Origin of the sequence: Streptomyces eurythermus (genome assembly GCF_014649115.1) — a bacterium.
In the GTDB taxonomy this organism is placed as follows: domain Bacteria; phylum Actinomycetota; class Actinomycetes; order Streptomycetales; family Streptomycetaceae; genus Streptomyces; species Streptomyces eurythermus.
Window position 1 is genome coordinate 1 of sequence record NZ_BMSK01000024.1, and the last position, 56406, is coordinate 56406.

The 56406-nt window shown below is 73.6% G+C and carries 49 protein-coding genes and 3 pseudogenes (1 of these 52 only partly in view); 29 read left to right on the top strand and 23 right to left on the bottom strand.

The features are described from left to right. Positions 1-515: phosphocholine cytidylyltransferase family protein (locus IE251_RS34300; RefSeq protein WP_189756855.1), on the bottom strand; the 515-nt coding region annotated here is incomplete at its 3' end. Then, complete coding sequence (locus IE251_RS34305; RefSeq protein WP_189756856.1) at positions 512-2329, bottom strand: DUF5941 domain-containing protein; 1818 nt, start codon at positions 2327-2329, stop codon at positions 512-514. The genes IE251_RS34300 and IE251_RS34305, both read right to left, overlap by 4 nt. 514 nt (positions 2330-2843) lie before the next feature. On the opposite strand from IE251_RS34305, the gene IE251_RS34310 reads away from it, so the two are divergent. Together IE251_RS34310 and idi are read left to right on the top strand one after the other, a co-directional pair. Further along, positions 2844-3785, top strand: a complete 942-nt coding sequence (locus tag IE251_RS34310; protein ID WP_189756857.1) for a cation diffusion facilitator family transporter — start codon at positions 2844-2846, stop codon at positions 3783-3785. A 215-nt stretch (positions 3786-4000) separates the two neighbouring features. Then, a complete protein-coding gene (gene idi / locus IE251_RS34315) occupies positions 4001-4594 on the top strand; it encodes an isopentenyl-diphosphate Delta-isomerase (protein WP_189756858.1) in 594 nt (197 codons plus the stop codon). Between the two features lie 9 nt (positions 4595-4603). Here idi and IE251_RS34320 read toward each other — a convergent pair whose 3' ends face one another. Next, positions 4604-5098 carry an ATP-binding protein gene (locus tag IE251_RS34320; protein ID WP_189756941.1) on the bottom strand — a complete coding sequence of 165 codons (495 nt, stop codon included), beginning with the start codon at positions 5096-5098 and terminating at the stop codon, positions 4604-4606. A gap of 257 nt (positions 5099-5355) precedes the next feature. Between IE251_RS34320 and IE251_RS34325 the strand changes: the two genes are divergently transcribed. The 4 genes from IE251_RS34325 to IE251_RS34335 all read left to right on the top strand — a co-directional run bounded on the left by IE251_RS34325 (position 5356) and on the right by IE251_RS34335 (position 9699). Continuing rightward, positions 5356-6111 carry an enoyl-CoA hydratase/isomerase family protein gene (locus tag IE251_RS34325; RefSeq protein ID WP_189756859.1) on the top strand — a complete coding sequence of 252 codons (756 nt, stop codon included), beginning with the start codon at positions 5356-5358 and terminating at the stop codon, positions 6109-6111. 246 nt (positions 6112-6357) lie between these two features. Next, entirely contained in the window at positions 6358-6489 is a 132-nt protein-coding gene (locus IE251_RS41795; protein WP_268253357.1) for an LPFR motif small protein, read from the top strand. Between the two features lie 104 nt (positions 6490-6593). Next, complete coding sequence (locus tag IE251_RS34330; protein ID WP_189756860.1) at positions 6594-9038, top strand: Tex family protein; 2445 nt, start codon at positions 6594-6596, stop codon at positions 9036-9038. Between the two features lie 85 nt (positions 9039-9123). Then, positions 9124-9699 carry a DinB family protein gene (locus IE251_RS34335; protein ID WP_189756861.1) on the top strand — a complete coding sequence of 192 codons (576 nt, stop codon included), beginning with the start codon at positions 9124-9126 and terminating at the stop codon, positions 9697-9699. Here the strand turns inward: IE251_RS34335 and IE251_RS34340 are convergent. After that, positions 9696-11333: an ABC-F family ATP-binding cassette domain-containing protein gene (locus IE251_RS34340; RefSeq protein ID WP_189756862.1), complete on the bottom strand. Its 1638-nt coding sequence runs from the start codon at positions 11331-11333 to the stop codon at positions 9696-9698. The two genes, IE251_RS34335 and IE251_RS34340, sit on opposite strands and share 4 nt — an antisense overlap. A 148-nt stretch (positions 11334-11481) precedes the next feature. On the opposite strand from IE251_RS34340, the gene IE251_RS34345 reads away from it, so the two are divergent. Beyond that, positions 11482-12396: an FAD-dependent oxidoreductase gene (locus IE251_RS34345; protein WP_189756942.1), complete on the top strand. Its 915-nt coding sequence runs from the start codon at positions 11482-11484 to the stop codon at positions 12394-12396. A gap of 1076 nt (positions 12397-13472) precedes the next feature. Here the strand turns inward: IE251_RS34345 and IE251_RS34350 are convergent. Further along, positions 13473-15419 carry a Xaa-Pro dipeptidyl-peptidase gene (locus IE251_RS34350; protein ID WP_189756863.1) on the bottom strand — a complete coding sequence of 649 codons (1947 nt, stop codon included), beginning with the start codon at positions 15417-15419 and terminating at the stop codon, positions 13473-13475. Between the two features lie 178 nt (positions 15420-15597). On the opposite strand from IE251_RS34350, the gene IE251_RS34355 reads away from it, so the two are divergent. Continuing rightward, entirely contained in the window at positions 15598-17085 is a 1488-nt protein-coding gene (locus IE251_RS34355; protein WP_189756864.1) for a M1 family metallopeptidase, read from the top strand. 74 nt (positions 17086-17159) lie between these two features. Here IE251_RS34355 and IE251_RS34360 read toward each other — a convergent pair. The 3 genes and pseudogenes from IE251_RS34360 to IE251_RS34370 form a co-directional block, all read right to left on the bottom strand. Then, positions 17160-17906, bottom strand: a pseudogene (locus IE251_RS34360) (PfkB family carbohydrate kinase); the annotation flags it as partial. Between the two features lie 78 nt (positions 17907-17984). Further along, a pseudogene (locus IE251_RS34365) lies at positions 17985-18074 on the bottom strand (Appr-1-p processing protein); the annotation flags it as partial. A 43-nt stretch (positions 18075-18117) separates the two neighbouring features. Further along, on the bottom strand, positions 18118-19584 hold the full coding sequence (locus IE251_RS34370; RefSeq protein WP_189756865.1) for an amino acid permease: 1467 nt from the start codon (positions 19582-19584) through the stop codon (positions 18118-18120). 220 nt (positions 19585-19804) lie between these two features. Between IE251_RS34370 and IE251_RS34375 the strand changes: the two are divergent. Beyond that, a pseudogene (locus IE251_RS34375) lies at positions 19805-20527 on the top strand (MerR family transcriptional regulator); the annotation flags it as partial. A 375-nt stretch (positions 20528-20902) separates the two neighbouring features. Here the strand turns inward: IE251_RS34375 and IE251_RS34380 are convergent. Genes IE251_RS34380 through IE251_RS34390 form a run of 3 tightly spaced genes read right to left on the bottom strand, consistent with a single transcriptional unit; the run spans position 20903 to position 25564 of the window. Beyond that, entirely contained in the window at positions 20903-23080 is a 2178-nt protein-coding gene (locus IE251_RS34380; RefSeq protein WP_189756866.1) for a 3-hydroxyacyl-CoA dehydrogenase NAD-binding domain-containing protein, read from the bottom strand. A gap of 41 nt (positions 23081-23121) precedes the next feature. Next, the gene (locus IE251_RS34385; protein ID WP_189756867.1) at positions 23122-24336 is read right to left on the bottom strand and encodes an acetyl-CoA C-acetyltransferase; all 1215 of its coding nucleotides are present in this window, start codon (positions 24334-24336) and stop codon (positions 23122-23124) included. Positions 24337-24379: 43 nt separating this feature from the next. Then, a complete protein-coding gene (locus IE251_RS34390) occupies positions 24380-25564 on the bottom strand; it encodes a CaiB/BaiF CoA transferase family protein (RefSeq protein WP_189756868.1) in 1185 nt (394 codons plus the stop codon). A 340-nt stretch (positions 25565-25904) separates the two neighbouring features. On the opposite strand from IE251_RS34390, the gene IE251_RS34395 reads away from it, so the two are divergent. Further along, positions 25905-27083, top strand: coding sequence for a saccharopine dehydrogenase family protein (locus IE251_RS34395; protein ID WP_189756869.1), 1179 nt, complete (start codon positions 25905-25907; stop codon positions 27081-27083). Between the two features lie 88 nt (positions 27084-27171). Further along, positions 27172-27360, top strand: a complete 189-nt coding sequence (locus IE251_RS34400) for a hypothetical protein (RefSeq protein ID WP_189756870.1) — start codon at positions 27172-27174, stop codon at positions 27358-27360. Here the strand turns inward: IE251_RS34400 and IE251_RS34405 are convergent. Further along, positions 27324-28067 carry an endonuclease V gene (locus tag IE251_RS34405; protein ID WP_030788708.1) on the bottom strand — a complete coding sequence of 248 codons (744 nt, stop codon included), beginning with the start codon at positions 28065-28067 and terminating at the stop codon, positions 27324-27326. The two genes, IE251_RS34400 and IE251_RS34405, sit on opposite strands and share 37 nt — an antisense overlap. A 58-nt stretch (positions 28068-28125) precedes the next feature. Here IE251_RS34405 and IE251_RS34410 point away from each other — a divergent pair, with 58 nt between their 5' ends. Next, complete coding sequence (locus IE251_RS34410) at positions 28126-28422, top strand: YciI family protein (protein ID WP_189756871.1); 297 nt, start codon at positions 28126-28128, stop codon at positions 28420-28422. Positions 28423-28431: 9 nt separating this feature from the next. On the opposite strand, the gene IE251_RS34415 is transcribed toward IE251_RS34410, so the two are convergent. Continuing rightward, positions 28432-28770, bottom strand: a complete 339-nt coding sequence (locus IE251_RS34415) for a hypothetical protein (RefSeq protein ID WP_030618251.1) — start codon at positions 28768-28770, stop codon at positions 28432-28434. A 75-nt stretch (positions 28771-28845) separates the two neighbouring features. Next, positions 28846-29985: a WD40/YVTN/BNR-like repeat-containing protein gene (locus IE251_RS34420; protein WP_373302089.1), complete on the bottom strand. Its 1140-nt coding sequence runs from the start codon at positions 29983-29985 to the stop codon at positions 28846-28848. 220 nt (positions 29986-30205) lie between these two features. Between IE251_RS34420 and ssgD the strand changes: the two genes are divergently transcribed. From ssgD to IE251_RS34440, 4 genes are all read left to right on the top strand, one after another. Further along, entirely contained in the window at positions 30206-30622 is a 417-nt protein-coding gene (gene ssgD, locus IE251_RS34425) for a spore wall synthesis regulator SsgD (RefSeq protein WP_030788715.1), read from the top strand. Positions 30623-31001: 379 nt separating this feature from the next. Next, positions 31002-32627: an ABC-F family ATP-binding cassette domain-containing protein gene (locus tag IE251_RS34430; protein WP_189756873.1), complete on the top strand. Its 1626-nt coding sequence runs from the start codon at positions 31002-31004 to the stop codon at positions 32625-32627. A gap of 131 nt (positions 32628-32758) precedes the next feature. Next, the gene (ddaH, locus tag IE251_RS34435) at positions 32759-33535 is read left to right on the top strand and encodes a dimethylargininase (protein WP_189756874.1); all 777 of its coding nucleotides are present in this window, start codon (positions 32759-32761) and stop codon (positions 33533-33535) included. A gap of 228 nt (positions 33536-33763) precedes the next feature. After that, entirely contained in the window at positions 33764-34738 is a 975-nt protein-coding gene (locus IE251_RS34440; RefSeq protein WP_189756875.1) for an acyl-ACP desaturase, read from the top strand. 50 nt (positions 34739-34788) lie between these two features. On the opposite strand, the gene IE251_RS34445 is transcribed toward IE251_RS34440, so the two are convergent. Next, complete coding sequence (locus IE251_RS34445; protein WP_030618234.1) at positions 34789-35034, bottom strand: WhiB family transcriptional regulator; 246 nt, start codon at positions 35032-35034, stop codon at positions 34789-34791. A gap of 259 nt (positions 35035-35293) precedes the next feature. Here IE251_RS34445 and IE251_RS34450 point away from each other — a divergent pair, with 259 nt between their 5' ends. Further along, positions 35294-36085: a VOC family protein gene (locus IE251_RS34450; protein WP_189756876.1), complete on the top strand. Its 792-nt coding sequence runs from the start codon at positions 35294-35296 to the stop codon at positions 36083-36085. Between the two features lie 12 nt (positions 36086-36097). On the opposite strand, the gene IE251_RS34455 is transcribed toward IE251_RS34450, so the two are convergent. After that, the gene (locus IE251_RS34455) at positions 36098-37174 is read right to left on the bottom strand and encodes a LacI family DNA-binding transcriptional regulator (protein WP_189756877.1); all 1077 of its coding nucleotides are present in this window, start codon (positions 37172-37174) and stop codon (positions 36098-36100) included. Positions 37175-37444: 270 nt separating this feature from the next. Continuing rightward, positions 37445-38464 (bottom strand): non-homologous end-joining DNA ligase, encoded by a 1020-nt coding sequence (ligD, locus tag IE251_RS34460; RefSeq protein ID WP_189756878.1) that lies wholly within the window; start codon positions 38462-38464, stop codon positions 37445-37447. Between the two features lie 73 nt (positions 38465-38537). Here ligD and IE251_RS34465 point away from each other — a divergent pair, with 73 nt between their 5' ends. After that, positions 38538-39623, top strand: coding sequence for an ATP-dependent DNA ligase (locus tag IE251_RS34465; RefSeq protein WP_189756879.1), 1086 nt, complete (start codon positions 38538-38540; stop codon positions 39621-39623). An 18-nt stretch (positions 39624-39641) separates the two neighbouring features. Here IE251_RS34465 and IE251_RS34470 read toward each other — a convergent pair whose 3' ends face one another. Together IE251_RS34470 and IE251_RS34475 are read right to left on the bottom strand one after the other, a co-directional pair. Beyond that, positions 39642-40832: a zinc-dependent alcohol dehydrogenase gene (locus IE251_RS34470; RefSeq protein WP_189756880.1), complete on the bottom strand. Its 1191-nt coding sequence runs from the start codon at positions 40830-40832 to the stop codon at positions 39642-39644. Between the two features lie 106 nt (positions 40833-40938). Continuing rightward, positions 40939-41424: a MarR family winged helix-turn-helix transcriptional regulator gene (locus IE251_RS34475; protein WP_189756881.1), complete on the bottom strand. Its 486-nt coding sequence runs from the start codon at positions 41422-41424 to the stop codon at positions 40939-40941. A gap of 187 nt (positions 41425-41611) precedes the next feature. Between IE251_RS34475 and IE251_RS34480 the strand changes: the two genes are divergently transcribed. From IE251_RS34480 to pcaDC, 7 genes are all read left to right on the top strand, one after another. Beyond that, a complete protein-coding gene (locus IE251_RS34480; protein WP_189756882.1) occupies positions 41612-42367 on the top strand; it encodes a CoA transferase subunit A in 756 nt (251 codons plus the stop codon). Next, positions 42367-43011 carry a CoA transferase subunit B gene (locus tag IE251_RS34485; protein ID WP_189756883.1) on the top strand — a complete coding sequence of 215 codons (645 nt, stop codon included), beginning with the start codon at positions 42367-42369 and terminating at the stop codon, positions 43009-43011. The genes IE251_RS34480 and IE251_RS34485 overlap by 1 nt, the downstream gene beginning before the upstream one ends. 169 nt (positions 43012-43180) lie before the next feature. Then, positions 43181-44401, top strand: a complete 1221-nt coding sequence (locus IE251_RS34490) for a thiolase family protein (protein ID WP_189756884.1) — start codon at positions 43181-43183, stop codon at positions 44399-44401. 19 nt (positions 44402-44420) lie between these two features. After that, positions 44421-45194, top strand: a complete 774-nt coding sequence (gene pcaH, locus IE251_RS34495; protein WP_189756885.1) for a protocatechuate 3,4-dioxygenase subunit beta — start codon at positions 44421-44423, stop codon at positions 45192-45194. Positions 45195-45199: 5 nt separating this feature from the next. Next, positions 45200-45802, top strand: a complete 603-nt coding sequence (pcaG, locus tag IE251_RS34500; RefSeq protein ID WP_189756886.1) for a protocatechuate 3,4-dioxygenase subunit alpha — start codon at positions 45200-45202, stop codon at positions 45800-45802. Then, entirely contained in the window at positions 45799-47136 is a 1338-nt protein-coding gene (gene pcaB, locus IE251_RS34505; RefSeq protein ID WP_189756887.1) for a 3-carboxy-cis,cis-muconate cycloisomerase, read from the top strand. Before pcaG ends, pcaB begins: the two co-directional genes overlap by 4 nt. Then, positions 47133-48254, top strand: a complete 1122-nt coding sequence (gene pcaDC, locus IE251_RS34510) for a bifunctional 3-oxoadipate enol-lactonase/4-carboxymuconolactone decarboxylase PcaDC (RefSeq protein ID WP_189756888.1) — start codon at positions 47133-47135, stop codon at positions 48252-48254. The genes pcaB and pcaDC overlap by 4 nt, the downstream gene beginning before the upstream one ends. Before the next feature lie 159 nt (positions 48255-48413). Here the strand turns inward: pcaDC and IE251_RS34515 are convergent, their stop codons facing one another. After that, positions 48414-49346: an NmrA/HSCARG family protein gene (locus IE251_RS34515; RefSeq protein ID WP_189756889.1), complete on the bottom strand. Its 933-nt coding sequence runs from the start codon at positions 49344-49346 to the stop codon at positions 48414-48416. A gap of 101 nt (positions 49347-49447) precedes the next feature. Here IE251_RS34515 and IE251_RS34520 point away from each other — a divergent pair, with 101 nt between their 5' ends. After that, positions 49448-50080, top strand: coding sequence for a TetR/AcrR family transcriptional regulator (locus IE251_RS34520; protein WP_189756890.1), 633 nt, complete (start codon positions 49448-49450; stop codon positions 50078-50080). Positions 50081-50095: 15 nt separating this feature from the next. On the opposite strand, the gene IE251_RS34525 is transcribed toward IE251_RS34520, so the two are convergent. Then, positions 50096-52786 (bottom strand): ATP-binding protein, encoded by a 2691-nt coding sequence (locus IE251_RS34525; protein WP_189756891.1) that lies wholly within the window; start codon positions 52784-52786, stop codon positions 50096-50098. 288 nt (positions 52787-53074) lie between these two features. Here IE251_RS34525 and IE251_RS34530 point away from each other — a divergent pair, with 288 nt between their 5' ends. Beyond that, entirely contained in the window at positions 53075-54121 is a 1047-nt protein-coding gene (locus tag IE251_RS34530) for a DUF2510 domain-containing protein (RefSeq protein ID WP_189756892.1), read from the top strand. Between the two features lie 19 nt (positions 54122-54140). Here the strand turns inward: IE251_RS34530 and IE251_RS34535 are convergent, their stop codons facing one another. Both IE251_RS34535 and IE251_RS34540 read right to left on the bottom strand, forming a co-directional pair. Continuing rightward, positions 54141-54491, bottom strand: a complete 351-nt coding sequence (locus IE251_RS34535; RefSeq protein ID WP_189756893.1) for a hypothetical protein — start codon at positions 54489-54491, stop codon at positions 54141-54143. A 257-nt stretch (positions 54492-54748) separates the two neighbouring features. Continuing rightward, the gene (locus IE251_RS34540) at positions 54749-55363 is read right to left on the bottom strand and encodes a TetR/AcrR family transcriptional regulator (RefSeq protein ID WP_030788798.1); all 615 of its coding nucleotides are present in this window, start codon (positions 55361-55363) and stop codon (positions 54749-54751) included. Positions 55364-55538: 175 nt separating this feature from the next. Between IE251_RS34540 and IE251_RS34545 the strand changes: the two genes are divergently transcribed. Both IE251_RS34545 and IE251_RS34550 read left to right on the top strand, forming a co-directional pair. After that, positions 55539-56339 (top strand): phosphatase PAP2 family protein, encoded by an 801-nt coding sequence (locus IE251_RS34545; RefSeq protein ID WP_189756894.1) that lies wholly within the window; start codon positions 55539-55541, stop codon positions 56337-56339. Further along, a protein-coding gene (locus IE251_RS34550; RefSeq protein ID WP_189756895.1) for a DMT family protein crosses the window boundary here: on the top strand, positions 56336-56406 show its start. The gene runs 937 nt beyond the window's last position; the window shows 71 of its 1008 coding nt (coding positions 1-71); the start codon lies at positions 56336-56338; its stop codon lies beyond the right edge, outside the window. The genes IE251_RS34545 and IE251_RS34550 overlap by 4 nt, the downstream gene beginning before the upstream one ends.

Sequence of the window (56406 nt, forward strand, 5' to 3'; positions counted from 1 at the left end):
TCCGCCGGGTCCATCAGCTTGGTGATCCTCGTCATCCCCTTCGCGGGGTCGACGACGACCTTCATCTCCTCGTCGGCCAGCTTCTTCACCGTGTCCACGGCGAGGATGATCCTCTTGCCGTCGCCCCGGGCGGCCAGCAGTGTCTTCTCCACCGAGACCGGGTGCACGGTGTCACCGTTGGCGAGGATCACCCCGTCCCGCAGCGCGTCACGGCCGCACCACAGGGAGTAGGCGTTGTTCCACTCCTCGGCCTTGTCGTTGTCGATCAGCGTCAGCTTCAGGCCGTACTTGGCCTCCAGCGCCGCCTTGCGCGCGTAGACGGCCTCCTTGCGGTAGCCGACGATGACCGCGACCTCGGTCAGCCCGATCTCGGCGAAGTTGCCCAGCGTCAGGTCCAGGACCGTCGGCTCACCCTCCACACCCTCGGGCCCCACCGGCACCAGCGCCTTGGGCAGCGTGTCGGTGTAGGGGCGCAGACGCCGTCCGGCGCCGGCCGCCAGCACGAGGCCGATCATGCGGTTTCTCCTTCATCGTGTACGGCGGGCGCCCCGGCGGACACCCAGAAGCGGACGCTCTCGACGAGCACCACCAGGGCGATGACCACGGCGAGAACCGTGAGCGCGGCCTTGAACTGCGCGGCGGTGAGCACGGCGGCCAGGACGGTCAGGAGCAGCGTCCGCCCCTCCTGCCCACCGATGGCGCGCACCAGCCAGGCCGGGGGCGCTCCGGCGTTGCCGCGGATGCGGTACACCGTGTCGTAGTGATGGTAGGCGACGGCCGCCACCAGCCCGAAAGCGGCGGGAAGGGCTCCGTTCACCCCCGCTTTACCGGCGAGGGCGAGGACCGTGCCGTACTCGGCGGCCCGGAACAGCGGGGGGACCAGCCAGTCCAGGGCGCCCTTGAGCGGGCGGGCCACGGCGAGGGCCGAGGTGAGGACGTAGACCAGGGCCCCGGCCACCGGCAGGGCGCCGCCGAAGTCCGCGAGGGCGGAACAGGCCACGACCGCGGCGCCGCCGAGCAGGGCGACGGCGGGCACGGCGAAACCGGGCAGGCCGCGCCGGAACACCCGGCGGACCGCGTTCGCGAGCGGCCCGGAGTCGGCGAGGTCGGCGAGCGCCCGGGCGGCCCGGTCGGTGCGCCGGGCCCTGCGGGTCACCGAGCGCAGCACCCGGCCGGCCGTGGTGTACGCCGCGGCCAGGGCGCAGCCGACGAGCAGGGCGTAGAAGGTGATGCGCGGGGTGGTGGCCGCGGTGAGGACCGCGATCATGGCCCAGCGCTCGCCGATCGGCAGCACGATCATGCGGCGCACCCAGACCGTCCAGCCGACGCTGTCGAGCTTGTCGGAGAGGGCGGCGGTGGGGCTGGTGTTGGCGGTGGCGTCGTGGTTGGCCTCGTTGAAGGAGAAGTCGACCACGTGCCGGCAGGTCTGCAGGACCATCGCGCCGAGGGCGAGTGCCCAGACGTCGTCGCCGCCGCGGGCCGCGCCGAGGGCGAGGCCCGCGTAGTAGGCGTACTCCTTGGCCCGGTCGAAGGTGGCGTCGAGCCAGGCGCCGAGGGTGGAGTACTTCAGCGCGTAGCGGGCGAGCTGGCCGTCGGTGCAGTCCAGCACGAAGGACGCGATGAGCAGCACGCCGGCCGCGACGAAGCCGCCGCGGGTGCCGGTCGCCGCGCAGCCGGCCGCGATCAGCGCGGTGAGCAGCGAGGCCGTGGTGACCTGGTTCGGGGTCAGGCCGCGGCGGGCGCACCAGCGGGCGATGTAGCGCGAGTAGGGGCTGATGAAGAACGTGGTGAAGAAGCCGTCGCGGGACTTCACGGCCGACTTCAGGCGGACGGCCTCCTCGTCGACGGCGGCGACGGCCCGCCGGGCCTCGTCCCGTGCCCGCGGATCGGCGGGCACGGTGGCGACCAGGCTGCCCAGCTCGGGCCGGTGCACCGCGTCGCCGTCGTCCGCCAGGGCGCCGGCGACGCGGTCGGCGAGGCTGTCCACGGCGAGCGCGGGGGCGCTGCCCTCGGCGGGGCGGAGGGGCGCGGAGGCCGCGCGGGCCACGGCCCGGGTGAGGGCCTGCCGGGCGGCGGGCTGGGCGGTGACGGCGCCGGGTACGGCGGCGAGCGGGAAGCGCGGGTCGGTCAGGCCGAGGCGCAGGGCGTGCGGGTGGCCCACGAAGCGGGCGTCGACCAGGGCGACGCGCCGGTCGGCCGGCACGGCGGCGAGCAGGGTCTCGGTCTCGGCGGCGTCGGCGGCCACGCGCACGTCGAAGCCGAGGGACCGCAGATCGTTCTCCAGTGACGATCCGGGGACCGGCTGACCGGTGACGATGGCGGTCGACAACCGAACTCACTCCCTGGGTGCCGGCGCGCGGCGCCGGTCTGCTGCATGGTGGGGCGCCCCGGCCTGCGGCACCGGGCGGCATGTCGGCAGAGGCTATCGGATGGGCCGGAGCCCGCGTTCACCGGCCGTTCACGGCCCGGTCCACCGGGGCTGACCCGGCCTTTGCCGCGATCATCATCAGGGATCCGGGGCCCCGCCCACAAACCCGTGGAGCAGACCCGGGCAACCGGGACACCGGGCGATCAGGGCGCCGGGCGGCCGGACGCCGGGCCGTTCCGTCGGGGGCGGCACCGGGTCCACCGGGGCGGGTCCGGCACCGGCCGTGGCGGGGAGGCGTTCGTGTGGCGGAGGGCCGCCGGCCGGGGACGTGTCTGCGGCGGGCCGGCCGGCGCGCTGACCTGCGGAACGTTTCCGCAGGTCAGCGCACATGACAACGGTGTTCAGTGCCGCGTTGCCAATACCCCCTACCCGTAGTTCACTGGCCCTCCGGGCAGGCGAACGGAAGGCGGTAGTCATGGGGGCAGGGCACGACCACGGGCACGCGCATTCCCACGCGCCGGCCCCGGGTACGGCCACGGCCGCCTATCGCGGCCGGCTGCGCGTCGCGCTGGGCATCACGCTCATGATCATGGTGGTGGAGATCGTCGGCGGCCTGGTCGCGGACTCGCTCGCGCTGATCGCGGACGCGGCACACATGGCGACCGACGCGGTCGGCCTCGGCATGGCGTTGCTGGCGATCCACTTCGCGGGCCGCCCGCCGAGCACCAACCGCACCTTCGGCTACGCGCGCGCCGAGATCCTCGCGGCCCTGGCCAACTGTCTGCTGCTGCTCGGGGTCGGGGGATACGTCCTGTACGAGGCGGTCCAGCGGTTCGTCGAGCCCGCGCCGACCCGGGGCGGGCTGATGATCGTGTTCGGTCTGGTGGGCCTGGTCGCGAACTCCGTCTCGCTGGTGCTGCTGATGCGCGGGCAGAAGGAGAGCCTGAACGTGCGCGGCGCGTTCCTGGAGGTGGCCGCGGACGCGCTGGGCTCGGTGGCGGTGCTGGTGTCGGCGGCGGTGATCCTGGCCACCGGCTGGCAGCCGGCGGACCCGGTCGCCTCGCTGGTCATCGGGCTGATGATCGTGCCGCGCACGCTGAAGCTGCTGCGCGAGACGCTGGACGTGCTGTTGGAGGCGGCCCCCAAGGGCGTCGACATGGCGCAGGTGCGGGCGCACATCCTGGCGCTGGACGGCGTGGAGGACGTGCACGACCTGCACGCCTGGACCATCACCTCGGGCATGCCGGTGCTGTCGGCGCACGTGGTGGTCAGCTCCGAGGTGCTGAACGCCATCGGGAACGAGAAGATGCTGCACGAACTCCAGGGCTGCATCGGCGACCACTTCGACGTGGAGCACTGCACGTTCCAGCTGGAACCGGGCGGGCACGCGGAGCACGAGGCGCGGCTCTGCCACTGACGGTGCGGCTCTGCCACCGAGGGCCCGGGCGCCGGGCGGCCCGGCCGCGCCGCGCCGCCCTGCGTGCCCCGGCCGGTTTCCCGGGGCGGGGGCCGGGCACGATGGGCTACCGGGTCCGGCATCCGGTGCCGCGCCGCGCGGAGCCGCGGGGCGCGGCCGGGGCGCCGGATCCGTACGGCAGACTGGGGAAGCTGGGACCGAAGCGAAGGATGCGTATGCCGATCACACCCGCCACCGCGCCGCACGGCTCGTCGGAGGACACCGCAGAGGCGATCTTGCTGGAACTGGTCGACGAGAACGGCGTGACGATCGGCACCGAGGAGAAACTCGCCGCCCATCAGCCGCCGGGGCGGCTGCACCGGGCGTTCTCGGTGTTCCTCTTCGACGAGCGGGGGCGGCTGCTGCTCCAGCAGCGGGCGCTCGGCAAGTACCACTCCCCCGGCGTGTGGTCCAACACCTGCTGCGGTCACCCGTACCCGGGCGAGGCGCCGTTCACGGCGGCGGCCCGGCGCACCCACGAGGAGCTCGGCGTGTCGCCGTCGCTGCTCGCGGCGGCCGGCACGGTCCGCTACAACCACCCGGACCCCGTCTCGGGCCTGGTGGAGCAGGAGTACAACCACCTGTTCGTCGGCCTGGTGCAGGCGCCGCCCGCGCCGGACCCGGAGGAGGTCGCCCAGACCGTCTTCGTGACGGCGGACGAGCTGGCCGAGCGGCACGCCCGGGACCCGTTCTCGGCCTGGTTCATGACCGTCCTGGACGCGGCCCGGCCGGCGATCAGGGAGCTGACCGGCCCGACCGCCGGCTGGTGATCCGGTCCGCTACGCCGGCGCCGGGGGCTTGAGCGGCAGGGCGGCCCAGATCACCTTGCCGCCGCTCGCGGTGTGCTCCACGTCGACCACCCCGCCCGCCTCCCGGGCCACCTCGCGGACCAGGAGCAGTCCCCGGCCGCCGGTGCGGCCGTGGTCGGCCTCCAGGGCGGTGGGGCGGTAGGGGTGGTTGTCCTCCACCGACACCCGTACCCACTCGGCGCCCACGGCCACCTCCACGGCGAGCACCGGCGACAGCAGCGCCGCGTGCCGCACCGCGTTGGTGACCAGCTCGGTGACGATCAGCAGCAGTCCGTGCACCAGGTCGTCGGAGGCCGGTACGCCCTGGCGCAGCAGCAGGTCCCGCACCGCGTGCCGGGCCTGCGGCACCGAGGCGTCCACCGCGGCGGCGGTGAACCGCCAGACGCCCTCGTAGGGCAGGGGGTCCGGCGGCCGTTCGCCCTCCTCCGCCGGGCGCGGGCCGTTCCCGTGCCCGTGGTCGTCCATCGTCCGGTCGCCGTCCTCGCGCTCGATTGTCACCACACGTCGAGTGTTGGTAACGATGCGCTCCCGCCCGGACAACTGAACACAAGTCAGCGGGTATCGAACGCTTTCTGACCGACCGCGTCCGACATGGTCGCGGGCGGGACTGCTCCTGTTCTCCGGGCGCCGGTTCGCGAACTAGTCGGGTTGTACGGGTTTGCCCGGCCGTGCCGCCCGCTCCCCCGGAGGCGCCGCGCGGCGCCTCCGCTACGATCCGCCGCATGGACCCCCAGCTGTCCCATCGCATCGCCGGCTCCGTCGCCACCGTGGTGATCCGTCATCCCGCCAAGCGCAACGCCATGACGGCGGCGATGTGGCGGGCCCTGCCCCCGCTGCTGGACACCCTGGCGGCCGACCCGGACGTCCGGGCGCTGGTGCTGACCGGTGAGGGCGGCACCTTCTGCGCGGGCGCCGACATCAGCACGCTCCAGGGCTCGCCGGAGGAGGCGCAGGGTCTCGCCGTGGCGGCCGAGGAGGCCCTGGCCGCGTTCCCCAGGCCGACCGTCGCCGCGGTGCGCGGGCACTGCGTGGGCGGCGGGGCGCAGCTGGCGGCGGCCTGCGATCTGCGGCTGGCGGAGGAAGGGGCCCTGTTCGGGGTGACCCCGGCGCGGCTCGGCATCGTCTACCCGGCCTCCGCCACCCGTCGGCTGGTGTCCCTGGTGGGCCCGGCCACCGCCAAGTACCTGCTGTTCACGGCGGAGTTGATCGACGCCGGGCGGGCGCTGCGCACCGGTCTGGTGGACGAGGTGGTACCCGAGGGGGAACTGGACAAGCGGACCGCGGAGCTGACCGGGGTCCTGGTGTCCCGCTCGCAGCTCACCCAGGCCGCCGCCAAGGAGTTCGCGGCCGGCCGCACCGACCGGGACGCCCACTGGGCGGCGCGGGCGCGCGAGAGCGGCGAGACCGCGGAGGGGGTCGCCGCGTTCCTGGAGCGCCGGCAGCCGCGCTTCACCTGGACGACGTCCACGACGGGCTGAGGCGCGCGGTCCACGGACGTCCGGGCCGCGTGGCGGCCGGCCGGTCACGCTGCCCACGGCTTTTCGGGCCGGGGTTCGTCGTCGCGCGGTTGCCCGGGCCGTAGTTCACCATCCCGTGGTTTCCCGAGCCGGGGTCCGCCGTCCTCCCGCGTTTCCCGGGCCGGGGTTTCGTCGTCCCCCGTGATTTCCCGGGCCGTCGTGCGGTACCCGGTGCGCGTAAGTTCCCCGACGAGAGGAGACCGTGCCGTGTTCCGTGCCCTCGCAGACGTACTGCGGCAGATCGGCGGAGCCGTCGCGACGGTGGTCACGCTGCCGTTCCGGGCGCTCGCCCGGCTGTTCGGCGGAGCCTCGTCGACCGCGCGCGGCAGCCGGGCCTGACCTGCCCGGGCCCGGCGCCCCGCCGGGCGCCGCCCTGATCCCCGGTGGCCGGCTCCACCTGCCACAATTGCCGCGCAACCCCAGTGGAGAAGGCGGTACGGGACGTGACCACACCCGGGTCCCTCGGAGCAGGGTCCATCGAAGGCAGGATCGCCGAGGAACTCGGCGTACGGGAGCGGCAGGTCAAGGCCGCGGTGGAGCTGCTGGACAGCGGCTCGACGGTGCCCTTCATCGCGCGCTACCGCAAGGAAGCGACCGAGATGCTCGACGACGCGCAGCTGCGCACGATCGAGGAGCGGCTGCGCTATCTGCGGGAGCTGGAGGACCGGCGGAGGGCGATCCTGGAGTCGGTGCGGGAGCAGGGCAAACTCACCGAGGAGCTCGAGGCGCGGATCCGCGGCGCCGAGACCAAGGCGCGGCTGGAGGACATCTACCTGCCGTACAAGCCCAAGCGGCGCACCAAGGCGCAGATCGCGCGCGAGGCGGGTCTGGAGCCGCTCGCGGACGGGCTGCTGGCCGATCCGACGGTGGAACCGCAGGCCGCGGCCGCCGCGTTCGTGGACGCCGGCAAGGGCGTGGCCGAACCGCAGGCCGCGCTGGAGGGGGCCCGGGCGATCCTGACCGAGCGGTTCGCCGAGGACGCCGACCTGATCGGCGAGTTGCGCGAGCGCATGTGGGTGCGCGGGCGGCTCGCCGCGAAGGTGCGCGAGGGCAAGGAGGAGGCGGGCGCCAAGTTCGCCGACTACTTCGACTTCGCCGAGCCGTTCACCGAGCTGCCCTCGCACCGGATCCTGGCGATGCTGCGCGGGGAGAAGGAGGAGGTCCTGGACCTCGTCCTGGAGCCGGAGGAGCCCACCGAGGGACCGTCGTCGTACGAGGGCGTCATCGCATCCCGGTTCGGGATCGCCGACCGGGGCCGCCCGGCCGACAAGTGGCTGACGGACACGGTCCGCTGGGCCTGGCGCACCCGCGTCCTGGTGCACCTCGGCATCGATCTGCGCCTGAGGCTGCGCACGGCCGCCGAGGACGAGGCGGTGAACGTGTTCGCGGCGAACCTTCGGGACCTGCTGCTGGCGGCCCCCGCCGGCACCCGCGCCACGCTCGGCCTCGACCCGGGGTTCCGTACGGGGGTGAAGGTCGCCGTGGTCGACGCCACCGGCAAGGTCGTCGCCACGGACGTGATCCACCCGCACGTTCCGGCCAACAAGTGGGACCAGGCGATCGCCACGCTGGCGCGGCTGGCGAAGGAGCACGCGGTCGAGCTGATCGCGATCGGCAACGGCACGGCGTCCCGCGAGACCGACAGGCTCGCCGGTGAACTCATCGCGAAACACCCGGAGCTGAACCTCACCAAGGTGATGGTGTCCGAGGCGGGCGCGTCGGTGTACTCCGCGTCGCAGTACGCCTCGCGGGAGCTGCCGGACCTGGACGTGTCGCTGCGGGGCGCGGTGTCCATCGCGCGGCGGTTGCAGGACCCGCTGGCCGAGCTGGTGAAGATCGACCCGAAGTCCATCGGGGTCGGCCAGTACCAGCACGATCTGTCCGAGGTGAAGCTGTCCCGCTCGCTGGACGCGGTCGTCGAGGACTGTGTGAACGGCGTCGGCGTGGACGTCAACACCGCGTCCGTGCCGCTGCTGTCGCGCGTGTCGGGCATCTCCGCCGGGCTGGCCGAGAACATCGTGGCGCACCGGGACGCCAACGGCCCCTTCACCTCCCGCGCGGAGCTGAAGAAGGTGGCGCGGCTCGGCCCGAAGGCGTACGAGCAGTGCGCGGGCTTCCTGCGCATCCGGGGCGGCACGGACCCGCTGGACGCCTCCAGCGTGCACCCGGAGGCCTACCCGGTGGTGCGCCGCATGGTGAAGACCACGGGCCAGGAGGTGGCGTCCCTCGTCGGCAACACGGGGGTGCTGCGCTCGCTGCGGCCGGCCGACTTCGTGGACGACACCTTCGGTCTGCCGACCGTCACCGACATCCTGAAGGAGCTGGAGAAGCCGGGCCGCGACCCGCGTCCCGCCTTCAGGACGGCCACCTTCAAGGAGGGCGTGGAGAAGATCTCCGACCTGGCCGCCGGGATGGTCCTGGAGGGCGTGGTGACGAACGTGGCGGCGTTCGGCGCGTTCGTGGACGTCGGCGTCCACCAGGACGGCCTGGTGCATGTGTCGGCGATGTCCAAGTCGTTCGTGAAGGACCCGCGCGATGTCGTCAAGCCCGGTGACATCGTCAAGGTGAAGGTCCTCGACGTGGACATCCCGCGCAAGCGGATCGCCCTGACGCTGCGGCTGGACGACGAGGCGGCCCCGCAGGGGCAGGGCGGCGGCCGGCCGCAGCGCGGCGGTGCCCGCCCGCCCCAGCAGCGGCAGGGCGGCGGCCAGGGACAGGAGCAGCGGCAGGGTGGCGGCGGCCAGGGCCGGCGGCAGGGCGGTGGCCAGGGGCAGCGGCAGGGCCGGGGCGGTGGCGACCGCGGCGGGCGCCAGGCCCCGGCGCCCGCCAACAGCGCGATGGCGGACGCCCTGCGCCGCGCGGGGCTGCTGGACCAGAAGAAGCGCTGACGCGACGGGTCCGGGGCCGGGCGGTGCCTTCGCCCGGCCCCGGACAACCCCTGGACAAGGATCACCTGATCGTCAGACTCGTCCCATGACAGGATCAGATCCCAAAGCCGACCTTCAGGTGTATCTCCAGGACGCGCGTGACGTGCTGCTGTGGAAGCTCGACGGCCTCGCGGAGTACGACATCCGGCGCCCGCTGACGCCCACCGGCACCAATCTGCTGGGCCTGGTCAAGCATCTGGCGGGTGCCGAGGCCCTGTACTTCGGCGCGGCCTTCGGCCGGCCCTTCGCCGGTACGCCCCTGTGGGTGACGGGTGACGCCGAGCCGGACTCGGACCTGTGGGCGCGGGCCGACGAGACCCGCGAGGAGATCGTCGAGCGGTACCGGCGGGCCTGCGCGCACGCGGACGAGACCATCGCGGCGCTCCCCCTGGACGCTGTCGGCCGGGTGCCGGGCGCGCCCGGGGAGATCACGCTGCACCGGACGCTGACCCACATGGTCGCCGAGACCCAGCGGCACGCCGGGCACGCCGACATCGTGCGCGAGCTGATCGACGGCGTCGTGGGCCAGCGGTCGGACGGCCTCAACGTCGCGCCCCACGACCCGGACCACTACGGCCGGGTCGCACGGGCGGCGAAGGAGGCCGCCCCGGACGGGAGTTAACGCTCCGTCACCTTGCCGTCGGCCACCTCCAGGCGCCGGGTCACCCGGACCGCGTCCAGCATGCGCCGGTCGTGGGTGACCAGCAGCAGGGTGCCCTCGTAGGAGTCGAGGGCCGACTCCAGCTGCTCGATGGCGGGCAGGTCCAGGTGGTTCGTCGGCTCGTCGAGGACCAGCAGGTTGACTCCCCGGCCCTGGAGCAGGGCGAGGGCGGCGCGGGTGCGTTCGCCCGGGGAGAGGGTCTCGGCGGGCCGCAGGACGTGGTCGGACTTCAGGCCGAACTTCGCCAGCAGGGTGCGGACCTCGACCGGCTCGGTGTCGGGGACGTCCGCGCGGAACGCGTCCAGCAGGGTTTCGGGGCCGTGGAACAGCCGCCGGGCCTGGTCGACCTCGCCGACCAGCACACCGGAGCCGAGGGCCGCGTGCCCGGAGTCCAGCGGGATCCGCCCCAGCAGGGCGCCGAGCAGGGTGGACTTGCCGGCGCCGTTGGCGCCCGTCACCGCGATCCGGTCGGCCCAGTCGACCTGGAGCGACACCGGTCCGAAGGTGAAGCCGGCGCGCCGCACCTCGGCGTCCCGCAGGGTCGCCACGACCGCGCCCGACCGCGGGGCGGAGGCGATCTCCATGTGCAGCTCCCACTCCTTGCGGGGCTCCTCGACCACCTCCAGGCGTTCGATCATGCGCTGGGTCTGGCGGGCCTTGGCCGCCTGCTTCTCGCTGGCCTCGCTGCGGAACTTGCGGCCGATCTTGTCGTTGTCGCCCGCCTTGCGGCGCGCGTTCTTCACGCCCTTGTCCATCCAGGACCGCTGCGTCTGGGCACGGTCCTGGAGGGCGGCCTTCTTGTCGGCGTACTCCTCGTACTCGTCGCGGGCGTGCCGGCGGGCCACCTCGCGCTCCTCCAGGTAGGCCGCGTAGCCGCCGCCGTAGAGGTTGATCTGCCGCTGGGCGAGGTCGAGTTCGAGGACCTTGGTGACCGTGCGGGTGAGGAACTCGCGGTCGTGGCTGACGACGACCGTGCCCGCGCGCAGCCCGGTGACGAACCGTTCCAGACGCTCCAGGCCGTCCAGGTCGAGGTCGTTGGTGGGCTCGTCCAGGAGGAAGACGTCGTAGCGGGACAGCAGCAGGGAGGCGAGGCCGGCACGGGCCGCCTGGCCGCCGGACAGGGCGGTCATCGGCTGGTCCAGGTCCACCGCCAGGCCGAGCGAGTCGACGACCTCCTCCGCGCGTTCGTCCAGGTCCGCGCCGCCGAGGCCGAGCCAGCGCTCCAGGGCGGTGGCGTAGGCGTCGTCGGCGCCGGGCGCGCCGTCGACCAGCGCCTGGGTGGCCTCGTCCATGGCCCGCTGGGCGGCGGTGACACCGGTGCGGCGGGCGAGGAACTCCCGGACGGTCTCGCCGGGCCGGCGCTCCGCCTCCTGCGGCAGGTGGCCGACGGTCGCGGCCGGCGGGGACAGCCTCAGTTCGCCCTGCTCGGGCGGGGTGAGTCCGGCGAGCATCCGCAGCAGGGTGGACTTGCCCGCGCCGTTGGCGCCGACCAGCCCGATCACGTCGCCGGGCGCGACGACCAGGTCGAGCCCGGAGAACAGGGGCCGGTCGCCGTGTCCGGCGGCGAGGTTCTTGGCAACGAGGGTGGCAGTCATCAGGACGCCGATCCTAACGGCGCCCCGCGCCGGCCCCGGCCACGTGCGCGGCCGGTCACCGGGGCCGGGGGCACGGTCCGCCCCCGGTCTGCCGGGTGGGCCGTACGGGGCCTATCGTCCTGGCGTGGACACTGAGCCGAGGGACGAAGTGATCGTGGTCGGGGGCGGGGTCGCCGGGCTGACGACGGCCGTGCTGCTGGCCGAGTCGGGGCGACGGGTACGGGTGTGGGCGCGGGAGCCGGCCGAGCGGACCACCTCGGCGGTCGCCGGCGGCCTGTGGTGGCCGTACCGCATCGAACCCGAGCCGCTGGTCGGGGCGTGGGCCCTTACGTCCCTGCGCGTGTACCAGGAGCTGGCGGCGCGCCCGGAGGAGACCGGGGTGCGCCTGGTCGACGGCGTCCACCACGGGGCGCACCTCGCGGAGCTGGGCGGCTGGGCGGGCCGGGTGCCGGGGCTGCGGGCGGTGGCCGGGGGGCTGGCGGCGCGGCTGCCGGTGGCCGACATGCCGGTGCACCTGGCGTGGCTGCGGCGGCGGCTGGAGCGGGCGGCCGGCACGGTGGAACTCCGCGAGGTGACCGACCTCGCGGCCGTGCCCGCCGCCGTGGTGGTCAACTGCGCGGGGCTCGGGGCCCGTTCCCTGGTTCCGGACCCATCGGTGCGTCCGGTGCGCGGGCAGCTGGTCGTGGTGGAGAACCCGGGCGTCACTGAGTGGTTCACCACCGTCGACGACTCCTCGGCCGCGTCCACGTATGTCATCCCGCAGCCCGGCCGGCTCCTGCTGGGCGGCACGGCCGAGGAGGACGACTGGAACCTGGAGCCGGACCCCGGCACCGCCGCGTCGATCGTCGCCCGCTGCGCGTCGGTCCGGCCCGAGATCGCCGGCGCCCGGATCCTCGCCCACCGAGTGGGCCTGCGCCCGGCCCGCACGGCGGTACGCCTGGAACGACAGCTCCTGCCGGACGGACGCGTCCTGGTCCACAACTACGGCCACGGCGGCGCGGGCGTCACGGTGGCATGGGGCTGCGCCCGCGAGGCGGCCCGCCTGACATCCCCGACACCTTGATCCCCCGCTACGGCCAGCGGGCAGGGCGCGTCGCCGAGCGCCCGGGGTGAGCGGCCGGGCCGGGACGGGGCCCGGCGCTCCGGCCCGCCGACCGGGCGTGGACGTGGCCCGGCGGCCGGGCAGGGCGAAAGCCGGGGCCGGCGGTTCGGCAGGGCGGCCGGCGGAGGCGGGACGGTGGCCCGGCTGAGCGGCTGGCGTGAGCGGGGACCGGCGGCCCGGCGAGCGGCTGAGCGTAAGCCGGGGTCGGCGGCGAGGCTGGGCGGCTGGCGTGAGCGGGGACCCGCGGCCCGGCAAGCGGCTGGGCTAAGCCGGGGCCGGCGGTGCGGTGGGCGTAAGCCCGGGCCGGCGGCGAGGCTGGGCGACTGGCGGAGGCGGGGGCTGGTGGCCCGGCTGAGCGGCCGGCGTGAGCGGGGGCCGGCGGCCCGGCGAGCAGCTGAGCGTAAGCCGGGGCCGGCGGTGCGGTGGGCGTAAGCCCGGGCCGGCGGCGAGGCAGGGCGACTGGCGGAGGCGGGGGCTGGTGGCCCGGCTGAGCGGCCGGCGTGAGCGGGGACCGGCGGCCCGGCGAGCGGCTGGGCGTAAGCCGGGGCCGGCGGTGCGGTGGGCGTAAGCCCGGGCCGGCGGCGAGACAGGGCGGCCGGCGGAAGCGGGGGCTGGTGGCCCGGCTGAGCGGCCGGCGTGAGCGGGGACCGGCGGCCCGGCGAGCGGCTGGGCGTAAGCCGATGTCGGCGGTGCGGTGGGCGTAAGCCGGGGCCGGCGGCGAGGCTGGGCGGCTGGCAGAGGAGGGGAGCGGTGGCCCGGCTGAGCGGCTGGGCTTAAGGCGGGCCGGCGGTTCGGCTGGGCGCTAGCGGGGCCCGGCGGTCCGGCTGAGCGCAAGCCGAGGTCGGCGGGTTCGGCCGAGCGGGAACGGGGCCGGCGTTTCGGCCGAGCCGGGCGGTGACTCCTCAGGGGCGCGGGGAACTGCGCGCCCAGCCCGGGACCACCCGCGGCCGAACACGATGACCAGCCGCCCCACCCCACAGCCACCCTCAGCCGAACACGACAACCAGCCGCCCCGCCCCCTTCCGCTCCCCGGACCGTCAGTCGAGCGGCAGGTGCCGGTCGGCCCGCGGCGCTCCCACCCCCTCCAGCACCGTCGGCGCGGGAGCCGCCGTCCCACCGGACGTGGCCCGGGCGAACGCCCCCGCCCCGCCCACCAGCGGCACATTCGCCGTCGTACGGGACAGGTCCACGGTGAGCGTCGGCCGGGTGGACGGCGGTTCGAGGAGGTCCTTGTCCGTGCCCGCGATGATGAGCGCCAGCCGGTGCCCGGCGGGGACGACGTGGTCGGTGGCGCCCAGCCGGAGGGTCATCGTGTAGGCCTTGCCCGGGGTGAGCGGGACGCCCTTCGCCGCCGAGGCGTGGTGTCCGAGGTCGGCCCAGCCCCGGCTGACCACCGTGTAGTCGACGGCCGCGGTCCGGGCCCGGGTCTCCTTGTAGCAGGCGCTGTCCCCGGCCGTGCTCTCCCCCCAGCAGGTGCGCTCGGCGAGGGTGCTGATGCCCTCGGCGGGGTCGGCGTAGTCGCGGATGGTGTCCGGGCCGATGTCGGCCAGGACGGCGGACAGATGGGCGGAGGAGGTGGTCGGGGTGGCGGTGACCGTCACCTCGGCGGAGCCGGCCAGCCGGAGCGGGCGGGAGAGCGGCGCGGTGAGGAAACCCGCCTTCTCGGGCGTGGCCGCGGTGACGTGGGCGGCCCAGTCGGTCTCGCCCAGCCGCGGGTCGTCCGTGAGGACCGCGGTGCCGTGGGCCCGGCGCGGGCCGAGCGCGCCGACGCCCGCCTGGCGGCCCGGGGCCGGGTGCAGCACGGTGGCGCGGGTGCCGGCCGGGGGCCAGACGCGGGTGGTGACCCACTGGTCGGGGTGGCGTTCGACGTCGGCCATCGGCTCGCGGTCGACGCCGTTGTCGTAGCCGAGGAGTTCGTGGTCGAACCAGCGGTGCAGGGTGTCCACCCAGGCGCCGCGCCGGAAGTCGAACGGGTCGACGTGCCCGGTCTGGGACAGCCAGATCTTGCGCCGGACGCCGTTCTGGGCGAGGGCGTCCCACCAGGGGCCGAGGTGCTGGGTGCGGACGTTGAGGTCCTGTATGCCGTGCACCGCGAAGACGCTGACCCGGACCTTGGCCGCGTCCTTGACGTAGTCCCGCTCGGTCCACAGCGGGGTCCGGTCGCCGTTGCGCGGGCTGCCCTCGGCCAGCCTGCGCTGTACGGCCGCGCAGTGGGCGCGCGCGCCGGCGCTCTCGACGTGGTCGGCGAGTTGGTCGGGGCCGCCGTCGTACAGGGGGGCGCCCTGGGCGAAGTAGTAGTCGTACCAGGAGGAGATGGCGCTGATCGGGACGATGGTCTTCAGACCCTTGACGCCGGTGGCGGCGACACCGTTGGCGATGGTGCCGTCCCAGCTCTTGCCGATCATGCCGGTGCGGCCGTTCGTCCAGCCGGCCCGCACCGGGGTGCCGCCGGTGCGGCTGGTGTAGGCCTTGGCGCGGCCGTTCAGCCAGTCGATCACGGCCTTCGCGGAGCCGATGTCGGAGGGGCCGCCGATGTCCACGCAGCCGTCGGAGCGGTTGGTGCCGGCGAGGTCGACGCCGACGAAGGCGTAGCCGCGCGGTACGAAGAAATTGTCGTAGAACAGCGGCATTTGGACGACGTGGCCCTGGGCGTCGTACGTCTTGAGCTGGCTCTCGTTGCCCCGCCCGCAGCAGGAGTAGTACGGGCTCGCGTCCATGATGACCGGCACCTTGCGGCCCTGCCGGGCGGGTTCGGCGGGCCGGACGATGTCGGCGGCGACGCGGTCGTGCTTGCCGTCGCCGTCCTCGTCGAGCCCGGTGTCGACCCATACGGACTCGCGGATCGCCTGGGCGTAGGAGTAGACGGGGGTGCTCTCCCGGGGCGCGGGCCGGGCGCCGGCCGGGGTGGGGAGGAGGGCCGTCAGGGTGACGACGGCGGCGGTGACGAGCGTTCTCCGGATCGCGGAGCGCGTGCGTGTCGGCATGGGCGGACGGTACTCCGGTCAACTCCCCTGAAAAAGAGGACCCTCCGGGCACGTGACGGCTGAATGGCGATCATGTGACAGGGGGTGCCATGGACAGGTCAGGGGACACAGGGAATGAATAGGCTGCGGAACAGAGCCTTTCCGAACGGACCCGTGGTCCTGACGACTTGGAGCTGACGTGCACCGCAGAATCATCGCGCCGGGCGCTTTGGCGGCGGCCTCCGTCCTGCTGGCGATCCCGGCATCGGCCGCGAGCTACACCCCCGGCGCGCCGGGTATCGGCGACCCCTACTACCCGTACTACGGCAATGGCGGCTACGACGTCTCGCACTACGACCTGAGGCTGCAGTACCAGCCGAAGACGGACGAGTTGCAGGGCACCGCGACGATCCTGGCCAAGACCACCCAGGACCTGTCCCGCTTCGACCTGGACTTCCTGCTGGACGTGAGCGAGGTGCGGGTCAACGGCACCAAGGCCGCCTTCACCACCTCCGGGGAGCACGAACTGGTCGTCACCCCGAAGACCCCGCTGGCCAAGGGCACGCCGGTGACGATCGTGGTCCGCTACAGCGGGGTGCCGTCGGCCAAGAGCGCCTACGGGTTCACCTCCTGGCACCGCACCCCGGACGGCGGAGTGGCCGCCAACGAGCCCGAGGCCGCCTGGTGGTGGTTCCCGAGCAACGACCACCCGACCGACAAGGCCACCTACGACGTGTCGGTGTCCGTCCCGGACGGCACCCAGGCCATCTCCAACGGCACGCTCCAGTCGACCAGTTCAAAGCTGGGCTGGACCCGTTACAACTGGCGGCAGAACAAGCCGCAGGCCACCTATCTGGCCACGCTCGCGCTGGGCAGGTTCGACATCACCACCGGCACCTCCGACGGCGGGGTGCCCGTCATCAACGCCTACAGCAAGGACCTCGGCGACAACGAGGGCGCCGCGCGGGCCAGCGTGGAGCGTACCGGGGAGCTCGTGGACTGGCTGAGCGGCTACTTCGGGCCGTATCCGTTCTCCTCGGTCGGCGGGTACGTGCCGAACACCACCACCTCGTACGCGCTGGAGACGCAGACCCGCGTCTTCTACAGCCCGCGGCAGTTCGCGAACGGCGCCAACACCTCCCTGGTCGTGCACGAGCTGGCCCACCAGTGGTACGGCGACTACGTGTCGGTCAAGGGCTGGAAGGACATCTGGGTCAACGAGGGCTTCGCCCGCTACGCGCAGTGGCTGTGGTCCGAGCACGAGGGCGAGGGCACCGCGCAGGAGCTGGCCGACTACGTGTACGCCTCGCACCCGGCCGACGACGCGTTCTGGACGATCGCGCCGGGCGACCCCGGACCGGACAACCAGTTCGCCGGCGCCGTCTACGACCGGGGCGCCCTCGCCATCCAGGCGCTGCGCAACGAGATCGGCGACGACGCGTTCTTCGCCGTCCTGAAGGGCTGGCCGAAGGAGCACGCCTACGGCAACGCCTCGGTGGCCGACTTCCAGCGGTACGCCGAACGGGTGTCCGGCAAGCCACTGGCCGCGCTGTTCGACACCTGGCTGTTCCAGCCGGAGAAGCCGGCCGCGCCGTCGGCCCGCGCCCTGGTGAAGACGACCGCGGCGGTGGCGCAGCCGAAGTCGTGGAAGAAGATCGAGGCGACGAACTCGGTGCACGAGCACTGAGCCGGCCGGCGCCGGCGCCCCGTTCGGCCACGGGGCGCCGGTGCCCGCGCCGCGGTGCCGCAGTGGCCCGGTGCGGCCGCCCGCCGCAGCAGCTCCTTCCGGCTCATCGCCTCCGCGCGGTCGGCCGGGACGGTGCAGGCGTGGGCGCCCGCGATCGCGCCGTACCGGGCGCAGCGCCCGGGCGGCTCGCCGGCGAGCAGGCCGTAGAGGAACGCGGCGGCGAAGGCGTCGCCCGCGCCGTGGGAGTCCACCACCGGCGCGGGCGGCAGCGCCGCCGGTATCCGGGTCAGCGCGCCGTCGGCGAGCAGATGGGCGCCCTCGGCTCCGGCGGTGGCGACGACGGTGTGGGCGCGGCCGCGCGCGGCGATGCGCCGCATGGTCCGCTCGGGGTCGGTGAGGGCGGCGGCCGACAGGAAGACGACGTCGGCCGCGTGGGCGAACGCCTCGTGGTACGGGTTCTCGCCGTCCCAGTCGTGCAGGTCCGTGGAGAGCGGCACTCCGGTCTCCCGGAGCACGGGCAGGGCGTGGGCGCCGGGCTGGGTGATGGTCACGTGCACATGCCGGCTCGCGGCGGCCGGCGCCCGCAGGGTGGCCTCGGGGAAGCGGTCGCCGGGGCGGGCGCGGGTGGTGTCGTACAGCGACAGACGGCGGCCGTCCGGGCCGACGAGGTTGACCGCCCGCTTGGTCCCGGCCGGCTGCGGCAGCGCGGTGAGCGCGATGCCGTGCTCGGAGTGCGGGGCGCGGACGAGGTCGCCCTCGGGGTCGTCGCCGAGGAAGTCGAGATGGTGGGTACGCAGGCCCAGGGCGGCCAGTCCGAGGGCGAAGCACATCGGCCGCGGTCATGCCCCGCCCTCCCCGTGGTCGTCGGGCTCGACGCGGACCGGCTGGACCGCGCCCGGACCGATGTCGTCGCAGACATGGGCGATCACCTTGACGCCCTTGCCCGACGGCACGGTGGCGTCACCCCGGACATACGTGATCTCTGCCATGACGCCACCGTGGACGCCGCCACTGACAGTGGCGGCCGGTCCGTTACTCCGGCAGCTCGGCGGAGGCCTTGGCGGCGTCCTTGGCCACCTGGCGGCGGATGCCGAACCAGCCGGCGACGAGCATCACGGCGATCACCGGGATCAGCAGCAGGGTCTTGCGGCCGACCTCCTCGTCGTTCCACATCATGCCGAGACAGATCAGCAGGAACACGATGGTGGCGATCTCGGTGACCGGGCTGAACTTCAGCTGGAAGTGCGGCCGGGTGACCAGGCCCGCGCGGGCGCGGCGGACGAAGATCGCGTGGCAGATCATGATGATCACCCAGGTGCTGATGATGCCGAGCGAGGCGACGTTCAGCACGATCTCGAAGGCCTTGCTGGGCACCAGGTAGTTCAGGACGACGCCGAGCACACAGACCGCGCAGGTCAGCAGGATGCCGCCGTAGGGCACCTGGCTGCGGCTCATCACGCGGGTGAACTTCGGCGCCGAGCCGGCCATGGCCATCGAGCGCAGGATGCGGCCGGTGGAGTACAGGCCGGAGTTCAGCGAGGACATGGCCGCGGTCAGCACGACCAGGTTCATCACGTCGCCGGCCGCCGGAACGCCGATCTTGGACAGCACGGTCACGAACGGGCTCTGGTCGGCGGAGTACACCGAACCGGGCAGCAGCAGGGCGAGCAGCACGACCGAGCCGACGTAGAACAGGCCCACCCGCCACATGATCGAGTTCACCGCGCGCGGGACGACCTTCTCGGGCTCGGCGGTCTCGCCGGCGGCGACGCCGACCAGCTCCAGCGCGGCGTAGGCGAAGATCACGCCCTGCATGACGAGGACGACCGGCATCAGGCCGTGCGGGAAGACACCGCCGTGGTCGGTGATGACGCTCAGGCCCGGCTTGCTGCCGCCGACGTCGTGCTGGGTGGCCAGCAGGAAGATGCCGATCAGCATGAAGCCCACGAGGGTGGCGACCTTGATGATCGCGAACCAGAACTCCATCTCACCGAAGATCTTCACCGAGATCAGGTTCACGGTGAGGACGACGGCGAGGGCGATCAGCGCCAGCACCCACTGGGGGATGGAGGTGAACATGCTCCAGTAGTGCGTGTAGAGCGCGATCGCGGTGATGTCCGCGATGCCGGTGGTCGACCAGTTCAGGAAGTACATCCAGCCGGCGACGTAGGCGCCCTTCTCGCCGAGGAACTCGCGCGCGTACGACACGAAGGACCCGGAGGACGGGCGGTACAGGACCAGCTCGCCCAGGGCCCGCACGACGAAGAACGCGAAGACACCGCAGACCAGGTAGGCCAGGGCGAGCGCCGGACCGGCGTTGTGCAGGCGGCCGCCGGCGCCCAGGAAGAGGCCGGTGCCGATGGCGCCGCCGATGGCGATCATGTTGACGTGGCGGGCCTTGAGGTCCTTGCTGTATCCGGCGTCGCCCGCGTCCGCGGGCGCTGCGGCCACCTGGGGGTGGGGGGTGGCCTGTGCCGATTCCACGGCTTCCTTGCTCACGGGTGGTTTCACTTCCTGGTGCGCCCGGACCTCGTGGATCCGGGGTTCGTGCAGGTCTTGGCCCGCACCACCCTTTGTCGCGGCACAGACCAAGGCAGCAGCTTCCCAGACGCAACGGCCGATAAGCGGTGGTCCACGTCACAGAGCGGTACTTCTCACATCACTCGCACGTGCTCCCCGCGGGTTTCACACCATTGGTGAGACAGCGATACTGCTGTACATGACGACCGACACCGGGGAGCCCACCCTCACGATCGACGAGCTGGCCGCGCGGGCGGGCGTCACGGTCCGCACGGTCCGTTTCTACGGCACCAAGGGGCTGCTGCCGCCGCCGGTGCTCGGTCCGCGCCGGGTGGGCCATTACGGCCGCGAGCATCTGGCCCGGCTGGCGCTGATCGAGGAGATGCAGCACCAGGGCATGACCCTGGCCGCGATCGAGCGGCACCTGCGGCAGCTGCCGGCCGATCTCGGCCCGCACGATCTGGCGATCCACCGGGCCGTGGTCGCCTCCTGGGCGCCGGACACCGTGGAGACCGTGTCCCGTGCGGAGCTCCAGCGGCGGGCGGGGCGGCGGCTGACCGGGGAGGACCTGGAGCGGCTGGCCGCGATGAACGTGGTGACACCGGATACGGAGGGGGACGGCGAGCGGGACGGGGAGTCCTTCCGTGTGGACTGCGGTCTGCTGCGGCTCGCGGTGCAGCTGCTGGACGTGCCGCTGGCGCAGGAGACGATCCTGGCCGCGCGGACCGTGCTGACCGGCCACGCGCGGGCGGCGGCGCACGAGCTGTCGGACCTGCTGCGCGAGGCGGTGGCCGAACGCGACACGCGGGATGTGAAGTCCCTGTCGGCCCATATGCACCCGCTCGTGGTCCAGGCGCTGCTCACCACCTTCCAGCGGTCACTGCGGGAGGAGCTGCGCCAGTGGCTGGACGGAGCGGACGGCCCGGGAGGAGGGGACGACGGCCCGGGCGGAGGGGACGGCCCTCATGGCGGCGACGGTCCCGAGGGAGCGGTGGGCGCGGGCGGCCCCGGACCGGTCGGGGACGCTGGCGGCCCTGGACGTTCCACGGACGGCCCTGAACGCTCTGTGAACGCTAACGGCACGGTGTGAGCGGCGGACTCGGACGGCGCTGACGCAGCGGGCGGCCGGACGGCCCTGACGCACGGACAGCCGAACGGCACGGACCGCCGGACAGCCGGAGACTGCGAACGCTCGCACGGGCCGGACGGCGCGGACAGCGGAGGACGCGGACAGCGTACGGCGCCGCGGGCCCCCGGGCGCGGAGTCCCGGGGGCGCGCGGTCCGCGGTGTACCGGCTCAGCGGGCGTCGGTGAAGGTCTCCCCCTTCTCCGCCTTCGCCACGAGCAGCGCGGGCGGGGTGAACCGGTCGCCGTAGCGCTCGGCCAGCTCGCGCGCGCGGGCCACGAAGCCGGGCAGGCCCCCTTCGTAGCCGTTGATGTACTGGAGCACACCGCCGGTCCAGCCGGGGAAGCCGATACCGAGGACGGAGCCGATGTTGGCGTCCGCGACCGAGGTCAGGACGCCCTCCTCCAGCAGGCGTACGGTGTCGAGCGCCTCGGCGAAGAGCATGCGCTCCTGCATGTCCCGGAACGGGATGTCGTGGCCGGGCTTGGTGAAGTGCTCGCGCAGCCCCGGCCAGAGTCCGGCCCGCTTGCCGTCCTCGGTGTAGTCGTAGAAGCCGGCGCCACCGCTGCGGCCGGTGCGGCCGAACTCGTCCACCATGCGGTCGACGACCGTCTCGGCCGGGTGCGCGGTCCAGGTGCCGCCGGCCTCCTCCACGGCCCTCCTCGTCTCGGCCCGGATCTTGCGGGGCAGGGTGAGGGTCAGCTCGTCCATCAGGGAGAGCACCTTGGCGGGGTAGCCGGCCTGGGCGGCGGCCTGTTCCACGGAGGCGGGCTCGACGCCCTCGCCGACCATGGCGACGCCCTCGTTGATGAAGTGGCCGATCACCCGGGAGGTGAAGAAGCCCCGCGAGTCGTTGACGACGATCGGCGTCTTGTTGATCTGCCGGACCAGGTCGAAGGCGCGTGCGAGCGCCTCCTCGCCGGTGCGCTCGCCCTTGATGATCTCGACCAGCGGCATCTTGTCGACCGGTGAGAAGAAGTGCAGCCCGATGAAGTCGGCCTGGCGCTCGACGCCCTCGGCGAGCGTGGTGATCGGCAGGGTGGAGGTGTTGGAGCACAGCAGCGCGTCGGGGGCGACGACGGACTCGATCTCCTGGAACACCTTGTGCTTGAGGGCGGTGTCCTCGAACACGGCCTCGATGACAGCGTCACAGTCGGCGAGGTCGGCCGTCTCCGCCGTGGGGGTGATCCGGGCGAGCAGCGCGTCGGCCTTCTCCTGGGTGGTGCGGCCCTTGGCGACGGCCTTGGCGCACAGCTTCTCCGAGTAGCCCTTGCCCTTGGCCGCGGCTTCGGCGGAGACGTCCTTGAGGACGACGTCGATGCCCGCGCGGGCGCACGCGTAGGCGATGCCGGCGCCCATCATGCCGGCGCCGAGGACGGCCACCTTGCGCACCTGGCGGGGTTCGACGCCCTTGGGCCGGTTGGCGCCGGAGTTGACCGCCTGGAGGTCGAAGAAGAACGCCTGGATCATGTTCTTCGAGATCTGCCCGGCGGCCAGTTCCACGAAGTAGCGGGCCTCGATGACCTGGGCGGTCTCGAAGTCGACCTGGGAGCCCTCGACGGCCGCGGCGAGGATGTTGCGCGGGGCCGGGTAGGGGGCGCCGTTCGTCTGCTTGCGCAGGTTGGCCGGGAAGGCGGGCAGGTTGGCGGCGAACTTCGGGTGGGCCGGGGTGCCGCCGGGGATCTTGTAGCCCGGGGTGTCCCAGGGCTGCCGGGACTCGGGGTGGGCGTCGATGAACGCGCGGGCCCTGGCGATCAGTTCCTCGGGGCTCTCGGCCACCTCGTGGACCAGGCCGTTGTCCCGGGCGCGCCGGGCGTTGTACTGGGTGCCCTGCAGGAGCACCTTCAGCAGGGCGTCCGCGATGCCCAGCAGGCGTACGGTGCGCACCACTCCGCCGCCGCCGGGGAGCAGGCCCAGGGTGACCTCGGGGCAGCCGATCCGGGTGCCGGGGGTGTCCAGGGCGATGCGGTGGTGGCAGGCGAGGGCCAGTTCGAAGCCGCCGCCGAGGGCCGCGCCGTTGATCGCCGCGACGACCGGTTTGCCGAGGGTCTCGATGCGGCGCAGGTTGCGCTTGATGGCGAGGCCGCCGTCGAACAGTTCCTGTGCGGTCTCGGGGGTGACCCGGATGAGGTCGCGCAGGTCGCCGCCGGCGAAGAAGGTCTTCTTGGCCGAGGTGAGGATGACGCCGCGGATGGAGTCCCGCTCGGCCTCCAGCCGGTCGGTGATCACGGCGAGGGAGTCGCGGAACGCCTGGTTCATGGTGTTCGCGGACTGGTTCGGGTCGTCCAGGACGAGGGTGACGACACCGGTGTCGTCCTGCTCCCAGCGGATGGTGGTGCTCTCGGTCATGACAGTCGTCTCCGTTGAAGTCGCTTGGTTCCGCGGGGAGTTCAGATGCGCTCGATGATGGTGGCGATGCCCATGCCGCCGCCGACGCACAGCGTGGCGAGGCCGTAGCGCTTGTCCTGGCGCTCCAGTTCGTCGACGAGGGTGCCGAGGATCATCGCGCCGGTGGCGCCGAGCGGGTGGCCGAGGGCGATGGCGCCGCCGTTGACGTTGATCTTGTCCAGGCTCAGGCCCATGTCCTTCGCGTAGCGCAGGACGACCGCGGCGAACGCCTCGTTGATCTCGACCAGGTCGATGTCGTCGATGGTGAGACCGGCCTTGGCCAGGGCCTTGCGGCTGGCGGGGGCGGGCCCGGTGAGCATGATGGTCGGCTCGGAGCCGGAGACGGCGGCGGAGACGATCCGCGCGCGGGGGGTGAGGCCGTGGCGTTCGCCGGCCTCCCGGGAGCCGATCGCGACGAGCGCGGCGCCGTCCACGATGCCGGAGGAGTTGCCCGCGTGGTGGACGTGGTCGATCTTCTCCACCCAGTGGTACTTCTGCAGCGCGACGGCGTCGAAGCCGCCCAGGTCGCCGATGTCCGCGAAGGACGGCTTGAGCTTCGCGAGGGAGTCGGCGGTGGTTCCGGGGCGCGGGTGCTCGTCGTGGTCGAGGACGACCAGGCCGTTGCGGTCCTTGACGGGGACCACGGAGCGCTCGAAGCGGTTCTCCTTCCAGGCGGTGGCGGCGCGCTCCTGGGACAGGGCCGCGTACTCGTCCACGTCGCGGCGGGAGAAGCCCTCGATGGTGGCGATCAGGTCGGCGCTGATGCCCTGCGGGACGAAGTTGACGGCGAGGTTGGTCATCGGGTCGTTGAACCAGGCGCCGCCGTCCGAGGCCATCGGGACGCGGGACATGGACTCGACGCCGCCGGCCAGCACCAGGTCCTCCCAGCCGGCCCGGATCTTGGCGGCGGCCAGGTTGACGGCCTCCAGGCCGGAGGCACAGAAGCGGTTCTCCTGGACGCCCGCGACGGTGTCCGGCAGCCCGGCGGCGAGGGCGGCGATCCGGGCGATGTCGGAGCCCTGGTCGCCGATGGGGCTGACGACGCCGAGCACGATGTCGTCGATCCCGGCCGGGTCCAGGCCGGGGAAGCGGTCGCGGATCTCGTGGATGAGGCCGACGACCAGGTCGACGGGCTTCGTGCCGTGCAGGGCGCCGTTCGCCTTGCCGCGCCCGCGCGGGGTGCGGATCGCGTCGTACACGTACGCTTCGGTGCTCACTGGGGTGCCTTTCGGGAGGGTGGTCCGGGCGGGGTGGGCGGGGTCAGCCGCCGTCGGTGACCGCGTCTTCGGTGGCCGGGGCGCCTGGGCCGTCGGCGGGGCGGGGCGGTATGCGCCAGTCCCGGGCGACCGCCTCGGTGTCCGCGCCGGGCCGGGCGGGGCCGGTGCGGACGGCGGTCGGGGTGGCGGAGAACCGGGGTGCGGGGGCGGGCTGGGTGATGCCGTCGTGGTCGGTGAAGGTGGCGCGGGCGGCGAGGTGCGGGTGGTGCGGGGCCTCGCGCAGGCCGAGGACGGGGGCCACGCAGGCGTCGGTGTCCTCGAAGACGACCGTCCACTCGTCCCGGGTGCGGGTCTTGAAGGCGGCGGCGATCCGTTCGCGCAGCTCTCCCCAGCGGGTGAGGTCGGTGCGGGCGGAGGCGAGGGGGGCGAGGCCCAGCAGGCGCAGGAACTCGTCGTAGAACTTCTCTTCCAGGGCGCCGACCGCCATGTACCGGCCGTCGGCGGTCTCGTAGGTGCCGTAGTAGGGGCAGCCGCCGTCCAGGAGGTTGGCGGCGCGCCGGTCCTGCCAGCCGCCGGCGGCGAGCATGGCGTGGATCATCGTGGACAGGTGGGCCGTGCCGTCGACGATGGCCGCGTCGACGACCTGGCCGGTGCCGGTCGCGCGCGCGTGGTGCAGCGCGGCGAGGACGCCGACGACCAGGTAGAGGGCGCCGCCCGCGTAGTCCCCGAGGAGGTTGGCGGGCACGGCCGGGGGTTCGTCCGGGCGGCCGATCATGCCGAGGGTGCCGGTGAGCGCGATGTAGGCGATGTCGTGGCCGGCGCGGTGGGCGAGGGGGCCGTCCTGGCCCCAGCCGGTCATCCGGCCGTAGACCAGGCGGGGGTTGCGGGCGTGGCAGTCCCCGGGGCCGACGCCGAGCCGTTCGGCGACGCCCGGGCGGTAGCCCTCCACGAGGATGTCGGCCCGTTCGGCGAGGTCGAGGACGCGTGCGGGGCCGTCCGGCGCCTTGAGGTCGACGACGACCGAGCGTTTGTTGCGGTTGGTGAGGTCGCGGGCCGGGTCGATGCCGAGGCCCGGGCCGCCCGGGCGGTCCACCCGGACCACGTCGGCGCCCAGGTCGGCCAGCAGCATGGCGGCGAACGGGCCGGGCCCGATGCCGGCCAGTTCCACCACGCGCACGCCGGCGAGCGGGCCGGTACCCGGCGCCGGCGGCGTCTGTGCCGTTGTCATCCGTCCAGCCCCCAAAGCGTGTGTGACACCGCTGCTGTAACACCGGTGATGCTAAGAACGTGTTCCACCGAACACAAGACCCAACGAGCAAGCGCTTAGCCAAGTGCCCGGCGCGTCAGCCACCACTCGGACGAGTGAACGGGACCGCGCCTGCCCCGCCGGGTGCGCGGTGCCGGCATCGCCTTCCCGGACGGGTGCGTCGGCTCCCGCGGGCGCCGGCTGTTCCCGGCTGCGGACACCGCTGCCTCCGGGCTGGTCTTCGGACTGCGCACTCCTCACGCTAGCCTCGGCCACCGACAGCGGCGCGGGCTGCGCTGGGGGTGTGTGGACAAGGGGTGACATGAGCAGCATCGGCAGGACCGGCCGTCCCTACGACCTCGTGCTCTTCGGGGCCACGGGCTTCGTCGGCGCGCTCACGGCCCGCTATCTCGCCGAGCACGCGCCGCGGGGGCTGCGCTGGGCGGTCGCCGGCCGTGACCAACGGCGGCTGGAGCGGCTGCGGGAGAGCCTGCCCGGCGGCGAGGGCATCGGTGTCCTGCGGGCCGACACGGACGAACCGGCCACCTTGCGCGCGCTCGCCGGGCACGCGCGCGTGGTCGCCACGACCGTCGGACCGTACGTGCTGCACGGCGAGGAACTCGTCGCCGCCTGCGCCGACAGCGGCACCGACTACCTGGACCTCACGGGCGAGCCGGAGTTCGTGGACCTGGTGTACGTCCGGCACGACGCACGCGCGCGGGAGACGGGCGCGCGCCTGGTGCACGCCTGCGGCTTCGACTCGGTGCCGCACGACCTCGGCGTGTACTTCACGGTCCGCCGGCTGCCCGAGGGCGTGCCGCTGACCGTGGACGGCTATGTGACCGTGGACGCGGCCTTCTCCGGCGGCACCCTCGCCTCGGCGCTGAACCAGCTGGCCCGCGCCGGGCGGATGCGGGCCGCCGCCCGCGAACGGGCCCGGCACGAGCCACGGCTGCCGGGCCGCCGGGTCACGGCGCCGCCCGGCGCGCCGCGGTTCGCCCCGGAGGCCGGCGCGTGGGCGCTGCCGCTGCCCACCATCGACCCGCAGGTCGTACGCCGTTCGGCGCGGGCGCTGGAGCGGTACGGCCCGGACTTCCGCTACCGCCACTACGCCGCCGTACGCCATCTGCCGGTCGCCCTCGGCGGGGCCGCCGCCGTCGGCGCGCTGGCGGTCGCGGCCCAGGTGCCGCCCCTGCGGCGCCGGTTGTCGGACCTGCTCCGGCCGGGGGACGGCCCGGGCCCCGAGAAGCGGGCGAAGAGCTGGTTCCGGGTGCGGTTCGTCGGCGAGGGCGGCGGGGAGCGCGTGTACACCGAGGTCGCGGGCGGCGACCCGGGCTACGACGAGACGGCGAAGATGTTCGCCGAGGCCGCCCTCTGCCTGGCCTTCGACGAGCTGCCGCCGACGGCCGGTCAGGTCACCACGGCCGAGGCGATGGGCGACGCCCTGACCGAGCGGCTGCGCGCGGCCGGGATCACCTTCCGGGAGGCGGCGCGGCGCTGACCGGAACACGTCGGTCCCGGCGGGCCCGCGGGCGCCCGGCTGCGATGATGAGCCCCGGCCGGAGTGCCCCCGAGGAGGCGGAGCGTACGTGAAGTTCGTGCTGGAAGTGACCGTGGACGACGGCGTGGAGGAGCAGGACCGGGCGCGCGAGCTGGAGCGCGTCCTGCGCTACTGGGGCGGCAACCTGCGCCACTACGCGCTGGAACCCGGCGCCGGTTCGGCCGTTTACGACTCGGCGTATCAGGAAGTGGGCGCCTGGCGGGTCGTGGCGTCCTGACCGTCGGCGTCCGGCAGGCTCCGCGCCGCCTCGCGCAGGGCCCGCCGGCACAGGGCGTCGGCCCGGCGCGTGGTCTCCGGGAGCCGGAACCGCGGGGTCAGCGCGAGGGTGTGCGCCAGGGCTCCGGGCAGGCCCACCCGGTGGCCGACGGAGACGAAGACCGGTTTGACGCCGTCCCTGGTGCGCAGGGCGCGCCCGACCTCCTCGGTGCCCGCCGTCAGCGGCGCCGAGGCGCCGCGCGCCGGGCCGGGTTCGTCGTAGGTGAAGGTGAACGGGTTCTTGGCGACGCCGATGACCGGCAGGTCCGTGAGCACCCCGAGGTGACTGGCCAGGCCGAAGCGGCGCGGGTGGGCCAGGCCGTAGCCGTCACAGACGACGAGGCCGGGCGGGCCGGGCAGCCGGTCCAGGGCGGCCAGCACGGCCGGGAGCTCGCGGAAGGCGAGGAGCCCGGGCACGTACGGGAAGGAGACCCGGCCGACGGCCGTCGCCTCCGCGACGACGTCCAGGGTGGCGGCGTCCAGCACCACGGCCGCCGCCGCGACCAGGTCCAGCTCGTCGTCGTAGGCGACGTCGACCCCGGTGACCCGGCCCGTCCCGGGCGGCGGCCCGGGCTCGTCGAGCACCACTCGGCCGCGCAGCTCGTCCTGGACGGCGCGGGCCTCCTCCTCGGTCGCGGGCCAGCCCGCGGGTACGCCAACGATCGTCACGCGGGTGACTGTACGGTTCGCCGGTGGCCGGCGGCGGGGCGGGGGTAGGCTCCGGATCATGTTCGTCCTTGAGCTGACCTACACCGCGCCCCTCGATGCCGTGGACGCCGTCCTGCCCGACCATGTGGCCTGGCTGGAGCGGCAGTACGACAAGGGCCTGTTCCTGGCCTCCGGACGCAAGAACCCCCGCGACGGCGGGGTGATCGTGGCCGTCACGGGGGACCGCGCCGAGATCGAGGAGGTCGTCGCCACCGACCCGTTCGTCACCGCCGGGGTGTGCTCCTACCGCGTCATCGAGTTCCTCGCCACGAAGACGGCCCCCGAGCTGGAACGGCACCGGCAGACGCTCGGCTGAGCCGGCGGGTCATCCCTTCTTGCGGTCCAGCGCGCGCTGCAACTGCTCCTTGTTCATGTGCGAACGGCCTTCGATGCCGCGCTGCCTGGCCTCGTTGTACAACTGGTCGCGGGTCGGGCCGTGCGAGCCGACCCGGTTGCCGGACCGCTGGCCGCCCCGCTTGCCGGACGACATGTCCTGGGTCGAGGTGCGGCTGGCGGTCTTGGACTCGCCGGAGCGGGCGCGTTCCTTGTTCACCGTCCGCGCGGCGATCTCCTTGGCGCGCCCGGTGCTCTCGCCCCGGTCCTGCGCGCTCTTCTTGATGTGCTCGTACTGACGCTCGCGCTTGGGGCTGGAACCGGCTGGCATGATCGCTCCTTTCGTTCGCGGCGCAGGACGAGTACCCGCCTCACGCGCGCTCACGTCACCGGAGAGGCCGCCGTCTCACCGTTCCAGCCGGGCCGCCCGGCCCTGTTCACCGGCCGCCCAGCAACCGCGGTCGGGGGCGCACGCCACGGTGTCGTAGGAGCCGGTGTCGACGGTCCGCCAGGTGCGGCCGCCGTCGGTGGTCAGATCGGTGCCGGTCGGGCCGACGGCGAGCGCTTCCGTGCGGCTGTGCGGCAGCCAGGCGGCGCCGGAGCGGTACGCGGGCGGCGGGGTGGTGGCGGGGCGCCAGGTCCGGCCGCCGTCGGCCGTGACCGCGGCGGACCTCGGGGAGGGCTGCCCGGGGCGGTAGTCGCCGCCGACCGCGATGCCGTGCGCGCGGTCGCGGAAGGCGAGCGCGAAGACGCCCCTGGCCGGATCGCCCGCCGGTACGGGCGTGTCGGCGGCCGTCCAGGTCAGGCCGCGGTCGGCGGTGTGCAGCACGCGCGCGTGCGGGCCGCCGCCGGTGGCCAGCCAGGCGTCGCGCGGGCCGGAGGCGACCAGGCACTGGCCGCTCGCGGCGAACCCGGCCTCGCCGTCCCGCGCCGGCGGCATGCCCTCGGTGGGCAGCAGGCGCCAGGAGCGTCCGCCGTCGGCGGTGGACAGGACGCGGAACCTGCCGTCCACGGGGTCGCCGAGGGCGAGGCCGTGGCGACGGTCGAAGAAGGCGAGACAGTCGTAGAAGGCCCTCGGGTCGGTGTTTCGGAAGGACTCCGTCCAGGTCGTGCCGCCGTCGTCGGTGCGGTAGACGCGGGACGCCTCGCCCGCGCCGATGGCCAGCACCACGGCCCGCCGCGCGTCGAACGCCGTCACGTCCCGGAACTCCAGTCCGGCCGCGCCGGGTGGCGAGACGTTTCGCCAGCTCGCGCCGCCGTCCGTGGTGCGCAGCACCGTGCCGCCGGTGCCGGCCAGCCAGGCGGTGCGCCGGTCCACGGCGGCGAGGCCGCGGAAGCGGACCTGGGGGGCGCCGGTGTCCCGGGGGACCCACCGCGGGGCCGCCGGGCCGCCGCTCCCCCGCTGCGGGCCCGCACCGCCGTCCGCCCGCCCCGGGGCCCCGGCCGCCGGAACCGTCAGGGCGGCCAGTGCGGCCGCGCACGCCACCGCCGTCGCCACCGGCCGGCTCGCCCGTCCCCCGCGTCGCGTTTTCCCCAAGCGCCTCATGGCGGGCGAAGCTAGCCCAGTCCCCGGGGCGCGTCCAGGGGGCCGGGTGCGCCGGTGCCGGCGGGAGACGGGCCGCGGCGGGCCGTGCTCCCCGTGCATGAACGCGGTGACCGAGGTCACTCGGTCCGGGTGTGCACGCACCGGCCGTTTCCGTCGTCTCCTCCTGTGCCGGGTGTGGGCGCATCCGGGCGCAGTCCAGCCGTCACGAGGGAGCAAGGTGTTGTCCACCGTCATCGAGCAGCCCGTAGAGGCCCGTCTCGTCGCCGCCGCACCGCGCATGCCGAGCATTCCCGCCACGCTGCGCTACGACCGGCGCGACCCGTTCGCCGTCCGCATGGCCTTCCCCGCGCCGGCCACCCTGGAGGGCGTCGACGTGTGCTGGACCTTCGCCCGTGAGCTGCTGACGGCCGGGCTGGAGGACCCCGCGGGCCAGGGTGACGTCCGCGTGCGGCCGTACGGGTACGACCGCACGGTGCTGGAGTTCCACGCCCCGGAGGGCACCGCGATCGTGCATGTGCGCTCGGGCGAGATACGGCGGTTCCTCAAGGCCGCGGACGAACTGGTCCCCGTCGGTCTGGAACACCTCCAGCTCGACCTGGACCACGGCCTCGCCGAGCTGATGCGGGACGCCTGCTGAAGAGCACGCGCGCGTAGGACGCGTGCTGAACGACACGCGCGCGCGGGACGCCCGGTGAGCGGCACGCGCGCGTGAGGAGCGCCCCGGACAGCGCGGGAAGCGCCCCGGCGAAATCGCGTTGACACCCTCTTCCCGCCGCTCGTACGGTGTTCAGCGGTTCTGTTGCCGTCGATCGGAGAAGGACGTTGCTCGACTGAGGTCTTGAGACACCGCGTCGCACCGGTGAGGTGTGCGCGGCGTACGACGACCTCGGCGTCCGAGCCGTCCCCCAGGCACAGGCCCCTTCTTCCGCGGCCCTTTTCTGCCCGGCCCCTCGGTTCCCGCCTCGCGGTGTCTCGATACGCGTCCACCCGAACGCCCACACCCTCGCGAGGCGCCCATGTCCGCTTCCCTCACCTGCACCTCCCTGTCCTTCGCCTGGCCCGACGGCACCGCCGTCTTCGACGGCCTCGACATCGCGTTCGGCCCCGGCCGGACCGGGCTCGTCGGCGTCAACGGATCGGGCAAGTCCACCCTGCTCAAGCTGCTGGCCGGGGAACTCGTCCCGGCCGACGGCACCGTCAAGGCGACCGGCGAGATCGGCTACCTCCCGCAGAGCGTCACCCTGGACACCGCGCTCCGGGTCGACCAGGCCCTCGGCATCGCCGAGCGGCGGGCCGCCCTGCACGCCATCGAGGCGGGTGACGTCTCCGAGGAGCACTTCGAGACCGTCGGCGACGACTGGGACGTCGAGGAGCGCGCCCTGGCCACCCTCGGCGAGCTCGGCCTCGGCCACCTCGGCCTGGACCGGACCGTCGGCGAGGTGTCCGGCGGCGAGTCGGTGCTGCTGCGGCTCGCCGCGCTGCTGCTGCGCCGCCCCGGCATCCTGCTGCTCGACGAACCGACGAACAGCCTCGACCTGTACGCGCGCCGGCGGCTCCACCAGGCCGTCACCGCCTGGCCGGGCGTCCTGGTCGTGGTCAGCCACGACCGGGAACTGCTCGACCTGGTCGACCAGATCGCGGACCTGCGCGCGGGCGAGGTCACCTGGTACGGCGGCAACTTCTCGGCCTACGAGGAGGCGCTGGCCGTCGAGCAGGAGGCGGCCGAGCGCATGGTGCGCGTCGCCGAGGCCGATGTGCGCAAGCAGAAGCGTGAACTGGCCGACGCCCGGACGAAACTGGCCCGCCGCAAGCGGTACGGGCAGAAGATGTACGACTCCAAGCGCGAGCCGAAGATCGTCATGGGGGCGCGCAAACGCGCCGCCCAGGAGTCCGCGGGCAAGCACCGCATCCTGCACGAGGAACGGCTCGCCGAGGCCAGGGAACGGCTGGACGAGGCGGTGGAGGCCGTACGGGACGACGACGAGATCCGCGTCGAACTGCCGTACACGGCCGTGCCGCCCGGCCGGCAGGTGCTCACCCTGGAGAACCTGGAAACGGCCTGCCACACGCGCGTGCCCGGCATCCTCGATCTGCGCGGCCCGGAGCGGATCGCGCTCGTCGGCCGCAACGGCGCCGGCAAGACGACGCTGCTGCGGACCATCGCCGGGCAGCTGGCGCCGGCGGCCGGCACCGTGACGGCCCACGTGCCGCTGCGGTTCCTGCCGCAGCGGCTGGACGTGCTGGACGACGGCCTGTCGGTGGCCGAGAACGTGGCCCGGTTCGCGCCGGACGCCACCAACAACCGGATCCGGGCCCGTCTCGCCCGCTTCCTGTTCCGGGGCGCCCGGGCCGACCAGGAGGCGGGCACCCTCTCCGGTGGCGAGCGCTTCCGGGCGGCCCTGGCCGCGCTGCTGCTCGCCGAGCCGGCACCGCAGTTGCTGCTGCTGGACGAGCCGACGAACAACCTGGACATGGCCAGCGTCCGGCAGCTGACCCAGGCCCTGGAGTCGTACGAGGGCGCGCTGCTCGTCGCCGCCCACGACCTGCCGTTCCTGGAGTCGGTCGGGATCACCCGCTGGCTGCTGATGGAGGGAGGCGAGCTGACGGAGACCACGCCCGAGGCGCTCGGCGAACCGGCCTGACCGGGCGGCCGGGACACACCCCGGCACCCAGGTTTTGCCCTGGCCGGAGCGCGCTGCATGATGACGGACCGGCGCCGGGTGACCGGCGCCGGACACCGCACCATCGCACCGACCGATACGAAAGGCCCGTCGTGCCCAGCAAGAAGGCCCTCGTCCGCCGCCCCAGCCCCCGCCTCGCCGACGGCCTGGTGACGCACATCGCGCGGGAGAAGGTCGACGTAGGGCTCGCCGTGGAGCAGTGGGAGGCCTATGTGGCGGCCCTGCGCGCGCACGGCTGGGAGACGATCGAGGTCGAACCGGCCGACGACTGCCCGGACTCGGTGTTCGTCGAGGACACCGTCGTCATGTTCCGGAACGTGGCGTTGATCACTCGTCCGGGTGCCGCCGCCCGGCGCGCGGAGACCGCCGGGGTGGAGGAGGCCGTGGCGAGCCTCGGCTGCTCGGTGAACTGGATATGGGATCCGGGCACGCTGGACGGCGGTGATGTCCTCAAGGTCGGCGACACCGTGTACGTGGGCCGCAGCGGGCGCACCAACGCGGCCGGTGTACAGCAGCTGCGGGCGGCCTTCGAACCGCTGGGCGCCCGGGTGGTGGCCGTCCCGGTGAGCAAGGTGCTGCACCTGAAGTCGGCGGTGACCGCGCTGCCCGACGGCACGGTGATCGGGCACATCCCGCGGGTGGACCGGCCGTCGCTGTTCCCCGGGTTCCTGTCGGTGCCGGAGGAGTCCGGGGCGCACGTGGTGCTGCTGGGCGGCGGCAAGCTGCTGATGGCGGCGAGCGCGCCGCGGACGGCGGAGCTGCTGAGCGATCTCGGGCACGACGTGGTCACGGTCGACATCAGCGAGTTCGAGAAGCTGGAGGGCTGTGTGACCTGCCTCTCCGTGCGCCTGCGGGAGCTGTACGCCTGACCGGGTGATTCCGCCTCTCCGGCAGCCCCGGGACCTGCGGGTCCCGGGGCCGTCCGGCGTGCGCGGGAGGCCGGCCGGCAAGGCTGATCAGTGGTTCTTTACCGCCGCCTTAGCCTACGGCTTCGTAACCTACGGTTTCGTAGCCTACGATCTCGTAGGTTCCCGGCACCGCTCGCCGGGCCGTTCCCTTTCCCCACGCCCCATGTCCGGCGTCCCCCTGGAGTTCCTGTGACGATCACTTCCCCTCACCTCGGCAGCCCGTCCGTCTGGACCGACGCGCGGCTTCTGTACGCACTGGAGGAAGTGGTCGAGAACGAACTGAACCGGCATCTGAAGGTCGCCAAGGACTGGATGCCGCACGAGTACGTGCCGTGGAGCGACGCCCGTAACTTCCCCGGTCTGTTCGAGGACGGGGAGGCCTGGGAGAAGGGCCAGTCGAAGGTGACGGAGGTCGGCCGCATCGCCCTCGTGGTCAACCTGCTCACCGAGGACAACCTGCCGAGCTACCACCACGAGATCGCCACGCTGTTCGGCCGCGACGGCGCCTGGGGCACCTGGGTGCACCGCTGGACGGCCGAGGAGGGCCGGCACGGCATCGTGATGCGCGACTATCTGCTGGCCTCGCGCGCGGTGGATCCCGACCAGCTGGAGCGCTTCCGTATGGCGCACATGAGCGAGGGCTTCGAGTCCGACAACGGGCACTCGATGCTGCACTCGATCGCCTACGTCGCCTTCCAGGAGCTGGCCACGCGGATCTCGCACCGCAACACCGGCCACCAGTCCGGGGACCCGGTCTGCGACCGCATGCTGGCCCGCATCGCGACCGACGAGAACCTGCACATGGTGTTCTACCGCAACCTGCTCAAGGCGGCCTTCGAGCTCGCCCCCGACCTGACCATGGGGGCGGTCCGGGACGTCGTGGTGAACTTCCGCATGCCCGGCCACGGCATCCCCGGCTTCGAGCGGGCCGCCGCGCAGATGGCGATCGGCGAGGTGTACAACCTGCGCATCCACCATGACGACGTGCTGCAGCCGGTGCTGCGCTTCCTGAAGGTCATGGAGATCGACGGCCTCGGCCCCGAGGGCCTGAGGGCGCAGGAGGAACTCGGCCTGTTCCTGGGCGGGCTGAACGCGGAGGCGTCGAAGTTCGACGAGAAGCTGGCCGCGCGCAAGGCCCGGATGGCGGCACGCGCCGCGGGCTGACGCCCCGCGCCCGGCCCGGGCGGCGGACGGGCGGTGCCGGAGGGCGGTGGTCAGCGGGCGGTGCGCCGCAGGGCCAGGCGTTCCTTCTCCGACAGGCCGCCCCAGACGCCGAACCGCTCGTCGTGGGCGAGGGCGTACTCCAGGCAGGCCGGGCGCAGCTCGCACATGGCGCAGATGCGCTTCGCCTCGCGCACCGAGCTGCCGGGCTCGGGGAAGAAGAAGTCCGGCCCGGTCTGTGCGCACAGGGCCTGAGCCTGCCAGGTGTCGTCGGCCGGGGTGATGGTGTCGATGTGCATGCCAGGAGCCTGCCCCGGACAGAAAAACGTTCGATCAACGCCGGCTCAACGGAGTGCCCCGAACGCCGGCCGGCGGCCCCCGGACCGCCCCGATGATGCCCCCTCGTTCCCCGCGCGCGCACGGCGGCGCGCGGGGCCGGTGCGAAAAGCCGAGGAGCCCGGGGACGCGGGTGCTCGTGTGGTGCTCCGGCGGCGATTGTCAGTGGCCGGTGCCAGACTCGGCAGTGCACAGGACCGGACCCTTGCGAGGAGGGCCGAGATGCTCACGACCCGTTTCGTCACCGGCGCGCCCGACTGGATCGACGTGACCAGCCCCGACCTCGAGGGTGCCGTCGCCTTCTACGGCGCGCTGTTCGGCTGGCGGTTCGGCCCGGCGGGACCGGACACCGGCGGTCACGGCGTCTTCCGGCTGGCCGGCCGGGCCGTGGCGGGCGGCACGCGGGCCGCCCCCGGGCAGGGGCCGCCGGGCTGGACGGTGTACTTCCGCACCGAGGACGTCCGGGCCACCGCGGAGGCGGCCGAACAGGCGCACGGCAGCGTGCTGGCGGGGCCGGCGGACGGGCCGGAGCGGGGCCGCGGCGCGGTGCTCGCCGACCGGGCGGGCGCGCCGTTCGGCATCCGGCAGCCGGGCCGGACCAGCGGCCTGGAGGCGGCGGGCGAGCCGGGCGCGCTGTGCTGGGTCGAGCTGCACACGCCGGACATCGCGGCGGCGGCCGCGTTCTATCGCCGGGTGCTCGGTCTGGAGACGTCCGGGGTGTCCTTCCCGGACGGGACCTATACGTGTGTCAATCCGGACGGTGCCGGTGAGGAGGCGATGTTCGGGGGGCTGGTGCCGACGGCCGGTGACCCCGCCGAGGTGGAGTCCGGCGCGTACTGGCTGCCGTACTTCGAGGTGGCCGACGCGGACGCCGTCGTCGACCGGGCCCGGCGGCTCGGCGGGGCGGCTCGCGGACCCGCGACGACCGTGCCGGGGGTGGGGCGGACGGCCCGGCTCGCCGATCCGTACGGGGCCCGGTTCGCGGTGATCAGACCCGAGCCGCCCGCCGGCTGACCCTCGGGCGGCTCACGCGGAGGCGCGGCGTATCAGGGTGGTCGGCAGGATCACGCCCTTACCTCGCGCGCCCGGGGCGCCGGCCGTCGTACGCGCCCGGTCCCGGCCGCCGGACAGGCCCTCCAGCAGCAGCCGGGCCATCAGCCGGCCCATGCCCTCGATGTCCTGACGTACCGTCGTCAGCGGTGGATCGGTCTGCTCGGCGACCGGCGCCATGTCGTCGAAGCCGGCCACGGCCACGTCCTCGGGAACCCGCCGGCCGGCCTCGCGCAGCACCCGCAGCGCGCCGAGCGCGGTGAGGTCGTTGGCGGCGAACACGGCGTCGACGTCCGGGCAGCGGGCCAGGAGTTCCCGCATGGCGCGCTCACCACCGGCCGGGGTGAAGTCGCCCTCCACGACCAGCCGGGGATCGTACGCGCCGGGCACCTCGGCGACGGCGTCCCGGTAGCCGTCGAGCCGGTCCACCGCCGAGGTCTGGTCCAGCGCGCCGGTGAGGTGGGCGACACGCCTGCGGCCGAGATCCAGCAGATGCCGTACCGCCGCCCGGGCCCCGCCCCGGTTGTCGCAGTCGACGTAGACCACGCCGGGGTCCGGCGCCCCGGTGTCCGCGCTCCAGTGGGGGCGCCCGCCGAACACGGTGGGCACCCCGGCGTCGCGGATGAGGCCGGGCAGCGGGTCGTCCAGGTGCAGGGAGAACACGAGGGCGCCGTCGACATGGCCGCCGGCGAGATAGCGGGCCACGCGGGTGTGATCGGCGCGGCCCTCGGTGAGCAGCAGCACGAGCTGGTTGTCGTGCGCGGTCAGTTCCTTGCCGATGCCGCGCAGCTGGAGCGCGAAGAAGGGATCGGCGAAGACCCTGGTCTCGGGCTCGGCGACGACGACCGCGACCGCGTCGTGGCGCCGGGTCACCAGGCTGCGTGCCGCCTGGTTGGGGACGTAGCCCAGTTCCTCCACGGCCCGCCGGACCCGCTCGGCCAGGGGTGCGCGGACCCCGTCGCCGCCGTTGACCACCCGGGACACGGTGGCCCGGGACACCCCGGCCCGCGCGGCCACGGCCTCCAGGGTGGGACGCGACACGGCCTCGGTCACTTCGCGACACCCCCTCCTCGGCGGCCGGCACTCAGGATAGCCGCGGGGCACCGGCCCGGACCGGCGGCAGCGATGGCCGGCGCGACGCCGGGAACGGGCGTTTCCGCCGGCTCGGCGGGGTGTCGGGCACCGGTGACGTATGTGAGGGCAGGGTTCGTGGGCGGTGAACGGGAAGGGATCCGGGACGGATGGTCATGAGGAGTCCTCCTTGTCCGCCGCGGCGGGCCGTATGGCCCGGCAGGCGGCGCGGCGACCGCTCCCGGCAGGGCCTCAGTCCGACGAGGTGCGGCGGGCCCGGCTCGGCTGCACGCGGGTGGGCTCGCCGGGCATCTTCGGGTACTCCGGCGGATACGGCAGGTCGCCCAGGCCGTGGTCGTGTTCGTCCCGCCGGGCCAGTTCCAGCAGCGCGTCCAGGGAGTAGGCGTGATCGTCCATGTCGGCGTGCACGTCGCCGAGTTCGGCGAACCGGGCGGGCATGGTGGCGAGGTCGAAGTCGCGGGGGTGGGCGACGCCGACCTCCTCCCAGCGCAGGGGCGCGGAGACGGGGGCGTGCGGGCGGGGACGCACCGAATAGGCGGAAGCGATGGTGCGGTCCCGTGCCGTCTGGTTGTAGTCGAGGAATATGCGGCGCCCGCGCTCCTCCTTCCACCACTTGATGGTGACGTGCTCGGGCATCCGGCGTTCCATCTCCCGGCCGACCGCGATCGCCGCGCGGCGCACCTGGGTGAAGGTCCAGCGGGGTTCGATGGGAACGAAGACGTGCAGGCCCCGGCCGCCGGAGGTCTTCGGCCAGCCGCGCAGTCCGCCGAACTCCTCCAGCACCGCGCGCAGTTCGTGGGCGGCGCGGACCGCGTCGTCGTAGTCGGTGCCGGGCTGCGGGTCGAGGTCGATGCGGAGTTCGTCGGGGTGGTCGACGTCGGCGGCGCGGACCGGCCAGGGGTGGAAGGTGAGGGTGCCGTACTGGGCGGCCCACACCACCGCGGCCTCCTCGGTGGGGCACATCTCGTCGGCGCTGCGACCGCTGGGGAAGGTGATGTGGGCGGTCGGGATCCAGTCGGGCATGCTCTTGGGCGCCCGCTTCTGGAAGAACCACTCGCCGCCGACACCGTCCGGGTAGCGCTCCAGGGTGGTGGGGCGGTCGCGCAGGGCGCGCAGGATGCCGGGGGCGACCGAGACGTAGTACCGGGCGAGGTCCAGCTTGGTGAAGCCCCGCTCCGGGAAGAACACCTTGTCCGGGCTGGACAGCCGTACGGTCCGGCCGCCGACCTCCAGTTCCACCGCATCACCCATGCGGCCACCGTAGGCGCACCCCGCACACCTCGCATACCGGGCGAAGCCGTATGCACGCGAGCAGAATCGGAGCATGGATCTGCCCGTCATGCCGCCCGTGAAGCCGATGCTCGCCAAGTCGGTGGCGAAGATCCCGCCGGGCATGCACTACGAGGCCAAGTGGGACGGCTTCCGGTCGATCGTGTTCCGTGACGGGGCCGAGGTCGAGCTGGGCAGCCGCACCGGCAAGCCTTTGACCAGGTACTTTCCCGAGCTGGTCGAGGCGTTGAAGGAGCGGGTGCCCGAGCGGTGCGTGCTGGACGGGGAGATCGTGATCGCGCGCGGCGGGCGGCTGGACTTCGACGCGCTGACCGAGCGCATCCACCCGGCCGCGTCCCGGGTGCGGATGCTGGCCGAGAAGAACCCGGCCTCCTTCGTCGCCTTCGACCTGCTGGCCCTGGACGACCACGCCCTGCTCGACGTACCGCTGACCGACCGCCGCGCCCTGCTGGACCGGGCCCTGGCGGACTCCACCCCGCCGGTGCATCTGGCGCCCTCGACGGCCGACATCGAGGTGGCCCGGCACTGGTTCGAGCAGTTCGAGGGCGCCGGACTGGACGGGGTCGTGGCCAAACCGCCCGACCTGCGCTATCTCCAGGACGAGCGGGCCATGTTCAAGGTGAAGCACGAGCGGACTGCGGACGTCGTCGTCGCCGGGTACCGCCTCCACAAGAGCGGCCCGGTCGTGGGCTCGTTGCTGCTGGGCCTCTACGACGAGCGGGGCCGGCTCCAGCACGTCGGCGTGTCGGCCGCGTTCTCCATGAAGAGGCGCGCCGAACTGGTCGACGAGCTCGAGCCGCTGCGGATGGACGATGTCTCCGGACACCCGTGGGCCGCCTGGACGGACGAGGCCGCGCACGAGACGGCCCGGCTGCCGGGCGCGCCGAGCCGCTGGTCCGGGAAGAAGGACCTGTCCTGGGTGCCGCTGCGGCCGGAGCGGGTGGCCGAGGTGGCCTACGACCACATGGAGAACGGACAGCGTTTCCGGCACACCGCCCGCTTCCGCCGCTGGCGCCCGGACCGTACGCCGGACAGCTGCACGTACACCCAGCTGGAGGAGCCGGTGCGGTACGACCTGGCGGAGGTGCTCGGCGAGAAGGGCTCCCGGGATCCCGGCTGAGCGTCCGCGACCGGCGCGCTACGGCTGCATGAGGATCTTGACGGCGCCGTCCTGCTTGCGCTGGAACATCTCGTAGGCGTGCGGCGCCTCCGCCAGCGGCAGCCGGTGCGTGGCGAAGTCGTCCACGCCGAGCGGGTCCTCGTCCGTGAGGTAGGGGATGATCTGGTCGCTCCAGCGGCGGACGTTGGCCTGGCCCATGCGGAGCTGGATCTGCTTGTCGAAGAGGGTGAGCATCGGCATCGGGTCCGCCATGCCGCCGTAGACGCCGCTCAGCGAGATCGTGCCGCCGCGGCGGACCAGGTCGATCGCCATGTACAGGGCGCCGAGCCGGTCGATGCTGAAGCGTTCGGCGAGCGGACCGCTCAGTTTGCGGGGCATCATCGCGGTCGCCGTCTGGGCGAGCTTGGCGGCGGCGCTGCCGTGCGCCTCGGTGCCCACCGCGTCGATCACGGCGTCCGGGCCGCGGCCGCCGGTCACCTCACGGATCGCGTGGACCAGCGCCTTCTCGTCGTCGAAGGCCCTGATGTCGTACGTCTCGACCCCGCGCCGCTGCGCCCGGGCCAGCCGCTCGGGCACCAGGTCCACGCCGAAGACGCGTTCCGCGCCGCGGGCCCTGGCGATCCGGCAGGCCATGTCGCCGATCGGGCCGAGGCCGAGGACGGCGAGGGTTCCGCCGGGCGGGACGGCGGCGTACTCGACGGCCTGCCAGGCGGTGGGCAGCACGTCGGAGAGGTAGACGAACCGGTCGTCCGGCGGTCCCTCGGGGACCTTGATCGGGCCGAACTGGGCCTGCGGGACCCGTAGGTACTCGGCCTGGCCGCCGGGCACGGCACCGTACAGGCGGGTGTAGCCGAACAGGGCCGCGCCCATGCCCTCGCCGGTGACCTGGGTCGTCTCGCACTGGGTGGGCAGGCCCGTGTCGCACATGAAGCAGTGCCCGCAGGCGATCTGGAAGGGCACCACCACCCTGTCGCCGGGGCGCAGGTCCGGCACCTCCGGGCCGACCTCCTCCACGATGCCCATGGGTTCGTGACCGAGGATGTCGCCGGGCGTCATGAACGGGGTGAGCACCTCGTACAGATGCAGGTCGGAGCCGCACAGTCCGGTGGACGTCACGCGGATGACGGCGTCCGTGGGTTCCTCGATCCGCGGGTCGGGCACGTCCTCGACCCGGACGTCCCGCTTGCCCTGCCAGGTGACTGCCTTCATGGGTCGCGCTCCCTACGTCACGTTCGGCCTCGTCCGTGCGGTGGCGGCCGGGTACCCGCGCGCACCGGGACCGAACCCGGCGGGGGACGGTGGCCGTGGAGGCCGGTCAGCCTTGGGCGGCCAGGGGCTCGGCCGGTTCGCGCGGGCCCTCGGCCGGGTTGCGCAGGCTCTCGGCCGCGTCGGCGACCCGGCGGATCAGGTCGAAGAAGACGGTCTGCTCCTCGGCGGACAGCGGGGCGAGGAAGACCTGGTTCATCCGGGCGGTGCGGACGGACAGCTTGCGGTGGGTGCGCGCGCCCTCGTCGGTGAGGCGGAGCAGGAAGCGCCGGCCGTCGCGCGGGTCGCGCACCTTGTGCAGCAGCCCGCGGCGGTCGAGCCGGCTGATCACCTCGGCGATGGTGGAGCGGTCCAGGCCCACCCGCTCCCCCACGGTCCGCTGGTCGAGTCCGGGTTCGGCGACGAGCGCGTTCATGACCGCGAACTGCGGCGAGGTGATCTCCTCCGAGACCATCGTGTTCCACAGCAGGTAGTGCGCCTGCTGGAGCCGCCGGGCGAGGTGTCCGGGATGGGTGGTGAGATCCACCGCGGCCATGTGCGCTCCCCTGATCGATTCGTTGGTGCACTGAACGATACCCGGCCGCCGAACCGGCTGTCTTGTTCTGTGGCCGCGCAAAAATCCAGGTCTTGACGGCTTTCGTCTCCGGTGGCAGCGTGAGCGGCACCTCACGAATTGCTCAGTGCCCTGACTATCTGGGGACCGGAGAGACGGAGCTTCACGCATGGACAAGGTGGTGGCCACCGCCGGCGAGGCGGTGGCCGATGTGCCGGACGGCGCGTCCCTCGCCGTCGGCGGGTTCGGGCTCAGCGGCGTGCCCGACGTGCTGATCCAGGCGCTGTACGAGCGCGGGGTCGGCGGGCTGAAGGTGGTGTCGAACAACTGCGGGGCGATGGAGTCCGGGCTGGCGGTGCTGCTGGCCGCGGGCCGGATCACCCGGGTGACCGGCTCGTACATCGGCGGCAACAAGGAGTTCGCGCGCCAGTATCTGGCCGGTGAGCTGGAGCTGGAGCTGATCCCGCAGGGCACGCTGGCCGAACGGCTGCGCGCGGGCGGCGCCGGCATCCCCGCCTTCTACACCCCGGCCGGCGTCGGCACCCAGGTCGCCGAGGGCGGGCTGCCCTGGCGCTACGACGGCTCGGGCGGGGTCGCGCTTGCTTCGCCGCCGAAGGAGGTGCGGGAGTTCGACGGCGTGGAGTACGTGCTGGAGCGGGGCATCCGCACCGACTTCGCGCTGGTCAGGGCCGCGCGCGGGGACCGGCACGGAAACCTGGTGTTCCGCAGGTCGGCGCGGAACTTCAACCCGTTGGCCGCGATGGCCGGCCGGGTCACCATCGCCGAGGTGGAGGAGCTGGTCGAGCCCGGCGCGATCGATCCGGACGAGGTGCACGTGCCGGGCGTCTTCGTGCAGCGGGTGGTGCCGCTCACCCCTGAGCAGGCGGCGGACAAGCGGATCGAGTTCCGGACGGTGAGCGGCTGATGGCCTGGACACGCGAGGAGATGGCCGCCCGCGCGGCCCGTGAGCTGCGGGACGGCCAGTACGTGAACCTGGGGATCGGCTTGCCGACGCTGATCCCGAACCATCTCCCCGAGGGGGTCGAGGTGGTACTGGAGTCGGAGAACGGCATTCTCGGCACCGGCCCCTACCCCACGGAGGACCAGGTCGACCCCGATCTGATCAACGCGGGCAAGGAGACCGTGACGGTGCTGCCGGGCGCCTCCTTCTTCGACTCGGCGCTGTCCTTCGCGATGATCCGCGGCGGGCACATCGACGTGGCCGTGCTCGGCGCGATGCAGGTGTCCGCCCGGGGCGACCTGGCCAACTGGGCGGTGCCCGGGAAGCTGGTCACCGGGATCGGGGGCGCGATGGACCTGGTGCACGGTGCCCGGCAGGTGATCGTGGTGATGACGCACACCGCGAAGGACGGCTCGGCGAAGATCCTCAAGGAGTGCACGCTGCCGTTGACCGGCAAGGGGTGTGTGAACCGAGTCATCACGGATCTGGCGGTACTGGACGTCACCGCGGAGGGGCTGACACTGACGGAGACCGCGCCGGGTGTGAGCGTGGACGAGGTCATCGCCAGGACGGACGCGGAACTGAGCGTTGCGGAGGATCTGTTGTGAACCGAGCTCACACGGTTCCCACCGCTCACGCCGCCGCCAGCCTCGGCGCTGTGAACCCCGCTCACACCGCCGCACCCACCCCGCACGCCACCGTCGGCCTCGGCACCGTGAACCCCGCTACCCCCGCTGATCCCGTTGACCCGGTTCACACCGCAAAGGCACACACACTGTGAACACCGCTCACACCCCGAAACCCGTTTACATCGTCGACGCCGTCCGCACCCCTTTCGGCCGGTACAACGGCGCCCTGGCCACCGTCCGTCCCGACGACCTCGCCGCCCACACCCTCCGCGCGCTGCTCGCCCGCACCCCGGAGCTGGATCCCGCCCGGATCGACGACGTCTACCTCGGCAACGCCAACGGCGCCGGCGAGGAGAACCGTAACGTCGCCCGCATGGCCGCCCTGCTCGCCGGGCTGCCCACCTCCGTGCCCGGCGTGACCGTGAACCGGCTGTGCGCCTCCGGCCTGGAGGCGGTGATCCAGGCGGCCCGGGCCATCGCCCTGGGGGACGCGTCCCTCGCCGTGGCCGGCGGGGTGGAGTCCATGACCCGGGCGCCGTACGTCCTGCCGAAGGCGGACAGCCCGTTCCCGGCCGCCCACACCGAGCTGTACTCGACCACGCTCGGCTGGCGCATGGTCAACCCGCGGATGGACCCGCAGTGGACCATCCCGCTCGGCGAGAGCGCCGAGCTCATCGCCGACAAGCACGGCATCAGCCGCGAGCGGCAGGACGAGTTCGCGCTGGCCTCCCACCGCAAGGCCGTCATCGCGCGGGAGCAGGGCCTGTTCGACGCCGAGTCGGTGTCCGTCCCGGTGCCGCGGCGCAAGGGCGAGCCGGTCGACCTCACCGCCGACGAGTGCGTACGGCCGGACGCCTCGCTCGCCGCCATGGCGAAGCTGAGGCCCGCCTTCCGGGCCGAGGGCGGCACGGTCACCGCGGGCAACGCCTCTCCCCTCAACGACGGCGCGGCGGCCCTGCTCCTCGCCGACGAGGAGGGGCTGCGGGCCACCGGCCGGGAGCCGCTGGCCCGGATCAGCGCGACCGGCCTGTCCGCGACCGACCCCCAGTACTTCGGGCTGGCGCCCGTGGAGGCCGTCCACCGGGCCCTCGCCAAGGCCGGCAAGGGCTTCGGCGATCTGTCGGTGCTGGAGCTGAACGAGGCGTTCGCCGCCCAGGTGCTGGGCTGCCTCGCCGAATGGCCGGAGTTCGACCCGGCGGTCCTCAACCCGCAGGGCGGCGCCATCGCGCTCGGCCACCCGCTCGGCGCCTCCGGGGCCCGGCTCGCCGGGACCGTCGCCCACCAGCTCGCCCGCCGCGGCTCCGGCACCGGTGTGGCCACCCTCTGCATCGGCGTGGGCCAGGGCCTCGCCCTCGTCCTCGAACGATAAGGAAGCGTCAGGTAGCAGCATGACTCTCACCCAGCAGGACATCGACCAGGAGATGGCCGCGGAGCGCGTCGCGTACGCCAAGCGCGTCGCCGACGGCGCGCCCGTCGAGCACCATCCGCGCCGCGATTACGCGCCGTACCGCTCCTCCGTGCTGCGCCATCCGAAGCAGCCCCTGGTGGCGATCGACACGCGCCGGGACCCGGAGCTGGTGGAGCTGCGCTCGCCCGCCTTCGGGGAGCGGGACATCACCGAGATCGACAACGACCTCACCCGGCAGCACACCGGGGAGCCCGTCGGTGAGCGCATCACGGTCTCCGGGCGGCTGCTGGACCGCGACGGGCGCCCGGTGCGCGGTCAGCTGATCGAGATCTGGCAGGCCAACTCGGCCGGGCGGTACGCCCATCGGCGCGAGCAGCACGACGCGCCGCTGGACCCGAACTTCACGGGGGTCGGCCGTACCCTCACCGACGCCGAGGGCCGCTATCACTTCACCACCATCCAGCCGGGCCCCTATCCCTGGCGCAACCACGTGAACGCCTGGCGTCCTGCCCATATCCACTTCTCGGTGTTCGGGACGGCGTTCACCCAGCGGCTGGTGACCCAGATGTACTTCCCGAACGACCCGCTGTTCCCCCACGACCCGATCCTGCAGTCGGTGACGGACGAGGCGGCCCGGCAGCGGCTGGTCGCCACCTACGACCACGGGCTGTCGGTGCCCGAGTTCTCCCTGGGCTACCGCTGGGACATCGTGCTGGACGGCCCGGCCGCCACCTGGATCGAAGAAGGACGCTGACCGCCATGACGCTCATCGACCCGGGCAGCCCGGAGCAGGTGCTGCCCACGCCGTCCCACACGGTCGGCCCGTTCTACGGGTACGCGCTGCCGTTCCGCGGCGGCGAGGAGATCGCCCCGCTCGGTCATCCGGACACCGTCACCGTGCACGGCTACGTCCTCGACGGCGCGGGCGATCCGCTGCCCGACGCGCTGCTCGAGGTGTGGGGCCCGCGGCCCGACGGCACGGTGCCGCGGGCGGACGGCGCGCTGCGGCGGGACCCGGCCACGGGCGGCTTCCTGGGCCGCAACGGCGTGGAGTTCACCGGCTGGGGGCGGATCCAGACGGATGCGGACGGGCACTGGTACGTACGTACGCTGCGCCCCGGCGCGCGCGGGGGCAACGCGCCCTACCTCAGTGTCTGCGTCTTCGCGCGAGGGCTGCTCGTACATCTGTTCACTCGTATCTACCTGCCGGGTGACGACACCGCCCTGGCCGCCGACCCGCTGCTCACCCGAGTGGGCGACCGGCGGGACACGCTGATCGCGGGTGACGAGGGGAACGGCACCTACCGTTTCGACATCCGCCTTCAGGGCGAAGGCGAGACGGTCTTCCTGGAGTACCAGTGACACCCGAGTTCCCTTCCTGCGCCGACACCGGTCTGCTGGCCCCCGGGCGGGGGGCGGCCGCCGTGTCCGAGACCGGCGACCCCGCTTATCTGCGGGCGCTGCTCGACGCCGAGGCCGCGCTGACCCGGGCGCAGGCCGCGCTCGGGCTCGCCCCGCCCGAGGCCGCGGCGGCGGTGGCCGAGGCGGCCGACCCGGCACGGTACGACCTGCGCTCGCTGGCCGCCCGCGCCGCCGGCGGCGGCAATCCGGTGATCCCGCTGGCCGCCGACCTGACCGCGGCGGTCGGTGCCGAGTACGGCCCCTACGTCCACCGGGGTGCCACCAGCCAGGACATCATGGACACGGCGACGATGCTGGTCGCCGTGCGCGCCCTCGGTCCGGTCCTGGCCGACCTCGGGCGCGCCGAGCGGGCACTGGCCCGTCTCGCGGCCGGGCACCGGGACACCGTGCTGCCGGGCCGGACGCTCACCCAGCACGCCGTACCGACCACGTTCGGGCTGAAGGCGGCCGGCTGGCGCGCGCTGGTCCTGGACGCGCGCGACCGCCTCACCCGGGTACGCGACTCGCTGCCGGCCCAGCTCGGCGGGGCCGCCGGAACCCTGGCGGCGTTCCAGGCGTACGGCGCCCCGGACCCGGCCGTGCTGACGGAGGCGTACGCCCGTGAAGTCGGGCTGGCCGCACCCGTGTTGCCCTGGCACACGCTGCGCACGCCGATCGCGGATCTGGCCGGGTGCCTGGCCTTCACGGTGGGCGCGCTGGGCAAGCTCGCCGTGGACGTGCTGACGTTGTCGCGCACCGAGATCGGCGAGGTGAGCGAGGGCGACGGGGGCGGCTCGTCCGCCATGCCGCACAAGGCGAACCCGGTGCGCGCCACGCTCCTGGCGTCCGCCGCCCGGCAGGCTCCCCAGCTCGCGGCGACGCTGTACGGCTGCCTGGCCGCCGAGGACGAGCGGCCGGCCGGCGCCTGGCACGCCGAGTGGGAGCCGCTGCGTGATCTGCTCCGGCTGGTGGGCGGCGCGGCCGGACAGGCGGCGGAGCTGGCCGAGGGGCTGCGGGTGCACCCGGACGCGATGCGCGACGATCTCGGCCGCACCCGGGGGCTGATCGTCTCCGAGCGGCTGACCGCCGTCCTCGCGCCCGTCCTCGGGCGGGCGCGGGCCAAGGAGCTGCTGACCGAACTGGCCCGCCGCGCCCACTCCGAGAACCGCCCGCTGCGCGAACTCCTCGAAGAACAGGAGGAGTTGGCGGGCCTCGATCTGGCCGAGGCGACCGACCCCGCCCGGTACACCGGTTTCGCCGGCATCCTCACCGACCGTGCTCTGGAGCGACGTTGACCGTGACCCTCCTCAACCACCGTGCGGAAGGCCCCGCTTCCGCGCCGCCGCTGCTGCTCGGGCCCTCGCTCGGCACCTCGCTCGCCCTGTGGGACCGGGTGGCGCCCGAACTGTCCGCAAGCCACCGGGTGATCTGCTGGGACCTGCCGGGGCACGGCGGTTCGGCGGCGGACCTGATCGGGCCGGGCGCGACCGTCGGCGATCTGGCCGCGCTGGTGCTGGCGCTCGCCGACACGCTCGGCGTCGACCGGTTCGCCTACGCGGGCGTGTCCCTGGGCGGGGCGGTCGGCCTGCACCTGGCCGTCCACCACCCCGAGCGGCTGACCTCGCTGGCGGTGCTGTGCTCCTCGGCCCGCTTCGGCGGCGCGGCGCCCTGGCGGGAGCGGGCGGAGCGGGTGCGCCGCGAGGGACTGGAGTGGCTGGCCGAGAGCGCCGACGCGCGCTGGTTCACGCCCGGGTTCAGCGTGCCGGAACTGGTCCGGGACCACCGTACGGCCGACCCGGAGGCGTATGCCGCCTGCTGCGACGCGCTGGCCTCGTTCGACCTGCGCGACCGGCTCGCCGGGATCACCGTACCGACGCTGTGCGTGGCCGGGCGGGAGGATCCCGCGACCCCGCCCGCGCATCTGAGGGAGATCGCGGACGCGGTGCCGGGGGCGGCGCTGGTGGAGCTGCCCGGGGCTTCTCATCTGGCCCCGGCGCAGGTCCCCCGGGCGGTGCTGGCGGCACTGCGCACCCAGCTCGACGGGCCGCCGGCGAGCGGTCTCGCGGTGCGCCGCCAGGTGCTGGGCGACGCCCATGTGGACCGCGCGCAGGCCCGGCAGACCCCGTTCACCGCCCGCTTCCAGGACTTCATCTCGCGCTACGCGTGGGGCGAGATCTGGACCGACCCGACGCTGTCGCGCCGCGAGCGCAGCATGATCACGCTGACCGCGCTGGTCGCGCACGGCCACTACGAGGAGCTGGCGATGCATGTCCGGGCGGCCCGGCGCAACGGGCTGACGCCGGAGGAGATCGGCGCGGTGCTGTTGCAGACCGCCGTGTACTGCGGCGTGCCGGCGGCCAACTCGGCGTTCGCGACGGCCCAGCGGGTGCTCGCCGAGGAGGAACCGGGCTGACCGGCGAGGAAGATGCCCCTGCCGGTCGTCCCGCCATGAGGCCGGCGTTCAGCGGCGGTACCGTGGCGCGCGGCTCGTTCAGGCCCGTCGGACCGCCTTGATGAGCAACGTGTCGACGCCGATGCTGGTGAACCCGGACTCGTCCAAGACGTGCCAAGGTCACGGCGCCGGATGCCCATGGCCGGTCACGGGTGTCAGCTGCTCGTCCGCCCACTCGGCGAAGGTGGTGACCGGGATGCCCAGCTCCTGGGCGAATTCGGGCCGGGCGGGTTGGAGGACCACGTTGTTCCACTCGTGTCCGGCTCCCCACGTCGGCATGCCCGCGTCGAGGGCCTCTTCCAGGCTCATGGAAGGCGCGCTCACAGGTACGCCCCAGGCGGCGGACAAGGTCCGCGCGATCTGTTCCATCGTGCGCAGGTCACCGGCCAGTTCCAGTTCCACTTGGTGGAACCGGTCGGGGTCCTGGAGGGCGTGCGCCGCGGCGGTGCCGATGTCCCGCACGGCCACCAGGGCCAGTTCGGTGTCCGGTTTCAGCACCGTCAGCAGGCCGCCGCGGGGCCCCCGGGGCGCCAGCAGGGGCAGGTTCTCCATGAAGAAGGCGGGCTTGATCACCGTCCAGCGGGCGAAGCCCGCGTCGCGTACCGCCTCCATGATCGCCTGCTTGGTGTGGAAGTAGCCGGCCATCGCCGCCCAGCGGCCTTCGGCCCAACCGGGGGCCTGGGTGTGCTCACCGACTCCGCTGGTCGAGGACTGTACGAACTGCCGCACCCCCTCGGCCTTCGCGGCATCCACCAGGTTGGCGGCCTGGGTGAGCTCGCCCGCGAAGTCCACACCGGTCTCGGACATCGGCGGCATCTGCACGGAGAACACGGCACGGACCCCCTCGACCGCCGGGCCGAGGGTGGCCCGGTCGGAAAGGTCCGCTCGCACCAGCTCGGCGCCCAGCGCCTCGATCGCCCGTGCGGGCTTCGACCACGGATCGCGTACGAGTGCGCGTACGGGTACCCCGGCGGCCAGGAGCGCGCGAGCCGTGGCCCCGCCCTGCCGGCCGGTGGCTCCGGTGACCAGGACGGTATCGGTGTCGACGGGCATGGCCGCTGCTCCTCACGAACCGGAGAAAGAAAACGGCGGGGGCCGCCGTTTTGCCTGCCGCTACGATATGGCGGGGCCCGCCGTTTAGCAATGGGGAGATCATGACCGGCCAACGCTCAGACGCCCGACGCAATTACCGGCTCATCCTCGCTGCCGCCGAGGCCGAGGTCGCCGCGCACGGCGCCGACGCGTCCCAGGAGCGGATCGCCCGGACCGCAGGGGTCGGATCGGCGACCGTACGCCGCCACTTCCCCACCCGTCGGGCCCTTCTCGAAGCCGTCTTCCAGGAGCGCGTCGAAGCTCTGTGCGCGCATGCCCACCGGCTGAGCGCGGCCGAGGACAGCCGTACCGCCCTCTTGGAGTGGCTCCGCGCCCTCGTCGTCTACGCCGTCTCGGCCCGCGGATTCGCCAACATCCTCAGTTACGAGCCGCCCACCGAAGAACCCTCTCCGCACTCCTGCGGCGAAAGAATCGAGGCGTCCGGAAATCCCCTGCTCCAGCGGGCCATTCGCGACAAGGCGGTCGCACCGCATGTCACCTTCCACGACCTGCTGACCCTCGCTGCCGGCATCGCCCTGGCCACCGAGCACCACGAGAGCCCCGACACCCAGGCCGGCCGCCTCTTCCGGCTCGCCGTGGAAGGGCTCAGCCCCGCGCACGGCACCGCTGGAGAGCCCGGCAACTCCGGCCCATCGGCACTGATGACAGAAAGCCTGCCGAATGACCCCGTGTGACAAGCCTCGATCGCTTCAGCGCGGGTCCCGGGCGCCGGCCAGGGCCTTCCGGGCCCGGTCCGCCAGGCCGTCCGCGCCGCAGAGCCGGGCGAGTTCCAGGCCCCGGGCGAGTTCGGCGGCCGAGCCGGCGGCGATGCCGTACTCGACACGGGCGGCCGCGTGTTCGTACTGGCAGGGCGAGGCCTCCAGGTAGGCGACGGCGCGGGCGGCGAGCCGTACCGCGCGCTGACCGGTCTCCAGCGCGGCGGCGCAGCGCAGGGCCTCGCCGATGGCGGTGTCCGTGCCGAACCGCTCGGCCTGTTTGCGGGCGTCGGCGGCGAGCCGGGAGGCGCGGGCCGGGTCCGTCCCGGCGAGGGCCCGGGCGAGGTCGACGGACCAGGGCGCGAGGACCGGGTTGTGGCCGCCGCGGGAGGCGGCGGTCATCTCGGCGGCCTCCAGTTCGCCGATGCCCTCCTCGGTGCGGCCGACGGCGAGCAGCAGCCGGCCGCGCACGGAGCGGATGTCGAGCAGCACGATGGTGGACGGGTACGGCGGTGCGAAGCCGTACTGCCCGGCGACCGACCAGGCCTCCTCCACCCGGCCGCGGGCCAGCAGGGTGTCGACCAGTCCGCAGGTGGCCGACCAGTACAACGGCAGGCGACGCCCGACGCGTTCGGCGAGCCGTACGGCTTCGCGCAGGGTGGTCTCGGCGTCGGGCAGCCGGCCCTGTCTGCGGTAGGCGAGCCCGAGGAAGGCGTTGGCCAGGGAGAGGTGGACGCCGCGCCAGCCGGCCGAGGTGTAGACGCGCCGGGCCTCGGAGAACAGGCTTTCGGCGCGGTCGAGCCGGTCGGCGTAGGCGTACGCGCTGCCGAGCATCATCAGCAGTTCCATGCCCCACTCGGGGTCGGTCCAGCCGAGGCCGGGCGCGAGGCGGCCGTTGACGAGGGCGCGGTCGCACAGGTCGACGACCGAGTCGGCGCTCTCGCCGTGGGTCATGGCGTCGAAGGCGCGCAGGATCAGCAGGGCGCGTTCGGCGTTGTCGCGGCCGGTGCAGGTGCTCGCGAGTTCGGCGAGGCGCCGGGAGCGGGCCGGGGCGACGGTCTCGCCGTGGATGCCCTCCCACATGAACTGGAACGCCTGCAGCCGCAGTCGCACCGGGCCGGCCGCGTGCCGGGCGGCCTCGGCCTCGACGGTGCGGACGGCCTCCTCCAGCTGGTCGTTGTGGAGCAGCGCCTGGGAGAGGCGGACCACGGCGTCGACCCGGTCGTCGCCGTCCAGGCCGGGCATGCCGAGCGCGTCGCGCAACTGGTCGATGGAGACGGCGGGGTTGGTCAGCAGGGTGGCGCAGCCCAGTTCGTACAGCACATGCGCGTGCACCTCGGGCAGGGGCGGTTCCCGCAGCGCGCGTTCCAGGCAGCGGCGGGCGGCGTCCGGGGCGCCGACGGCGAGGTGTTCGCGGGCCGCCTGACGCAACTGCTCGACGAGTTCCTCGTCTTCGTCCGGGTGCACCTTCAGCAGGTGCCGGGCGGCCTCGGCGGCGCCCCGGCCCAGTTCGTTGATGAGCTGCGCGGCGACGCCGTGCATGGCGGTGCACACGCCGGAGGGGATGGACTGGTAGACGTCGGTGGCGATGAGCGGGTGGACGAACTCCAGCTCGCCGGTGTCGCCTTCGGTGTTCGTGCCCGTGGCCGGTGCGGGGCGGGTGAGGATGCGGGCGGCGCACAGCACGTCGGCGCAAGCGCGCGCGAGGTCGTCGTCCATGGTGGCGAGACGGGCGACCATGTCGACGGTGATGCCGGTGCCGAGGATGGCGGCGGCCCAGGCGAACCGGGTGGCCTCCAGGCCGAGGCCCTTGAGCCGGTCGACCAGTCCGCCGCCGCGGGCGGCGCGGTTGAGGGCGCGCAGCTCCCCGGCGTGTGTCTCGACCGGCTCCAGTTCGCCGTCGTGCACCTTGGCGAGGAGTTCGACGGTCTCGTAGGGGTTGCCGTCGGTGACCGCCCAGACCTCGCGGCAGAACGCGTCGTCGGCGTGCCGGCCGAGGGTGGCGCGGGTGAGTCCGGCGGTGGCGCCCGGGGTGAGGGCGCTCAGGTCGTTGACGGGGCGGCCGGCGGCGGCGGCGACCGCGTCGAGGTGGCGGGCGCCGACCCCGCCGGCCCGGTCGGGCCTGCGGGCGACCACGACGAGTACGGGGACGTCGTCCAGGCGTTCGGCGAACGCGGCGAGCCAGCGCAGGGTTTCCGGGTCGGCCCAGTGGGCGTCGTCGAGCAGCAGGACGAGCGGCCAGGTGCGGCGGGCGATCCGGCGTACGGCGGAGACGAGTCCGTCGCGGACGTAGTGCGGGTCGGCGTTGTCGCCGGGCGGTTCGGTTATGCCGAGGGCGGGGCCGGCGATGTCGTGCCAGTCGCCCAGATGGTCGCGGAGCTCTTCGGGCGGGAGGGACAGCAGTGCGGGCTGCAGCAGTTGGCGCAGGACGTGGAACGGGACGGATCTGAGGGTCTCGGCGCCCCGGGCGGACCAGACGGAGCAGCCGCGGCGTTCGGCCATGCGGCGGGTCTCGGCCAGCAGCGCGGTCTTGCCGAGTCCGGCCTTGCCGCGGAAGACCAGCAGGGCGCCCGGGGCGTTCCGGCCGGCGCACAGGGCGTCGAGCGCCGCCGTGACGGTGGCGAGCTCGGCGTCCCGCTCCCACAGGGGTGCCGAGCCGGCCGCCGTGGGCCGTCCGTCCGTCATCCCGTTCCCTCCCCAGGTCTCCCGCACGGCATGCAGGCACCGAGCGTAGCCGTCCGGGGTGACCCGCGGGGGCGGTCGGGGCAGGTGCTGCCCGGCCGGGTGAAAGACGGTACGCGGGGGTGACTCCCTGTCTCGGGCCGGCCGGTGCCGAAGGCGGCGCCGGGGCGGGCCGCGGGACCACGGGGCGGCCACCGGCACGCGGGTTTCGCGGGGCGGGTTCTGCCGGTGCGCCCGCCCGGCGCCGGATCCTCTCATCCCACTTTCACCGACACCTCATACGGTGGGGGCATGACGCAGGTGACTCCTCCCGGGTGGTACCCCGACCCCGGGCAGACGAACGACGCCCCGCCCACCGAGCGCTGGTGGGACGGTACGGCCTGGACGGACCGGACCCGCCCGGCGGGCACGGCCGCCCCGTGGGGTCCCCCCGCACCGCAGGCGGCGCAGCCGGGCGCCCAGGCCCCCGGGGGGTACGGCGGGTACCCGGGGTACCCCGCGTATCCGGCACAGCCGCCGGCCCGGTCCCGGCGCGGGCTGCGCACCGGGATAGCCGTCGCGGTGACGGCCGCGGTACTGGCGAGCATCGGGGTCGGTGTGTACGCCCTGGCCAAGGACGACGGCGGGGGCGACCGCGCGGGGTCGGCGCAGGGGCCGTCCGGCGGGGACGGCGGCCGGGGCCCGCAGGGCGGCCCCGGAGGCCCCGGCGGCCCGGGCGGGTCCGGTGGATCCGGTGGTTCTGGCGGGTCGGGTGGTTCCGGTGGGGACTCGCCGTCCACGGGCCCGTCGGGGGCGCCGGAGATCGAGGGGGGCGGCACGGTGCCGGACCCGGTCAACGGGATCAGCCTGCCGGTGCCCGAGGGCTGGACCGGGCAGACGCTGAGCGCCGGCGCGCAGGTGACCTCCGAGGACACCTACAAGTGCCCCGGCGACACGACGCAGACCTGCACGGCGGGCGGCGCCTACACGGCTCCGGCGATGGTGCTGCGCGTCAAGGGGGACACCGCCGAGGAGGTCGCCAAGGCGGACATCGCGGCCAACGCCAAGGAGTCCTACGGCGGCACCACCTACGGCAGCATCACCTCGCACGAGGAGCTGGCCTCCGAGGCGGTGACGGTGGCCGGGCAGAAGGGGTACCTGGTCCGCTGGAAGGCGGTCACCAGCAAGGGTGCCGACGGCTACGTCGAGTCCGTCGCCTTCCCCTCCCCCGACGACCCCGAGCGGATCGTCGTGATCCGCTTCGGCCTGGACGTCGGCCAGAAGCTGTCCGTCATGGACGAGATCCTGAAGGGCGTCAAGGTCTCGTCGGCCGGCACGGGCAACGGACAGGCCGTGTAGTCACGGATGCCGCCCCCGGTCATCCGTGCGGACGGGACCGGATCGCGCTCCCCGGCGGCCGGGGGCCGGGCAGGGCGCGTTCCGGCGCGCTCCCGGCGGGGAGCGCCGCCGTCCTGTCGGTCGCGCACAGCCGGCACCTGACGCGGTCCAGGCGGGAGAGGCGTCCCTTGGGGTCGTACTGGTAGTCGTCCCGTACGGACCCCCGGCAGCCGTCGGTGCCGCACGGGGCCGCCCCGGAGAGATGCCCGTAAGGGGTGCAGCGGACGGTCCCGGTGTTGCACTCCAGGCACGGGAAGGGGTGCAGTCCGTCGTCGTTGACCACGTACGTGATCATCTCCGGCAGGTGGCAGTTCGGGCAGATGGCGGCCATGGGGCGTGCTCTCCTTCGATCAAGCCACGCGGGTGACATGCCGCCAACGACGGCCCACGCGCCGCGGTCACTGCCGTGTTCGGCGCGCGCGGCAACGCGGCCGCCGCCCGGGGCTCGCGGGGACATGAGTCGGCCGGGTGGGATTCCCCTCCGCTCAAGAGGAATCCCACCCGGCCGGGGGGTGCGCGCCGCCCCCGTCCCCACGGTGCGGCGCGGGCAGGCCGCCGTTCAGTCATCCCGTGAACGGCGCCCCGCGTCTATGCCAGTCCGAGCGCGGGCAGCACCGCGGCCTCCACGAACCGGACCAGATAGTCGGCGTCGGCGTACTGCCCGTTCAGCACGGGCCGTACACGCAGGACGCCGAACATCATGGCGGGGATGTACTCCAGCGCGGGGTGGTCCGCCCGGACCTCGCCCCTGGCGACGCCCCGGGCGAGCATCTCCTCCAGCGCGGCGATCTCCGGGTGGACCAGCGCCTCGCGCAGCGCCTGGGCCAGTTCCTGGTCCGACGTCACCGCGTGCCCCAGCGCCTGGAGCAGCCGGGTGTCCTTGCCCGACCAGTCGCCCGCGGCCCGGGCGGCCTGGCGCAGGTCCTCGGCGAGCGACCCGGTGTCGATGCCGGCGAACCGCACCCGGCGGCTGGCGCGCAGGGCGGCGGCGACGAACTGCGGCTTGGTCTTCCACTGCCGGTAGAGCGTGGACTTGCTGCACCGGGTGCTGGCGGCGATGCCCTCCATGGTGACGGAGTCGTAGCCGCACTCGCGGATCTGTTCCAGCACGGCGTCGAAGAACTCCCGCTCACGCTCCGGCGTGATCTTGGAGCGGCGCGAGGCGACGACCGTCTCCGGTCCCTCCGCGGCCTGCGACGTCATGCGGTGCTTCCCCTCGCTCGTGCTGCGTCCAGTGTGGCGCACATCAATCGATACGCCAGTGTACCGGTACTCCACCGTATCGGTACACTGGCGTATCGGTACGGCAACGTATCGATGAAAGTCCCGGCGACCGACCGGGACGCGCACGCACCACCGTCAGTGAAGGGGCCGGGGGATGAATGCCCGAACCGAGCCTGCGGAGGCGGAAACGGCACCGGCCACCCCGGCACGCCCGCCTCTGATACGTGAGTTCCTGCTGGTAGCCGGGCTCTTCCTGGTCTACAAACTCGGCCGCCAGCTGGCCACCGGCCACACCGGGGACGCGTTCCGCAACGCCCGCCGCGTGTGGGACCTGGAGCGGGCCGTGCGTCTCCCCCACGAGAACGCCGTGCAGTCCGCACTGCTGCACGGCGACACCCTCGTCCATCTGGCGAACACCTACTACGCGACCGTCCACTTCCCGGCCACGCTCGCCTTCCTGGTCTGGCTGTACGTGCGCCGGCCCGCGCACTACGTCTGGGCCCGCCGGGTCCTCGCCGTCGTCACCACGGCCGCCCTGGTGCTGCCGTTCACCTTCCCGCTGGCCCCGCCGCGGATGCTGACCGGCACGGGGCTGGTGGACACCGGCCGGGTCTACGGGCCCTCCGTGTACGGACCGCCGTCCAGCGACCACCTGTCCAACCAGTTCGCGGCGATGCCCTCGCTGCACTTCGGCTGGGCGCTGATGCTGGCCATCGGCCTGATCGCCGCGACCAGGTCCCGCGCGCGCTGGCTGTGGCTGCTGCACCCGCTGGTCACCCTGCTGGTGATCGTGGGCACGGCGAACCACTACTGGCTCGACGCGCTCGTGGCCACGGCCATGCTCGGCCTCGCCCTCGCCGCCATCCATCCGCCCCGGCGCACCGCCACCACGGCGGGACGCGGCACCGGACTGCCGGTCGGCCGGGAGCCCGTCCTGGTGGGAGCGGGCCGATGAGCGCCGCCGCCCTGGCCGCCCTCGGTCTGTCGCTGGTGTCGGCCGTCGCCTACGCGCTGGCCGCCGT

Coding starts and splice junctions, on each gene's coding strand:
- IE251_RS34310 (WP_189756857.1), top strand. CDS start 2,844: ATGGGGGCAGGGCACGACCACGGGCACGCGCATTCCCACGCGCCGGCC.
- idi (WP_189756858.1), top strand. CDS start 4,001: ATGCCGATCACACCCGCCACCGCGCCGCACGGCTCGTCGGAGGACACC.
- IE251_RS34320 (WP_189756941.1), bottom strand. CDS start 5,098: ATGGACGACCACGGGCACGGGAACGGCCCGCGCCCGGCGGAGGAGGGC.
- IE251_RS34325 (WP_189756859.1), top strand. CDS start 5,356: ATGGACCCCCAGCTGTCCCATCGCATCGCCGGCTCCGTCGCCACCGTG.
- IE251_RS34335 (WP_189756861.1), top strand. CDS start 9,124: ATGACAGGATCAGATCCCAAAGCCGACCTTCAGGTGTATCTCCAGGAC.
- IE251_RS34340 (WP_189756862.1), bottom strand. CDS start 11,333: ATGACTGCCACCCTCGTTGCCAAGAACCTCGCCGCCGGACACGGCGAC.
- IE251_RS34350 (WP_189756863.1), bottom strand. CDS start 15,419: ATGCCGACACGCACGCGCTCCGCGATCCGGAGAACGCTCGTCACCGCC.
- IE251_RS34380 (WP_189756866.1), bottom strand. CDS start 23,080: ATGACCGAGAGCACCACCATCCGCTGGGAGCAGGACGACACCGGTGTC.
- IE251_RS34390 (WP_189756868.1), bottom strand. CDS start 25,564: ATGACAACGGCACAGACGCCGCCGGCGCCGGGTACCGGCCCGCTCGCC.
- IE251_RS34395 (WP_189756869.1), top strand. CDS start 25,905: ATGAGCAGCATCGGCAGGACCGGCCGTCCCTACGACCTCGTGCTCTTC.
- IE251_RS34410 (WP_189756871.1), top strand. CDS start 28,126: ATGTTCGTCCTTGAGCTGACCTACACCGCGCCCCTCGATGCCGTGGAC.
- IE251_RS34415 (WP_030618251.1), bottom strand. CDS start 28,770: ATGCCAGCCGGTTCCAGCCCCAAGCGCGAGCGTCAGTACGAGCACATC.
- IE251_RS34420 (WP_373302089.1), bottom strand. CDS start 29,985: ATGAGGCGCTTGGGGAAAACGCGACGCGGGGGACGGGCGAGCCGGCCG.
- IE251_RS34430 (WP_189756873.1), top strand. CDS start 31,002: ATGTCCGCTTCCCTCACCTGCACCTCCCTGTCCTTCGCCTGGCCCGAC.
- IE251_RS34445 (WP_030618234.1), bottom strand. CDS start 35,034: ATGCACATCGACACCATCACCCCGGCCGACGACACCTGGCAGGCTCAG.
- IE251_RS34450 (WP_189756876.1), top strand. CDS start 35,294: ATGCTCACGACCCGTTTCGTCACCGGCGCGCCCGACTGGATCGACGTG.
- ligD (WP_189756878.1), bottom strand. CDS start 38,464: ATGGGTGATGCGGTGGAACTGGAGGTCGGCGGCCGGACCGTACGGCTG.
- IE251_RS34465 (WP_189756879.1), top strand. CDS start 38,538: ATGGATCTGCCCGTCATGCCGCCCGTGAAGCCGATGCTCGCCAAGTCG.
- IE251_RS34470 (WP_189756880.1), bottom strand. CDS start 40,832: ATGAAGGCAGTCACCTGGCAGGGCAAGCGGGACGTCCGGGTCGAGGAC.
- IE251_RS34475 (WP_189756881.1), bottom strand. CDS start 41,424: ATGGCCGCGGTGGATCTCACCACCCATCCCGGACACCTCGCCCGGCGG.
- IE251_RS34480 (WP_189756882.1), top strand. CDS start 41,612: ATGGACAAGGTGGTGGCCACCGCCGGCGAGGCGGTGGCCGATGTGCCG.
- IE251_RS34485 (WP_189756883.1), top strand. CDS start 42,367: ATGGCCTGGACACGCGAGGAGATGGCCGCCCGCGCGGCCCGTGAGCTG.
- pcaH (WP_189756885.1), top strand. CDS start 44,421: ATGACTCTCACCCAGCAGGACATCGACCAGGAGATGGCCGCGGAGCGC.
- pcaG (WP_189756886.1), top strand. CDS start 45,200: ATGACGCTCATCGACCCGGGCAGCCCGGAGCAGGTGCTGCCCACGCCG.
- IE251_RS34515 (WP_189756889.1), bottom strand. CDS start 49,346: ATGCCCGTCGACACCGATACCGTCCTGGTCACCGGAGCCACCGGCCGG.
- IE251_RS34520 (WP_189756890.1), top strand. CDS start 49,448: ATGACCGGCCAACGCTCAGACGCCCGACGCAATTACCGGCTCATCCTC.
- IE251_RS34525 (WP_189756891.1), bottom strand. CDS start 52,786: ATGACGGACGGACGGCCCACGGCGGCCGGCTCGGCACCCCTGTGGGAG.
- IE251_RS34530 (WP_189756892.1), top strand. CDS start 53,075: ATGACGCAGGTGACTCCTCCCGGGTGGTACCCCGACCCCGGGCAGACG.
- IE251_RS34535 (WP_189756893.1), bottom strand. CDS start 54,491: ATGGCCGCCATCTGCCCGAACTGCCACCTGCCGGAGATGATCACGTAC.
- IE251_RS34540 (WP_030788798.1), bottom strand. CDS start 55,363: ATGACGTCGCAGGCCGCGGAGGGACCGGAGACGGTCGTCGCCTCGCGC.
- IE251_RS34545 (WP_189756894.1), top strand. CDS start 55,539: ATGAATGCCCGAACCGAGCCTGCGGAGGCGGAAACGGCACCGGCCACC.